Origin of the sequence: Pseudomonas sp. HS-18 (assembly GCF_020401845.1) — a bacterium.
Taxonomy (GTDB): domain Bacteria; phylum Pseudomonadota; class Gammaproteobacteria; order Pseudomonadales; family Pseudomonadaceae; genus Pseudomonas; species Pseudomonas nitroreducens.
The window spans coordinates 5,142,105-5,199,775 of record NZ_CP084413.1 but is presented as its reverse complement, the minus strand read 5'-3'; the positions used below and the strand labels follow the sequence as shown (position 1 = coordinate 5,199,775).

The window sequence follows — 57,671 nt, the reverse complement described above, 5'->3', positions numbered from 1 at the left end:
TGCTTCAGCTCCCCGTCCCCTGACGGTTGAAAACCTTGGTCACTTCACCCCCCAGGCGGAAGCTGTTGAACGGCTCCATCTTCTTCTTCCAGTCCTGGGTCTTCGGTGCGCAGCTGTAGAGCGCGCAGTAGGGCTCCAGCCAGGCGAACTTGCTGTTCTCCTTCAGGTCGCCCATGTCCTGGTCGTTGCCGGTCTTCTCGTCGAATGCGTTCTGGTCATCCACGCCTTGCATCACGCGGTTGGCCAGGCGCTGCAGGGCGCCGTTGTTTTCCTGGCGCAGGTCGACGCCGTTCACCTGGGCGAAGGCGGCGATCATGGTCAGCGGCGGCAGCGAGTAGTTGTGGTACGACAGCGCGCGCTGGCGGCGCTTGAGTTCGTTGGGCAGGTAGCCGTCGTTGTCCACCTGGTTGGCGGCGACCTTGAACTCCTGCACCGACCAGTCGAACAGGTCGCGGCGGTTGGTCACCACGGCGGTGGACATCACCGACCAGGCGGCCCAGTAGGAGTGGTTGTTGATCTTCTTCAGCGGCAGGTCGCTCCAGTCGCGCACCACCTGACTGCCCAGGGTGCTGAACCAGTTCTCGATCTCCTTCGACTGCTCGCCATAGGCGGCCAGCGGCCGGCTGCTGGAGAACTTCAGGCGCATGTAGGACGACGACAGGCTGCCCAGTGCCCATTTGCGCATGGACTTGCCGGTGTGGTTGTAGTCGCTGCTTTCCAGCGCACCGGCCTTGGCCCAGCTATCGAGCCAGCTCATCGCGCAGTCCAGGTCGCCCTTGTTGCCGCTGCGCATGTACTGGGTGATGAGCTTGGTGGCGCCGCGCTCCATGTCGGTGATGTCCTTGATCTGGCTGCGGAACTCTTTCTCCGCATCCACGTTCAGCGTCGAGCGTGCCGAGTCCGAGCCCTTGTACTTGCTGGTGAACTGCAGGCTGCCGGTGTAGGGCGTCGGGGCGGTAGGGCAACTGTCCGCGTCCTTCTTGCTGCCCTTTTCGCCGACGGCGGAGAAGTAGCCCGGCGGCGGCATCAGGTCGGCGGCGTAGGTGGTGCTCTCGCCGAACAGCGCGCCGAGGACCGCGATGGTGAGGCCGATGCGGGCGACAACGGGTGTCTTGATCTTGTGGAGGCTGGGCATGGTTCTCGTCCCTCGCTTCAGTTGGCGGCCACGTCGGCCGACCTGGCTTTGGGCGTCTGACAGAGCTTGGCCTCGACTTCCAGGCCCGCCGGCATGTCATCCGGCGCCTCGATCTCCAGGGAGAGGAACTGCTGGTTCGACCAGTCTTCGTCGTTGCGCAGTTCGAAGACGTAGCGTCCGCCGGTATCCACGGCCTTGGACTGCTCGATCTTCAGCTGCTCGCGACGACCGTTCATGTACCAGATGGTGTTCTTGAGTTCGTGTACGCCGGGGTCGGAATAGGTGACGTCGGCGGTGTAGCTGCCCGAGCGGATCGGCAGGGCGCCGCTGTTGAGCAGCACCTCGTTGCTGCCCGCGTGCAGCTTGACCTTGCGGCTGATGGCCGGCTTGCCGTCGGCGCAGCCGTTGTCCACCAGCGGCATGGCCTGGCGGTAGAAGCTCTTCTGCGCCATGTCGTAGTGGGTGGCGAATTCCCAGATGAGGATCTTCGGCGGCTTGTCGTGGAATTCCTTGCTGGTCATGTAGGCCAGCAGGGAGCTGTCGAAGCCGCCGCCGGACACGGCGTTGTTGAGGATGTCGACCTTGCCGTACTGCTCCAGGAAGCCGGCGAAGTTGTAGGCCGGGCCGCTGTTGGACGTACCCACCAGCGCAACCTGGGCATCGCCGCCCTCACCGAACAGGTCGCCGCCGCCCGAATCGCCCACCGGCTCGGTCTCGAAGCGGTCGACGTACTGCGGTGCGTAGCTGCTGCCGCACAGCTGCGCGGCGGCCTTGTGGAAGGTACCCAGCTTGGACAGCAGGCCCACGCGCTTGCTCTCGAATTCCTTCTTCGGGATGTCGTTGTAGGCGGGGATTTCCTTCAGGGTTTCGGCGACGATCTTCGCGCTGCGCATCGCGCCATATGGCGTCCAGTGGTGGTCGCCCTTGAAGTAGTAGGGGTGCTCCTGCTTCTCGTCGAACAGCGGCGAGAAGTCCGGGGTGTAGATACCGGCCTTGCGGAACTGGGCGATGGCCGCCTGGTAGTTCTTTTTCGCCAGGTCGTAGTTGAAGCTGGCCTTCTCCTGCGGGTTGAGCTTCTCGCGGTTCACCAGGCCACGGGTGGGCTGGTAGACGACGACCAGGTCGATGCCCTTGCGCTTGAGTTCGTCGCGCAACTGCTTGAGCTCGCGCCAGCCTTCGGCGCTGGTGCCGAAGTCGGTGCGCAGGTCGTAAGTGGTACGGAACAGCCAGTCTTCCTGGGCCGGCACCAGGTGCGTGAAGAAGCCCAGGTACTTGGTGTTGTACGCCGCGTCGTTGGACGCGGTGGGGCACAGGCCGGCGGCCGGTTGAGCGGTGTAGCTCGGCGCGTCGGCGGCCAGGGTGTGGTGGGCGAGCAGCAGGCCGGCGGTGAGGCCCGACAGGCGCAGGAAATTGACGGTCATACGTTTCATGGTCGGTCCTCAGTTCTGCAGTTCGGCCTGGCTTTCGACGGGGTCGATCAGCACCGCGCGTTGCTGGCGCACCAGCAGGTCCAGGATCTGGTCCTGCTTCTCGCCGAGCACGCCGTTGAAGCTGATGCCGGAAGATTTGGTCGGGCCGAGCATGGCCACCTTGTAGAGCTCCAGCGACAGCGGCGAATCCACCGACAGCGGGCCCGAGCCATTGCCGGCCAGCTTGCCGCCGACCACGATCAGCGAGACCTTGGTGTCGAAGGGGTCGAGGTCGATGTTGCGGTCGGTGTCGGTCAGGTCCTTGATGTGGCCGTAGACGCCGATCAGCTTGTTGCCGGCCGCGAGGTTCTCGTACAGGCGGATGTTCACGCTGTTACGGATGCGGATGCCGTGGCGCAGGTTGGCCAGCACCTGATTGCCGTAGATGAGGTTGTCGCCGGACTCGTAGAGCGTGATGCCGTCGGAGTGGTTGCGGTACACCTCGTTGTAGGCCACCAGGTTGCGCTCGGAATTACGGTCGAGGACGATCCCGGAAAGGTGGTTGTCGTAGGTCTTGTTGTGGATGATCCAGCTGTCGTTGACCTCACGGGAAACGATGATGCCGTGCTTCTTCTTCGTCCCGTAGACGGTGTTCTCGGCGATGATCAGACGGTGCGAGCGGTCATGCGGGTCGATGCCGTAGACGATGTTGTTCTTGTAGGTGTTGCCGCGCACCACCAGATCGTCGGCCTCGTAGCAGTAGAAGCCGTACCAGGCGTCCTCGAAGGTCGAGTCGAGCACCCAGCCCTGCGGGCGCGGACGCTTCATGGTCTTGTCCATGCCCGGGCTGTACTGCGAGATGGAGATGCCGTAGGCCTTCGAGGCGTTGTAGCCGAAGCTGGTGAAATGGCTGTTCACCAGGTAGGCCTCGGCGCCGCCCCAGGAGATCAGGAAGGGGCGGAACTCGTTGGGCGTCTTGAACCAGGCCGGTTCGTTTTTCGCCTCGTTCCAGGCGGTGACCTTGGTGTCGCGCACGAACAGCTTGCCGTCGTTGACCAGGAACGATCCGCGGTCCTGGGACAGCCGCAGTTCCTTGACCTTGCCGTCGACTTCCAGGGTCGCGCCCTGGCTGACGACGATGGGCAGGCGGGCGATGTAGACGCCCGGCTCGGTCTGTTCCAGCGCGGTCTTCGGCAGTTTGCCGACGAGGTCTGCCAGGTTGACGTAGCCGCCGTCGATGAAGATTGCCTGGGGCATCTGGCGCTGGCGTTTCACCCATTCGGCGAGACGGTTCTTGCCGCCGGTGAATTCCTTCAGCGGCTGCTGCTGGACCATTCGCTCGATGTGGGCCCGGCCGGGCTTCTTGCGCTCGATCTTCTTCTCCACCGCTTCGGCGGTGTAGCCGCTGAGGTCGGGCAGCTTGGGCGGTTCCAGGTGCAGCGGTTCGCTGGGCGCGGCGGTCACGGTGTAGTTGCCGGACTCCTTCAGCGTCTGGGTCTTGCCGGGCTCGGCGCCGGGATGTTCCTCGGCGGTTTTCTCTTCGCTGCCTTTCGCGGCGGCCTTGGCACTGCTCTCGGCCTTGGCCGCGGGCTGCGCCGCCCAGACCGGTGCGCCGGCGCTGAGCAGGCCGCCGAGCAGCAGCGCGGTCAGCGGCAGGGCGTGTAACGGGTGGCGGTTCATGGCCATGTCTCCTTGCGCGCGGTCATCCGCCAGGCACCCGGCTACGCGCCGGGAGCGGCGGAGTGCGAGTGCGGGTAGCTGACGGATGTTCATCGCTACAGTCCTCAGAAGCGCCAGATCACATCGACGAAGGCGTGGTGCATGGTCGAGTCGACATGGCTGCCGTAGGCATCGCCGGGCTTGAACACGCCGCCGCGGAAGCGGATCAGCGCCGACGGCTCGTCGATCGCCTGGCTCATCGAGGCCGGCAGCAGGCCCTGCTTGAAGTACTTGGTGACGACCAGGTCGACTTCCTGGCCGATGTCCTTGGAGTCATTGACCAGCGGCGCGGTGATGCCGCTGTTGCCGATGTCCGAATCGCTGTCCACGCGGCGGAACTTGTTGTAGATGACGCTGGCGTCATAGTCGTCGCGCAGCTGCCAGGAGCCGAACAGCGTGGCGGCCTCAAGGTTCGACAGTTCGCCGCGGAAGGCTTCGCCGAAGCGGTTCGCGCGGGCCCGGGTGCCGGTGAAGTTGGAGCGGTTGCTCTCCAGGCCCGTCTGTTCGAACTGGTCTTCGCCGTTCTTGCCGCCGCCGCTGCCACGGGCGTAGGCGCCACCGACGCGCCACTGCTCGTCGATGTTCCAGCGCAGGCCCAGGTCCGCGCCGTAGGCATCCACATCGCCACTCTGCTTGCCGGCGGCGACACGCTCGCCGTTTACCGGGACGGTGGTCAGGCGGTCGCGGTTACCGGTGAGCCAGGTGGCGCTGGCCCAATAGTTGATGGGCATCTGCGAGCGCCAGTTGTAGCCGTCGCCGTTGGCCTCGATGCCAACCCAGGTGAGGTCGCCGGTGGAGCGCTTGTCCAGCGAGTCGACGGTTTCACCCGGGTCCGGCAGGCTGCCGCTGTCGTCGGCGTGGTGCACGCGCAGGCCGACCCAGTGCTGGGGCATCCACTGCGTGGAGATGTCGCCGAACACGTGAGTGCGGTCCTTGTCGTCCGGCGCCAGGTCAGTGATGTCGGTACGGTAGTCGGAGAAGCGCTGGGCGGCGCCAAGGTGGGCGCGCAGCAGGGTGGTGTCGAAGGTCCAGTTCAGGGCCTCGATGTTGGTGTCCTGCCACATGCCGCTGTCTTCGCGCAGGCGCTGGCGACCGAAGCGCAGGTGCTCGCCGGGGTACTGGGTGAGGCCGGCGTAGTCCACCCAGAATTCGCGCAGGGCGAGATAGGCGTCGTCCGGCTCACGCTTGTTGTCGCTGCGACCGCTGCTGTCGTTGTTGACGTCGTCGTTCTGCAGGGTGTCGGTCTGAATGGTGTCGGTGGCGGCAACTGCCTGGCCCATCACATAGGCGCTCCAGTTGCCCCACTGGCCGAAGGCCCAGGGGCGCAGGTCCAGGCCGATGCCGTTGAGGTCGCCGCCGTGGGCGGTGCCCAGGTCGCGATCATCCTCGGATTCGGCGGTGACCTTGATGTCGATGCCGACGTTCTTCGGCGGCTCTTCTGCCGCATGGGCGAGGCTGCCGAACAGGGTGCCGGCGAGGCTCAGGCCGACGCCGAACATGGCGGGGAACAGGCGGGCGCGGCGAACAGCGGTAGCCAGAGCTCGCGGCTTAATCCCTTCGATAAGAGCAAACGGCGGGGTGGTCATCGGGTCGATGCGCTTCATAGGTTTTCTTGTTCCTGGTTGTTCTGCAGAAGGCTGACGGTGGCTTGCCAGTTGGCGCCGCGAGCCTGTTCTTCACGCTTGAGCAGTTGCTGCGCGGCGCTGCGGTCGGCCGGCTGGATCTGCGGTTCGAGCTGCGCCATCAGGTCGCTGGCGGTGGGCACCTGCTGGCGCTGGGCGAGTTCGCCGAAGACGTAGGCGTTGACCAGGTTCGGGCGCACGCCACGGCCCTGCGAATACAGCTGGGCGAGGGCCATGTCGGCGCTGGCCTGACCGGCGCGGGCGGCGATCAGCAGGTGATCCACGGCCTTCTGCGGGTAGACCTGGCCGAGGAAGCCGCGGCGGTAGATCTGGCCCAGGTAGTAGTGCGCCTGGGGTTCGCTGGCGGCGGCCTTGAGCAGGTGCTGCTCGGCTTTCTGCGGCTCCTGCGGGGCCCACTTGCCGTCGTAGTAGAGGCGCCCGAGCAGCAGCTCGGCGCGGGGCTGGGCGGCGTCCTGGGCTTTCTTCAGGTAGTCGAGCATCTGGTCGAGGTCGCCCAGGTCGGGGTTGTCGTACTGCAGCTTGGCGAGGCTGACCCAGGCGGCCGGGTAGGTCGGCGCGATCTCGGTGAGCAGCGCCTGCGCGGCCTGCGGGTCGGCGGTACCGATGTTCGGATCGGCCAGCACGCCGGCCACCGACTCGACGCGCTCGGACGGCACGCGGCCGGCCTTCCAGCCTGCCTTGAGTGCTTCGATGTGGGCCTTCTGCTTATCCGCGTTGCCCTGCTTCTGGTACACGGTGGCCAGTTCCATCCAGCACACGTCCATGCGGTTCAGCCAGCGCTGGCAGACCTGCTCGACTTCGGTGAGGTGCTGGTCGTAGGTGCCCTGGGTGCGGTACAGGATGATCTGCGCCAGGTCCGCCTGCGGCAGTCCCTGGGCGCGCCACTGGTCGATGCGCTGCTGCGGGTTCACGTTCGGCCAGGCCTGCGGGTACTGCAGGTAGAGGACCACCAGCGGCACCAAGGCGCTGTCCTCGCCTTCGTCGAAGGCACGGGTCAGCAGTTGCTCGGCTTCGCGGTGCTCGGCGTCGGTGCCGCCGGGCTTGGCTGCCAGCCACTTGCCCAGACGGGCGCGGGCGCGCGGCGAGCTCTCGGCGGCTTCGCGGTAGAGCTTTTCGGCGCGGGCCTGCTCGTCGGGGTCGCCGGTGGCGGCCTGCATGTCGGCCAGTCCGACCTGTGCGTCGGCGTAACCCATGGTCGCCAGGGCCTGGAAGTTGGCCTGGGCGGTGGCGATGTCGCCGCGCTCCAGGGCTTCCTGGGCCAGTCGCTGGTCGGGCAGGCCGGCGCAACCGGCGGCTGCGGCGATGGCCAGCGCCAATCCAAGGTGTCGGGCCAGGTCCGGGGCGTGTCGCAAGACAGGTCGATTCATGCGGGCGGTCCTCTTAGCGAGCGGTGGCCAGGGCCATCGCCTTGTTCAGCAGGGTGCGGCCCGGCAGGCCGCCGATGCTGACTTCAGTTGGGCGGCCAGCCATCTGGCTGTCGAGCGGCTGGTCGGGGGTGATCTGCACGCGGATTTCCGAGGACAGGTCACCGTCCACCGGTGCGGTGCGCAGGATGCGGCCGCCGCGTACTTCGCTGTCGCCGGCGACCTGGAAGTTCACGTGGGTGCCAGGGGACAGCTCGGCGGCGTTGCGGTAGGGGAAGCGCGCCTCGACGGTGGCGGTGCTGTCGCGCGGGGTCAGGGTGAAGATCACGTCGCCCTTGTTGGCGAACTGGCCGTTGGCGACGCGCTGCTCGACCACGCGGCAATCGCACGGGCTGGTCAGGGTGCCTTTCATCTGGTGGCCGAAGAGCTTCTCGATGTTGCTCGGGTTGAGCTGTTCTTCGGTCAGGTTGCCCTTGAGCAGGTCCAGCAGGTTGGCGGAGAAGGAGGCGATCGGCGCGCCCTTGGCGACTTCAGCACCGGGTTCGACCAGGCTTTCCACGGTGCCTTCGCGGGGCATGGTGATCTGCTGGTTGGCCACGCTGACCACGCCCGAGTCGGCGTGGGTGACGAAGTACAGGTTGTAGATCTGGTTGAGGATCACCGCGAAGGCGCCGACGCCGACCACGAAGATCGCGGTGCTCACGGTGACCGCGCGGAAGCGCCCGAAGAAGCCCATGCCGGCCGAACCTGCGCCGTGCTTGCGGGCCTTGGTGAAGTTCTCGCGCTGCAGGGTGTTGAGCATGTCGCCCACGCTGATCACTTCGCCTGCCAGGTAGGAGGTGATCAGGTAGCGCAGGGCGGCGATCTCGCGCGGCTTCAGGTGCTGGAATTCACACCCCACGCGGCCGCTGTCGCGGTCGTAGGAGCGCACCTGGAATTCCACCTCCAGGGAGAAGCTGATGCTGTCGATCTGGAACAGCAGCTTGCCCTTGTGCAGGTCGCCGACCTGGACCGGGGTGTTGTTCGCCGAGCTGAAGGCGAAACCGCCGGCGGACAGGTCCAGCAGGCGCGCATCGACGCCTTCGCGGTTGCCACCGATGTAGCGGATGCGCGCGGGCAGCTTGACCCGTGCGTGCTGGCGCTGGGCTTCGGATTCATGCACGACATTGACGTTGACGGCGGTATTCATGGGGTCGAGTCCTGTTCGTAGCTAAAAGGGGCGTGGCTAAAGGGAGCCTTCAGACGATGGTCAGCAGTACGGCGACGAAAACGCTGGCCGCGGAAAAGGTCATGGCGCGCGAGGACCAGGTGTTGAACCAGCGCTGGAAGCTGGCCAGGCCGCGATCGAGCTTGGTGTTCTGGCGGGTCCAGGACTGCTGGTCGAGGCGGAAGAACACGTAGATCTTCACCAGGGCGCCGACGATCTGGTTGTAATAGAGAATCGCCGGGTAGGCCGGCCCGATGTGGTGGCCCGACAGCGACAGCAGCAGGGTCAGCACGAAGCGGGTGATGCCGATCCACAGCAGGTAGATGAGCAGGAAGGCGATGCTGTACTTGATGCTGGCGATGATCGCGGCGACCAGGCCCAGCAGGCAGGTCCACATCGACAGGCGCTGGTCGAACAGCACCACGCTGGTGAACCAGCCCAGGCGTTGCGGGCCCAGGGCCAGGGCGCGGGAGTTCTGCCGCAGGTTGTTGCCGTACCAGCGGAACATCAGCTTGCGGCTGGCCTTGATGAAGCTCTTCTCCGGCGGGTGCTCGACCGTGTTGATCGCCGCGTCCGGCACGTAGAAGGTGTCGTAGCCCAGGCGCATCAGGCTGTACCAGCTGGACTTGTCGTCGCCGGTGAGGAACTGGAAGCGGCCCAGGCGCCAGTGGTCGAGGTGGTCGCTTTCGACATCGGTGATGAAGTCCGGGTCGGTGACCACGGCAGCACGGAATACCGACATGCGTCCGGTCATGGTCAGCACGCGCTTGGACAGGGCCATGGAGCACATGTTGATGTGGCGCTGGGCGAAGCGCAGCTTGTGCCACTCGCTCATCACGTAGCTGCCGCGCACTTCGCAGAATTCGTTGGTGGTCAGGCCGCCGACGTTGGGGAAGAGCTTGAACCAGGGCACGGTCTTCTTCACCACGCCGGGTTCGAGCACGGTGTCGCCATCGATCACCGCGACTACCGCGTGTTCATCCGGCAGGTGGCGGGAGATGGCACGGAAGCCATGGGCCAGGCCGTCGCGCTTGCCGGTGCCAGGGATACGCACGAAGTCGAGCTTGACGTGGTCCGGCGGGTTGAGCTTCTGCCACTGCTGCTTGATCAGCACCTCGTCGGACATCTCGACGATGGAGCACACCACGGTGGTGGGGTAGCCGCAGGCAATGGCTTCTTCGATGACCGAGCGATAGACCATGGAGGTGGTCAGCGCGTCGATGCGAAAACTGGTGACCATCAGGTAAACGTGCGACGGGTCGGCTGCGTCGCCGAGCTTGCGGACCTTGCGCCGGTAGTGCGGGTAGACCAGGTAGAGGAACAGCATGCCGCGCAGGAAGTGCAGGCCACCCATGGAATAGCGCCAGATACCGACCGCGCCGATCAGCAGCAGGAAGTCCTTGGACTCGGCGTCGAATACGGTCGGTGGCACCAGCAGCGCCAGCAGCATCAGCAGGCTGAGAAAGACCAGCCAGCCCGTGGCTTCACCGATCACTCGTTTGTAGGTTTCCATCGTCGTCTATCCGTCTGGTGGGGCTTGGTTACCGGTCCGCCTGGGCGGGCCGGTAACCGGCGCTTTGGGGTTCTGAAGGCATGGACTCGATTGAGCGAGCTAGAGTCCGGTTAGGCGGAGAGGGGCGAGGAAGCGGAGTTCACTGAAGTGAATGAGCATTTCCGAGTTCCTCTCCAACGACACCGGGCCGACGCGCAGCCAATCGAAACCCAATTACCAGCAGATGCCTTCGGCGCGGTCGTCTGTGACGCTCGGCATGAAGCCGATCAGGTCGACGACCTTCTTGCCCTCGGGCGCCTGCTTGACGACGTCGACGAACAGCTCGTCGCCGTTGCCCAGCACCAGCACGTCGGAGGACTTCACGACCGCGTCCAGGTCCGAGACCAGCAGCGAGGAAACGTGCGGGATCTTCGATTCGATGTACTCCTTGTTCGCGCCATGGACGCGGGCGTACTCGACGTTGCGGTCGAAGATCTGCAGCTCGTAGCCCTTGCCGATGAGCATCTCGGCCAGCTCCACCAGCGGGCTTTCGCGCAGGTCGTCGGTGCCGGACTTGAACGACAGGCCGAGCAGACCGACCTTGCGGCTGCCGTGGGCGGCGATGATGTCGAAGGCCTTCTGCACCTGGTGCTGGTTGCTGCGCATGATCGAGCCGAGCATCGGGTGTTCGATGTCCAGCTGGCTGGCGCGGTAGGTGAGGGCGCGGACGTCCTTGGGCAGGCAGGAGCCGCCGAAGGCGAAGCCGGGCTTCATGTAGTAGCGCGAGAGGTTCAGCTTGCGGTCCTGGCAGATCACGTCCATCACCTCGCGGCCGTCGACGCCGACTGCCTTGGCGATGTTGCCGATCTCGTTGGCGAAGGTGACCTTGGCGGCGTGCCAGACGTTGCAGGTGTACTTGATCATCTCCGCGACCTCGATGGTCTTGCGGATGATCGGCGCGTCCAGTTCGCGGTAGATTTCTTCCAGCAGGTCGCCGGTCTGGGCGTCCAGCTCACCGATGACGGTCATGGGCGGGAAGTCGTAGTCCTTGATCGCGGTGGATTCGCGCAGGAACTCCGGGTTGGTGCCTACGCCGAAGTCGGCGCCGGCTTTCTTGCCCGAGCAGTCCTCGATGATCGGGATCACCACGTTGTTCACGGTGCCCGGCAGCACGGTGCTGCGCACGACCACGGTGTGGCGCGCTTTCTTCTCGCGGATGGCGTAGCCGATCTCGCGGCACACGGACTCGATGTAGCCAAGGTCGAGGTCGCCGTTCTTCTTGCTCGGGGTGCCGACGCAGATGAACGACACGTCGGTGTCCAGTACGGCCTTCTTGAAGTCGGTGGTGCCCGACAGGCGACCGGTGCGGATGCCTTGCTCCAGCAGAGGCTCCAGGCCCGGTTCGACGATGGGCGACTTCCCGTTGTTGATCAGATCGATCTTGGTGGTGGAGACATCCACTCCAACGACTTCATGGCCTCGTGCGGACAGGCAGCCGGCACATACTGCGCCAACATACCCAAGACCAAAGATGCTGATACGCATCGCATTCACCTCTTCAATGGTCGAACTGTTTAAGTTGCCCCGTGGGCGTTTTTAAAAGGGTGCAAGAACCCTCGGAAGATGCTCTTTCGAGTTCTTCCGTACTTCCTTCCAGGCAGGCATGGGAATCGAGTGCTAAACTTTCGAGCACAGTCTTGGGGCGAACTTTTAATAGTTGCCCTGTTATGTTTCAGGCGGATTGCAAAGTTGGTGCGCTCTCCGTCCTGGCGTGCTCAAGTCTGGTTAGATGATTGCCTCGTCATCTGAAAAGTTCAGTTTTTTCATTGGGTTAGGTGCTTAGTTCAATCGCTGATTGCCAATCGAAATAACCTTGGAACCTAATCTCCAATTTCTCACCGAGGCACTTTCTGGTCGCCATCGATGATCGTTGCGCAAATAGGATTTATCTCAAATGCGGTTAGTTCCTTCCGCTCATCCCGCCTCGGAAATGATTTGAAATATCCAATTGATATCACTTGATGCTGGATTAATGGCCATTCGCGACTTGGCCTTTCCAGTGCAAAGTGCATGGTCAGGAAAAGTTCCATTGAATTTTTCGTTAAAAACGACCGTGTATCGTCGGTAAGACATTCGTTCAGCTGCCGTTCAGCTTTCTCTCTTGCAAAGTGCAATCGTGAAATGCATGTCATGGCCAAGGGCTGTTAATGGCCAATGGATTACAAGGGCAGGAGCGAATCGGGACGATTTCCATCCATCCGGTCGGTTCGGATGGCGGAAAAAATTTCTCACGATTAATCCCGAAGCAGACGAACGGTCATTTTGACCATTTTCACTGTGTGGGCATTAGGGGGTGTTTTGAGCAGTAAACGTACAGTTCAGGCCCCCGTGACCGCGCAGTTCCATGGTCAATGGCTTACAGGCCACTTGGTATCAGGCAGGTTTTTGCGGGGCGTGCGGGCTCAGTAACCGGCGTCACCGCACCATCGAGGCGCCCCACCGACGCTCGCGCGCCCGACAGGAAGGGGGGATCGAAACGAAAACGGGAGCCTCAGGGCTCCCGTTCGGTGCAGCAGGTGGGGCAACTTAGTCGTCGGCGTGGTCGCGCAGGAACACCAGCTGGTCCGCCTTGGAGTGCTCGGCACTGTAGGCGTAACCCGCGTAGTTGAAGTCCTTCAGGCCTTCGGGGTTGCTCAGGCGCTCCTTGATCACGTAGCGCGCCATCATCCCGCGGGCCTTCTTGGCGTAGAAGCTGATGATCTTGTACTGGCCGTTCTTCAGGTCCTTGAACTCGGTGTCGATCACCCGCGCGTTCAGCGCCTTGCGCTTCACCGCGCCGAAATACTCGTTGGAGGCCAGGTTGAGCAGCACATCGTCGCCCTGTTCGGCCAGGGACTCGTTCAGCCAGCCGCTGATGCGCTCACCCCAGAAGGCGTAGAGGTCCTTGCCGCGGGCGTTGGCCAGCTTGGTGCCCATCTCCAGGCGGTAGGGCTGCATCAGGTCCAGCGGCCGCAGCACGCCGTAAAGGCCGGAAAGCATGCGCAAGTGCTGCTGGGCGAAATCGAAGTCGTCTTCGCTGAAGTCCTCGGCCTGCATGCCGGTGTAGACGTCGCCCTTGAAGGCCAGCAGCGCCTGCTTGGCATTGGCCTGGGTGAACTCCGGGTGCCAGCTGCCGAAGCGCGCGGCATTGAGGCCGGCCAGCTTGTCCGACAGGTGCATCAGTTCGGCGATCTGTGCCGGGGCCAGTTCCCGCAGGATGCCGATCAGCTCCTGCGCGTCGTCCAGGTGCTCGGGCAGGGTGAAGCGCTGCGTCACCGGCGCGGTGTCGTAGTCCAGGGTCTTGGCGGGGGAAATCACCATCAGCATCGTGCGGTCTCCTACAAGCGAGCGGCGATTGTAAGGAGTCGCGGGCGTTGGCTCCACCTATGGGGACGATTAGCCTCTCTATAGAGGAGGGCGCGGACGCAGAGCCAGGGCCTGGCGCGGCGCAAGTTGCCGTGGCGAAGGGCTAAGGGACTGATCCGTCGAGGGAAAGGCAGGGAAACGCGGGAGGTGGGACCCCTAAAACTAGCGCTGTCCGAGGCCCTCGCCAAGGTATTTCGTCGTACGACGAAAAAAACTTCCTTAGGAAGGAAAAAGACTTTTTATCGTCATGTTTTTTCCTGTATTTGTTGAGACGTAGACCGCCGAACCCTGCAGACAGGTGGCGGCCCCGGCCCGGCCCGTCCTCTTCTTGCAGTTCTCTCGATTCCTGCCCTGATCCCAGGCTTCGAGAGCAGGTGGTTCGCAGCACGGCGGAGCGCTGTAGCGGCATTCCGTCGAACGCCCCCACAAGAGGTGACCCGCGTATGGATGACCACGGACGCTCCCGCCCCACCCAGCCCACCCTGTACGTCCTCGACACCAACGTCCTGATCCACGATCCCAACGCCTTGCTGAATTTCCAGGAGCACCACGTCGCCATCCCGATGACGGTGCTGGAGGAACTGGACAAGCTCAAGACCGGCAAACACACCGTGGCCGCGGAATGTCGCCAGGCGATCCGTCTGATCGACTCGGTACTGGGCGAAGCCTCGCCCGAGCAGGTAGAGGATGGCGTGCCCATCCAGCGCGGCAAGAGCGGCCCCTGCGGCAGCCTGTCGATCCTCATGAGCAAGCGCGCCGAGCCGATCACCTGGCTGCCCGAGCACCTCAACGACAACAAGATCATCAACCAGCTGGTGGAGCTGAAGAGTCGCCATAGCAGCAAGCGCGTGGTGCTGGTCACCAAGGACATCAACATGCGCCTGAAGGCGCGTGCCTGTGGGGTATTTGCCGAGGACTACCACACCGACCAGCTGGTCGATGACATCAACCTGCTGTCGCGTGGCTACCACTCGCTGAGCGGATCGTTCTGGGACCGCGTCAGCAAGGTGGAGACCCGCCAGGACCGCGGGCGCACCTGGCACCGCGTGCAACTCACCGACAACCTGCCGGCGGTCCACATCAACGAGTTCATCGTCGATGAGCAGGGGTTCGTCGGCTGGATCAAGGGGATCGACCAGGACGAGCTGACCATCCTCGACCTGCACCAGGAGCCGCTGCTGCACCAGGAAGCCTGGGGCCTGCGTCCGCGCGACGTGTACCAGTCGCTGGCGCTGTATGCGCTGCTGGACCCGGACATCCACCTGGTCAACCTGTCCGGCGCTGCGGGCTCGGGCAAGACCATCCTCGCGCTGGCCGCCGCCATCGAGCAGACCATGGTCACCAAACGCTACAAGCGCATCATCGCGACTCGCAGCGTGCAGGGCCTGGACGAGGACATCGGCTTCCTGCCCGGCACCGAGGCGGAGAAGATGGAGCCCTGGCTCGGCGCGATCACCGACAACCTCGAAGCCCTGCATTCGGACGACGAGTGCACCCACGGCAGCGTCGACTACATCCTCAGCAAGGTGCCGCTGCAGTTCAAATCGCTGAACTACATCCGCGGCCGCAGCTTCCAGCAGAGCCTGATCCTGATCGACGAGTGCCAGAACCTCACCCCGCACCAGATGAAGACCATCATCACCCGGGCGGGCAACGGTTCGAAGGTGATCTGCCTGGGCAACCTGGCGCAGATCGACACCCCCTACCTGTCGGCCACCAGCTCCGGCCTGACCTACCTGACCGAACGCTTCAAGGACTTCCCCCACGGCGTGCACGTGACCCTGCAAGGGGTGCCGCGCTCGGTGCTGGCGGAGTTCGCCGAAGCGCACATGTAGGCCACTTCCACCCACTCAGCAGGGCCCGCCATCTGGCGGGCCTCTTTATTCCTGCTTCCAGGTTGTTCGCGAGCACGCTCGCTCCCCAAGGTCCGGCGCGACATGCTCTTGTAGGAGCGAGCTTGCTCGCGAACCCTGGCGACGCCGGCGGTAGCCCGCGCATACCTCTTCTTGTATACAATCCTCCCCCCCAACGCGCCGCTCGCCGGTCTGCCGGCCCCGCGCGCCGGGGTTAAACTGTTCCCCTGATTCTCCGGAGAGTGCCCACCCGTGCTGACCCATCTCGATTCCCAGGGCCGCGCCAATATGGTCGATGTCACCGAAAAAGCCGTGACGTCCCGTGAAGCCGTGGCCGAAGCCCGGGTGCGCATGCTCCCGGCGACCCTGCAACTGATCCAGGACGGCGGCCACCCCAAGGGCGACGTGTTCGCCGTGGCGCGCATCGCCGGCATCCAGGCAGCCAAGAAGACCCATGAACTGATTCCGCTGTGCCACCCGCTGCTGCTCACCAGCGTCAAGGTCGAACTGGCCGCCGAGGGTGAAGACACCGTGCACATAGTCGCCCGCTGCAAGCTGGCCGGGCAGACCGGCGTGGAGATGGAAGCGCTGACCGCCGCCAGCGTCGCTGCGCTGACCATCTACGACATGTGCAAGGCCGTCGACCGCGGCATGACCATCGACAGCGTGCGGGTGCTGGAGAAGCTCGGCGGCAAGAGCGGCCATTACGTGGCGACAGACAGTTCCGCAGGAGACACCCCATGATCCGCGTGCAGTACTTCGCCCGTTACCGCGAAGCCCTCGGTCTCGATGGCGAGCAACTGAACTGGAGCGCTTCCCTGGCCAGCCTCGACGACCTGCGGCGCGTGCTGCTGGAGCGCGGCGGCGCCTGGGACGTGCTCGGCGAGCAGAACCTGATGTGCGCACGCAACCAGGAGCTGTGCTCCCTGGATGAGCCCCTCGCCGATGGCGACGAGGTGGCGTTCTTCCCCACCGTTACCGGAGGCTGAGCCCATGGCGATCCGCGTCCAGCCCGCGGCGTTCGATCCGGGCGCCGAACTCAATGCGATGCACGCCGCCAATGTCGGCGTGGGCGCGGTGGTCGGTTTCGTCGGCTACGTGCGCGACTTCAACGATGGGCGCGAAGTGGGCGGCATGTTCCTCGAGCACTACGCCGGCATGACCGAGAAGGCGCTGGAAAAGATCGAAGTGGAAGCCAACCAGCGCTGGCCGCTGTTGCGCCTGGAAATCCTCCACCGCATCGGCCGCCTGGAACCGGGCGAGCCCATCGTCTTCGTCGGCGCCGCCAGTGCCCACCGCCAGGCAGCGTTCGATGCCTGCAACTTCGTCATGGACTACCTCAAGACCCGCGCGCCGTTCTGGAAGAAGGAGGACACCAGCGACGGCCCGCGCTGGGTCGAGGGCCGTTGCAGTGATCAGGCCGCCGCCGAGCGCTGGAAGAGCTGAACCAGTCTCTACCGGTGACGGCTGGCGCATAACGCCGGAGGCGTTATGCGCCCTACGGTTTGTCCGAAAGCTACGACGGCGCTCCACGTAGGGCGGATAAAGCGGAACGCTTTATCCGCCGTCTCTGCTGAGCGGCGATGCCCCGCACGCGCCGGGGCAGTACCTCCGAGGAGGAATGGGCGGCAGGGGAGAAGGGGCGCAGGCTGGCGCCAGCCCTTTTTGCTCCGAATCGGAGAGCCCCTCATGAGCCATCTCAGCACCCCGGAATTCCTGCCGCTGGAGATCGCTGTCCTCACCGTCAGCGATACCCGCAGCCTGCACAACGATACCTCCGGCCAGGCCCTGGTCACCTCCCTGCAGCGTGCCGGCCATGCCCTCGCCGAGCGTCGGCTGGTGATCGACGATATCTACCAGATTCGCGCTGTGGTCTCGGCCTGGATCGCCGATCCCAAGGTCCAGGTCGGCCTGATCACCGGCGGCACCGGCTTCACCCTGCGTGACAACACCCCACAGGCCGTGGCTCCCCTGCTGGAGCGCACCGTGGACGGCTTCGGTGAACTGTTCCGGCAGATTTCCCGCGAGGAAATCGGCACTTCCACCATCCAGTCCCGCGCCATCGCCGGCATCACCAACGGCACGCTGATCTGCTGCCTGCCCGGCTCCACCGGTGCCTGCCTGACGGCCTGGGAAAAGATCCTCGTCCAGCAGTTGGACAGCCGCACCAAGCCCTGCAATTTCGTTCCCCATCTCAAGCGCCTGCCCGAGCGCCCGGTGCTGGCCTGCGGTACCCGCTCGTGAGCGGCTGCGGCTGTTCCGGCGTCGGCCTGCGCCCGGTGGATGAGGCCATCGCCGCGCTGATGGATTTCGCTCCCGTGGCGCCGCCGACCGTACACGTCGACCTGGAAAGCGCCCTGGGTCGCGTCCTCGCGCAGGACATCCGCTCGCCCATCGACCTGCCCCTGTGGGACAACAGCGCGATGGACGGCTACGCCCTGCGCAGCGACGACACGGGAGAAGCCGGCGCGCGGCTGAAGATCGCCGGCTACATCGCCGCGGGCGATGCCGCCGACGTTGCGCTGCAACCGGGCCAGGCCATGCGCATCTTCACCGGCGCGCCGCTTCCAGCGGGTGCCGACAGCGTGATCGCCCAGGAGGACTGCGAGGTCGAGGGCGAACGTTTGCTGGTTCCCCAGGTAGCCCTCGGCAGCCATGTGCGCCGGCGTGGTGAAGAGCTCCGCAGCGGTGAGGCCCTGCTCAGTGCCGGACAGAAACTGCGCGCTCAGGACATCGGCCTGCTGGCCAGCGTCGGGCTGGATCGCGTCGCGGTTTACCGGCCGTTGCGGGTCTGCCTGCTGAGCAGCGGCGACGAGCTGCGCGAGCCCGGCGAGACGCTGGCGCCTGGGCAGATCTACAACGCCAACCGCTTCAGCATCGGCGCACTGCTGCGCGGCTGGGGCATCGAAGTGCATGACTACGGCGTGCTCGCCGACACCCTGGCGGCCAGCCGCGCTGCGCTGAGCCTCGCTGCGTCCGAATGGGACGTGCTGATCACCAGCGGCGGTGTCTCCGTGGGGGACCGCGATTACCTCAAGCAGGCGATCCGCGAACTGGGCGAGCTGCACCTGTGGAAGTTGAAAATGCAGCCGGGCAAGCCACTGGCTTTTGGCAGTGTTTCGGGCAAACCGTGGATCGGTCTGCCGGGCAACCCTGCCGCGGCCCTGGTCACCGCCCTGGTCGTCGCGCGGCCGTTCCTCTGGCGCGCCCAGGGACGCAGTGACGTGCAGACGCTGCCGGTGACGTTGCCGGCAGGCTTCGACTGGCCCGCCGCCAACTCGCGCCGCCAGTACCTGCGCGCGCGCTTGGAACTCGATGCCAGCGGCGTGGCGCGCATCTGCCTGCACCCGCAGCAAGGCTCGGCCATGCTGCGCGCGGCGAGCTGGGCCGATGGCCTGGCGGTGGTGGAGGCCGGGCGCACCCTGCACGCCGGCGAGCCGCTGCCGTTCCTGTCTTTCAGCGAACTCGGCGCCTGACGCCGTTCCCGGCTGCCGGCGGGGGCCGGCGGCCTCCGTAGTGCCAGGGGGAAACATGCAACTGGTCTGCCCGGCGGGAAGTCTGCCCGCCTTGAAATCGGCCCTGCGCGAAGGCGCCGACGCCATCTACGTCGGCTTTCGCGATGACACCAACGCCCGGCACTTCGCCGGCCTCAACCTCGATGATCGCCAACTGCGCCAGGGCGTGGACCTGATCCACGACGCCGGCAAGCAGATGTACGTGGCGGTCAACACCTATCCCGGCGCGGCGGGCTGGGCCCGCTGGCAACGCGCCGTGGACCACGCCGCCGACCTGGGCGTGGATGCGCTGATCGCCGCCGACTGCGCGGTGCTCGGCTATGCCGCCAGGCGCCATCCGAACCTGGCGCTGCACCTTTCGGTGCAGGGCTCGGCCACCAATGTGGCGGCGCTGGCGTTCTACCACGAGCGCTACGGCATCCGCCGCGCCGTGCTGCCGCGCGTACTGTCGCTGGCGCAGGTGCGCCAGGTGGCGGCGAACAGCCCGGTGCCCATCGAAGTCTTCGCTTTCGGCAGCCTGTGCATCATGGCCGAGGGACGATGCCACCTGTCGTCCTATGTCACCGGCGAGTCGCCCAATCTCTGCGGCGTCTGTTCGCCGGCCAAGGCGGTGCGCTGGAGCGAGGAGCCCGAAGGCCTGACCTCGCGCCTCAACGACGTGCTGATCGACCGCTACGCGCCGGATGAGCCGGCCGGCTACCCGACGTTGTGCAAGGGCCGCTTCGTGGTCAACGGCGAGCGCTTCCACGCGCTGGAAGAACCCACCAGCCTGAACACCATCGACCTGATCCCGCAGTTGGCGGAGATCGGTGTGGCGGCGGTGAAGATCGAGGGCCGGCAGCGCAGCCCGGCCTATGTCGAGCAGGTCACCCGCGTCTGGCGCCAGGCGCTGGATGCGTGGCAACGCGCACCGGAGAACTACCGTGCGCTGACGCAGTGGCAGGATGCCCTGGACAAGCTTTCCGAAGGCCACCAGACGACCCTGGGCGCCTACCATCGCTCCTGGCAGTGAGGACATCGAGATGAAACTCAGCCTGGGCCCCGTGCTGTTCTACTGGGACCGCCGGACACTCCTGGATTTCTATGCGCAGATGGCGGAGCAGCCGCTGGACGCCATCACTATCGGCGAGACCGTCTGCTCCAAACGCCGGGCGCTGTCGCTGGACGACTGGCTCGGACTTGGGCGCGAGCTGCAGCAGCAGAGCGGGGCGCAGATTCTCATCGCGGGGCTGGCGCTGATCGAGGCGGCCTCGGAGCTGTCCGCGCTGCGCCGTCTGTGCGCCAACGGCGAGCTGCGGGTCGAGGCCAACGACATGGGCGCGGTGCAGATTCTCTCCGGCCTGGGTGTCGAGTTCGTCGGCGGGCCGGCGTTGAATGTCTACAACGGCCATACGCTGGCGGAGCTGCATGCCGCTGGCCTGCGCCGCTGGGTGCCGCCGGTGGAGTGCTCCGGCGAGCAGATCCACGCGGTGATCGAGCAGGCGCGCGAGCTGGGCATCAATGATGTGGAGACCGAGGTGTTCGCCTACGGCCATCTGCCGCTGGCGTACTCGGCGCGCTGCTTCACCGCGCGAGCGGAGAACCGGCCCAAGGACGATTGCCAGTTCTGTTGCCTGAACTACCCGGAAGGGATGTCGATGCTCAGCCAGGAGGGTTTCCCTTTGTTCACCCTCAACGGCATCCAGACCCTGTCCGGCGAGTCCAGCAACCTGCTGGCGGACTACGCCTCGCTGCGTGATTGCGGCGCCGACCTGCTGCGCCTGAGCCCGCGCGCGGAAGGCATGGTGGACGTCGTGCAGGCCTTCGACCGCGTGCGCAAGGGCGCCACGCCGCCGCTGGCGGTGGAGGGTTGCAACGGATACTGGCATGGCCGACCGGGCATGCTGCGCAGTGATGAGGTGAACCTGTGCTGACTCTGGAAACCGGTGCCCTGCGCGCCGCCGACCGACTCCTGCCGCTGGCCGCGCGCGTCCCGTCGGCATTGCAGCGCGCGGCGCTGCAGCGTGCCGCCAATCGCCTGTTCGCCGAGGCGCTGGCCGACGGTGCCTTCGATATCCTCGACGGCCACTGGCTGCGGCTGGAAGTGAGCGATCTCGGCCTGGCCTGGAGTTTCACCCACGACCGCAAGGGCCTGCGTTTCGCCGATGCCTGCGTGCCCAGCGTGACCATTCGCGGCAGCTGGCGTGACTTCCTGCTGCTGGCGGGCCGCCAGGAGGATCCGGACACGCTGTTCTTCCGCCGTCGCCTGGTGATCGAGGGCGATACCGAGCTGGGGCTGGCGGTGAAGAACCTGATCGACAGCCTCGATCCGGACAGCCTGCCGGCCTGGCTGTGGAGCGCCATGCGCCGCGCCAGCCGGGTGGTGCAGGAAAACGCCTGAGCTTCAGGCCCGGGTGCGCACGAGGAACTGCAGTTCCTCGTAGAGCATCTCGAAGTCCTGCACCGGCGCGTCCTGGCCGTAGCGTTTCTTCAGGCCGTACTCGGTCAGGGTGACCTCGTGCGCGGCCTTCACGCCATGGCGCGCCAGGCAGTTCCGCACGCAGTGCAGGTGACAGCCGTCCACGGCGATGATCGGCCGGCCGGAGCAGGCTGTCTTCACCAGTACCGGCACGTCGCCGCCTACGCCCGCGATACAGGACATCTCCGCCAGACCGTCACGGTCCAGGCGCAGGGCGAGGTCGTTGGCCAATTGCGCGAGATTGGAGCAGCCGGAGCAGGAGTACACGAGGGGCAGGTTCGGCGAGGGCGGCATGGGGACCTCCTGGGTAAGTCCCGCAGTGTCCTGCCGCCGTGGGCTGGCGCGACATGATCTGAATCAAGTCGGCGATTGGACTACTACCAGGGAGGTAGGGCGGATAAAGCGGAAGGCTCTATCCGCCGTCAGACCCGGAGGTGGATAACGCCGTTGGCGTTATGCGCCCGACAAATTGCGTTTGGCGTCGAGGTCAGACCAGATGGTTCTCCACCGCCCACACCGCTGCTTCCACCCGTGAGCGCATGCCCAGCTTGTGCAGCACGCGCTTGACGTGGACCTTCACGGTGCCTTCGGTGATGTCGAGTTTGCGCGCTATCATCTTGTTGCTGTAGCCGTGGGCGAGTTGGCGCAGGATCTGCCGCTCGCGATCGGTCAGCTCCTCGATGCCCTTGGGCCGGTCATCGCCGCGCAGGGCCTGGGCCAGTACCTGGGTCAACTGCGGGCTGATGGTGAGCTGGCCGGTGGCAGCCTGGCGGATGTGTTCGAGCAGGCGCTCGGGTTCCATGTCCTTGAGCAGGTAGCCGTCGGCGCCGGCGCGCAGCACGTTGATCACGTCGTTGCGGTCATCGGAGACGGTGAACACCACGATGCGCGCGTCCTCGCCGTTCTCGCGCAGGGCGCGCAGGGTATCCAGGCCGGTCATGCCCTTCATGTTGAGGTCGAGCAGGATCATGTCCGGTTCCAGCTCCGCCGCCATGCGCAACGCTTCCTCGCCGCTGCCGGCTTCGCCCACCACTTGCAGGTCGTCCTCGAACTCCAGCAACTGGATCACGCCCTTGCGCATCATCGGGTGGTCGTCGACAAGCAGGATGCGCGCGCGGTCATCGGTGGGGGTGGCCGTCATGGGTGGGTCTCCGGGTACTGCGACAGGGGTTTGTGGGTGAAGCGCACGCTGACGCGGGTGCCCTGCGGCTCGCGCGGGGCGATGCTGAAGCTGGCTTCCAGGGTCTGGCTGCGCTCACGCATGATGCTAAGCCCGTAGTGCCCGTTGCGGCTCTGCGCTGGGTCAAAGCCGACGCCGTCATCGTCCACGGTGATGCATACCTGCTCATCCGCATCTTCGCCCAGGGTCACCTTCGCGTGGCTGGCGCCGGCGTGGCGAACCACGTTTGACAGCGCCTCGCGGACGATCTGCAGGATGTGGATTTCCTCGTTGGGGTTGAGCGGGATGTGCGCCAGGCGGTTGTCCAGTTCGATGCCCAGGTTGCCGCGCTCGGCGAACTCTTCCACGGTCTTCACCAGCGCCGCTTCCAGGCTCGACTGCTCCAGGCTCAGGCGGAAGGTGGTGAGCAGTTCGCGCAGCTGGCGGTAGGCGCTGTTGAGGCCTTCGCGCAGTTCGTCGAGGGTTTCCTCGATCTTCTGTGGCGGCACGTCGCGCTTGAGCAGCGTGGCCAGGCGGCTGACCTGGATCTTCAGGTAGGACAGCGACTGCGCCAGCGAGTCGTGCAGCTCGCGGGCGATGGTGCCGCGCTCGGCGAACAGCGCCAGGCGGTTCTCCTGTTCCTGCTGCAGGGTCAGGGCGAAGGTGCGCGCGATGTTGTCGCAGAAGCCTTCGACGAACTGCCGCTGCCAGTCTTCCAACTGGCCGTTGGCGGTTTCGATGAACAACTCGCCGAAGCGATGTTCGCCGATGGATAGCGGCTGCATCAGCAGCGGATTGATGCCCTGGCTTGGCTCGCCGCAATGGTCGGCCTGGGCGCGGCAGTCGCCGCAGTTGCCCTGCAGGCAGAAGCTGCCGGTGATGCCGTCGGTGGTCAGCGAGGAATAGGCGCGCTCGACGCCGTCCTTGTTCAGGCACAGGGTCACCTTGCCGGCCTGCAGCACGCGCTCCAGTTGGTTCAGCAGCGGTTGCAGGGAGCGCTCGTCATACGGGTCCTGGCCCAGGCGGCGGGCACTGTCGTAGAGCAGCTCCAGGCGCTGGTGGCTGTTGGTGAGGGCGCGGGTCTTCTCTTCCACCCGCGCTTCCAGCTCGCGGTAGCTGGCCTGGAGTTCCTCGGCCATCTGGTTGAAGCGCTCGCCCAACTGGCTCAGCTCGTCCTCGCCGCTGCTGCTGACCCGTGCATCGAGGTCGCCTTCGCCCAGGCGGCGGGCGGTCGTGGTGAGTTCGCGCAGTGGGCCGACCACGTGGTAGCTCAGGTCATAGAGGCTGATGAACACCACCAGCAGGCTGAGGAACAGGCACAGCCCCTGCACCGTGCTGAGCATCTGCGAGCGGTATTCGGCATTGCTCTGCAGGGTGCCGACGAAGCCGTCGATGTGGCTGACGAAGGTGTCGAGGGTCGCCAGCGCCGGCGCTTCGGAAAGGTCGAGGTTCTGCAGCTCCTTGCGCAGTTGCGCGTGCTGCTGGCGGATCGGCGCGTCGGCATCCGAGCGGCGCAGCAGGCGGGTGATCTCGTCGTTGTCCAGGCGTGCGGCGAGGGTTGCCTGCAGGGCCTGGCGATTGATCGGCGAGGGGTCCAGCGCCAGGCGGTAGGTGAGCATGCGCAGCGAACCGGCCTGGTTGATCACCGCCGCATCCTGGTGGGAATAGTCGGCGAACAGCAGTGCGCTGAACATACCGGCCAGGGCCAGGGATACCAGCAGGGTGAGGTAGCAGCCGAAGCGCACGACGATGGATTTGCGCAGGGAAGGGCGTCCGGCGGGGGGACTACCCACAAAGAATCGGTCGCTGGCGGAGGGCTCGGGGCGGGACGCCGTGTTCATGCTAAATGCCTTTAAAAACAACAACTTATATATTCGCTTCAGAGATACCCACTAAGGAGTAGCGGCGCGCATCTGCTCACGAATCGCCCTTTCGCTCATTGATGACGATCAAGAGAAGGACGCGAGTCCTTACCTAACGTGCGGGCAAAGGCTGTCAGGAAGTGAGCTTAGCCATGTTGTCCCACCGTCAGAAACAGTACTCCGTGCTCGGCATGAGCACACTGGCGTTCGCCGTGAACTTCGCGGTCTGGACGATGTTTTCGATCATCGGTATCCGCATCAAGGAAGAGCTGGGGCTGTCCGAAGCCCAGTTCGGCCTGATGGTCGCGTTGCCGATCCTTACCGGTTCGCTGGTGCGCTTGCCCCTGGGCTTGATCACCGACCGCTTCGGCGGGCGCCGGGTGTTCTTCATCCACATGCTGCTGGTGGCCATCCCGATCTACGGGCTGGCCTTCGCCACCCTCTACTGGCACTACCTGGTGCTGGGCCTGTTCGTCGGCCTGGCCGGCGGCTCCTTCGCTGTGGGCATCGCCTACACCTCGTCGTGGTTCGAGAAGGAACGCCAGGGTACCGCCATGGGCATCTTCGGCGCCGGTAACGCGGGGGCGGCGATCACCAACCTGGTGGCGCCGATGATCGTCGTCGCCTTCGGCTGGCGCATGGTGCCGCAGATCTACTCGGTGGCCATGCTGGTCACCGCGCTGCTGTTCTGGTTCTGCACCTGGACCGACCCGGCCCACACCAAGGGCGGCGACGCCGACCCGAGCCGCCCGCGGCCGACCCTGGCCAAGCAGCTGGCGCCGCTGGGCGAGCTGCGCGTCTGGCGCTTCGGCCTGTACTACTTCTTCGTCTTCGGCGGCTTCGTCGCCCTGGCCCTGTGGCTGCCCAAGTACTACATCGCCGAGTACGGCCTGGACCTGCGCACCGCCTCCTTCATCACCATGCTGTTCACCCTGCCGTCGGGCCTGATCCGCGCCCTGGGCGGCTGGTTCAGCGACCACTACGGCGCCCGTGCGGTGAACTGGGGCGTGTTCTGGATCTGCCTGGTCTGCCTGTTCTTCCTCTCCTACCCGCCAACCACCATGACCATCCACGGCATCAAGGGTGACGTCAGCCTCGGCATCGGCCTGAACGTCTGGCTGTTCACCTTCCTGGTGTTCGTCGTCGGCATCGCCCAGGGCTTCGGCAAGGCCAGCGTGTACCGGATCATCCACGACTACTACCCGCAAAACATGGGCACCGTCGGCGGCATGGTCGGGGTCATCGGCGGCCTCGGCGGCTTCTGTCTGCCGATCCTGTTCGGCTTCGCCGCCGACCGCATCGGCGTGCGCTCCTCCTGCTTCATGTTGCTGTTCGGCCTGACCGTGGTGTGCATGGTCTGGATGCACTACGCGATCAAGCAGCAACAGCGCCTCGACGGCCAGCCCCGCGCGGCCGATGTCGACGCCTCTCCCATTCCTTCCAGCCACTCCTGAGGTAATGCCGTCATGGGCATGATCGCCAACCCCCAACTCAAAGCCGCCAGAGGCCCGCTGCTGGTCGACTGGCGCCCGGAGGACCCGGAGTTCTGGGCCCGTACCGGCAAGCGCATCGCCGCGCGCAACCTGTGGATCTCGATTCCCGCACTGCTGCTCGCCTTCGCCGTGTGGATGATCTGGAGCACCGTCACCGTGCGCCTGAACGCCGCCGGCTTCAGCTTCAGCAACGACCAGCTGTTCCTGCTCGCCGCGCTGCCGTCGATCTCCGGCGCCACGCTGCGCATTTTCTACTCCTTCATGGTGCCGATCTTCGGCGGCCGCCGCTGGACCGCGCTGTCCACCGCCTCGCTGCTGATCCCCTGCCTCTGGCTGGGCTTCGCCGTGCAGGACCCGACCACGCCGTACTGGGTGTTCGCGACCATCGCGCTGCTGTGCGGCTTCGGCGGCGGCAACTTCGCCTCCAGCATGTCCAACATCAGCTTCTTCTATCCGAAGAACCAGCAGGGCACCGCCCTGGGCCTGAACGCCGGCCTGGGCAATCTCGGTGTGTCGGTGATGCAGTTCGCCGTGCCGCTGGCCGTGGCCGGCGGGCTGTTCGGCGCCTTCGGTGGTGAGCCGGAGACACTTTCCGACGGCACCCGTCTGTGGCTGCAGAACGCTGGCTGGATCTGGGTGCCGTTCATTGCCGTGGTCTCCGTGGCTGCCTGGTTCGGCATGAACGACATCGCCGATGCCAAGGCCTCGTTCCGCGACCAGTCGGTGATCTTCAAGCGCAAGCACAACTGGCTGATGTGCTGGCTGTACGTGGCCACCTTCGGCTCGTTCATCGGCTTCTCCGCCGGCTTCGCCATGCTCAGCAAGACCCAGTTCCCGGACATCAACCCGCTGCAGTACGCCTTCCTCGGCCCGCTGGTGGGCGCCCTGAGCCGCCCGCTCGGTGGCTGGCTGGCGGACAAGTTCGGCGGCGCACGGATCACCCTGTGGAACTACGCGGCGATGATCGCCGGGGTGTTCGCGGTGATCAGCTTCCTGCCGGGTGCCAACGGTGCCGGCAGCTTCTTCGGCTTCCTCGGCTCCTTCATCGCGCTGTTCTTCTTCGCCGGCATCGGCAACGGCAGCACCTTCCGCATGATCCCGGTGATCTTCCGCAACGAGTGGGCCGCGCGCCTGAAGCAGGACGGTTACACCGAAGCCCAGGCGGCCAAGGGCGCGAGCATGGAATCGGCCGCGGTGATCGGCTTCTCCGCCGCCATCGGCGCCTTCGGCGGCTTCTTCATTCCCAAGGCCTTCGGCACCTCGCTGGCCATGACCGGCAGCGCCGAGGGCGCCCTCTACGTCTTCGTCGCCTACTACCTGACCTGCATCGTCGCCACCTGGTGGTGGTACGCGCGCAAGGGAGCCGAGAGCCCCTGCTGATTTCCCCGCGCGGTCAGCCCCGCTGGCCGCGCCACGAACCGTTTCGCGAGCTTGATTAGCGTTTGAACGCCCGGCGCAGACCGGGTGAGGAGATACCGATGAGTTACCTGCTCGACCGCCTGCAGTTCTTCAAGAAGAAGCAGGGTGAATTCGCCGATGGTCACGGCGAAGTCTCCAACGAAAGCCGTGCCTGGGAAAACAGCTACCGGCAGCGCTGGCAGCACGACAAGATCGTTCGCTCTACCCACGGGGTGAACTGCACCGGCTCGTGCTCCTGGAAGATCTACGTGAAGAACGGCCTGATCACCTGGGAAACCCAGCAGACCGACTACCCGCGCACCCGCCCGGACCTGCCCAACCACGAGCCGCGCGGCTGCCCCCGTGGCGCCAGCTACTCCTGGTACATGTACAGCGCCAACCGCCTGAAATACCCCAAGGTGCGCAAGCCGCTGCTCAAGCTCTGGCGTGAAGCCCGCGCCGCCCACAACGACCCGGTGGACGCCTGGGCCAGCATCGTCGAAGACTCCGCCAAGGCCAAGAGCTACAAGAGCGAGCGCGGCCTGGGCGGTTTCATCCGCTCCAGCTGGAGCGAAGTCACCGAGATCATTGCCGCCGCCAACGTCTACACCGCCAAGACCTATGGCCCGGACCGCGTCATCGGCTTCTCGCCGATCCCGGCCATGTCGATGGTCAGCTACGCCGCCGGCGCCCGTTATCTGTCGCTGATCGGCGGCGTGTGCCTGAGCTTCTACGACTGGTACTGCGACCTTCCTCCCGCCTCGCCGCAGATCTGGGGCGAGCAGACCGACGTGCCGGAGTCGGCCGACTGGTACAACTCCAGCTACATCATCGCCTGGGGTTCCAACGTCCCGCAGACCCGTACCCCCGATGCGCACTTCTTCACCGAAGTCCGCTACAAGGGCACCAAGACCGTGGCCGTCACCCCGGACTACTCCGAAGTGGCCAAGCTCACCGACCTCTGGCTCAACCCCAAGCAGGGCACCGACGCCGCATTGGGCATGGCCTTCGGTCACGTCATCCTCAAGGAATTCCACCTCGAGAAACCCAGCGCCTACTTCGTCGACTACTGCCGCCAGTACACCGACATGCCGATGCTGGTGCTGCTCGAACCGCACACCGAAGGCGTGCTCAAGCCGACCCGCTACCTGCGCGCGGCGGACCTCGCCGGCAACCTCGGCCAGGACAACAACCCCGAGTGGAAGACCATCGGCCTCGACGAAATCAGTGGCGAGCTGGTCTCGCCCACCGGCGCCATCGGCTACCGCTGGGGTGAGTCGGGCAAGTGGAACATCGAGGAGAAAGAGGGCGGCACGCAACGCGAAACCCGCCTGGCGCTGAGCCTGATCGATGGCCCGGAAAACGCCTGCGACGTCGGCTTCCCGTACTTTGCCGGGCAGGAACACCCGCACTTCAAGGGCGTGGACAACGACGAGGTGCTGGTGCGCCGCGTACCGTTCCGCGAGTTCACTGGCGCCGAGGGTCAGACCCTGCGCGTCGCCACCGTGTACGACCTGCAGATGGCCAACTACAGCGTCGACCGTGGCCTGGGTGGCCGCAACGTCGCCGCCTCCTATACCGACGCCGACGTGCCCTACACCCCGGCCTGGCAGGCCCGCATCACCGGCGTTCCGGCTGCCCGCGCCATCCAGGTGGCCCGCGAGTTCGCCGACAGCGCCGACAAGACCCACGGCAAGGCCATGGTCATCATCGGCGCCGCGATGAACCACTGGTACCACATGGACATGAACTACCGCGCGGTCATCAACATGCTGATGATGTGCGGCTGCATCGGCCAGAGCGGTGGTGGCTGGGCGCACTACGTGGGCCAGGAAAAACTCCGCCCGCAGACCGGCTGGGTCCCGCTGGCGTTCGGCACCGACTGGAGCCGTCCGCCGCGGCAGATGAACGGCACCAGCTTCTTCTACCTGCACAGCTCGCAATGGCGCCACGAGAAGATCTCGATGCACGAGGTGCTCTCGCCGCTGGCCGATACCAAACAGTTCCCCGAACACGCGCTGGACTACAACATCCGCGCCGAGCGCATGGGCTGGCTGCCGTCCGCCCCGCAGCTCAACCGCAACCCGTTGCACATTGCTGCCGACGCCGAGCGCGCTGGCATCCCGGTGCAGGACTACGTGGTGCGCGAGCTCAAGGCCGGCAACCTGCGCGTGGCTAGCGAACAGCCGGACGACCCGCAGAACTTCCCGCGCAACCTGTTCATCTGGCGCTCCAACCTGCTCGGCTCCTCGGGCAAGGGCCACGAGTACATGCTCAAGTACCTGCTGGGCGCGAAGAACGGCGTGATGAACGACGACCTCGGCAAGGCCGGCGGCCCCTGCCCGGGCGAAGTCGACTGGGTCGATGAAGGCGCTGAGGGCAAGCTGGACCTGGTCACCACCCTGGACTTCCGCATGTCCTCCACCTGCATGTACTCGGACATCGTCCTGCCGACCGCTACCTGGTACGAGAAGGACGACCTCAACACCTCCGACATGCACCCCTTCATCCACCCGCTGTCCGCCGCGACCGATCCTGCGTGGGAAGCGAAAAGCGACTGGGAAATCTACAAGGCCATCGCCAAGAAGTTCTCCGAGGTTTCCGTCGGCCACCTGGGCGTGGAGAAGGACCTGGTCACCGTGCCGCTGCTGCACGACACCGCCAACGAACTCGCGCAGCCCTTCGGCGGCAGCGACTGGAAGAAGGGCGAGTGCGAACCGGTCCCCGGCCGCAGCATGCCGACCCTGCATGTGGTCGAGCGTGATTACCCGAACACCTACAAGAAGTTCACCTCCCTCGGCCCGCTGCTGGACAAACTGGGCAACGGCGGCAAGGGCATCGGCTGGAACACCGAGAAGGAAATCAAGCTGCTCGGCGAGCTGAACCACAAGGTCACCGAGACCGGTATCAGCCAAGGCCGTCCGCGCATCGAAAGCGCCATCGACGCCGCCGAGGTGATCCTCGCCCTGGCGCCGGAAACCAACGGCCAGGTGGCTGTGAAGGCCTGGGAAGCGCTGTCGAAGTTCACCGGCCGCGACCACACCCACCTGGCGCTGCCCAAGGAAGACGAGAAGATCCGCTTCCGCGACGTCCAGGCGCAGCCGCGCAAGATCATCTCCAGCCCGACCTGGTCAGGCCTGGAAGATGAACATGTGAGCTACAACGCCTGCTACACCAACGTCCACGAGATGATCCCGTGGCGCACCCTCACCGGTCGCCAGCAGTTCTACCAGGATCACCCCTGGATGCAGGCCTTCGGCGAGGGCTTCGTCAGCTACCGGCCGCCGGTCAACACCCGCAGCACCGACAAGCTGTTCAACAAGAAGCCCAACGGCAACACCGAGATCACCCTGAACTGGATCACCCCGCACCAGAAGTGGGGCATCCACTCCACCTACAGCGACAACCTGCTGATGCTCACCCTGTCGCGCGGTGGCCCGATCATCTGGATGAGCGAGAACGACGCGAAACGCGCCGGCATCGAGGACAACGACTGGGTCGAAGTCTTCAACGCCAACGGCGCCGCGACCTGCCGCGCGGTGGTCAGCCAGCGCGTGAAGGACGGCATGGTGATGATGTACCACGCCCAGGAACGCATCGTGAACCTGCCGGGCAGCGAGACCACCAAGACTCGCGGCGGCCACCACAACTCGGTGACCCGCGTGGTCCTCAAGCCCACCCACATGATCGGCGGCTACGCCCAGCAGGCGTGGGGCTTCAACTACTACGGCACGGTCGGCTGCAACCGCGACGAGTTCGTCGTGGTGCGCAAGATGAACAAGGTCGACTGGCTCGACGGGCCGGAGCAGGGCGGACTGGGCGGTGACGCTCTGCCGCAACCGCTGCCCCAGGATATTTGAGGATTACTGCCATGAAAATTCGTTCGCAAGTCGGCATGGTGCTGAACCTCGACAAATGCATCGGTTGCCACACCTGCTCGATCACCTGCAAGAACGTCTGGACCAGCCGCGAAGGCGTCGAGTACGCCTGGTTCAACAACGTCGAAACCAAGCCCGGCATCGGTTACCCGAAAGAGTGGGAGAACCAGGAGAAGTGGAAGGGCGGCTGGAAGCGTAACGCCGACGGCTCCATCGTCCCGCGCATCGGCGGCAAGTTCCGCGTGCTGGCGAACATCTTCGCCAACCCGGACCTGCCGGAAATCGATGACTACTACGAGCCCTTCGACTTCGACTACCAGCACCTGCACACCGCGCCCAAGGCCCAGCACCAGCCGGTCGCCCGGCCGCGCTCGCTGGTCTCCGGCCAGCGCATGCAGAAGATCGAATGGGGCCCCAACTGGGAGGAAATCCTCGGTACCGAATTCGCCAAGCGCCGCAAGGACAAGAACTTCGACCAGATCCAGGCGGACATCTACGGCGAGTACGAAAACACCTTCATGATGTACCTGCCGCGCCTGTGCGAGCACTGCCTGAACCCGGCGTGCGTGGCATCGTGCCCGAGCGGCGCGATCTACAAGCGCGAGGAAGACGGCATCGTCCTGATCGACCAGGACAAGTGCCGCGGCTGGCGCATGTGCATCAGCGGTTGCCCGTACAAGAAGATCTACTTCAACTGGAAGAGCGGCAAATCCGAGAAGTGCATCTTCTGCTACCCGCGCATCGAGGCCGGCCAGCCGACCGTCTGCTCGGAAACCTGCGTGGGCCGCATCCGTTACCTCGGCGTGCTGCTGTATGACGCCGACCGCATCCATGAAGTGGCCACCTGCGAGAACGAGCGCGAGCTGTACCAGAAGCAGCTGGAAATCTTCCTCGATCCGTTCGACCCGAAAGTGATCGAGCAGGCCCGCAAGGACGGCGTACCGGACAGTGTCATCGAGTCCGCGCAGAAGTCGCCGGTGTACAAGCTGGCCATGGACTGGAAGCTGGCCCTGCCGCTGCACCCGGAATACCGCACGCTGCCGATGGTGTGGTACGTGCCGCCGCTGTCGCCGATCCAGAACGCCGCCTCCGAAGGCCATATCGGCAGCGACGGGGTGATCCCGGACGTCGAGTCCCTGCGCATTCCCGTGCAATACCTGGCCAACCTGCTGACCGCCGGCGATACCGCGCCGGTGCTGCTGGCCCTCAAGCGCCTGCTGGCCATGCGCGCCTACAAGCGTGCCGAGCATGTCGAAGGCAAGCAGGACCTGGCGGTGCTGGAGAAGGTCGGCCTGTCGGTCAACCAGGTGGAAGAGATGTACCGCTACCTGGCGATCGCCAACTACGAAGACCGTTTCGTCATCCCGACTGCCCACCGCGAGGAAGCGCTGTCGGATGCCTTCGCCGAGCGTTCGGGTTGCGGCTTCAGCTTCGGCAACGGTTGCTCCAGCAGCTCTGGCAGCAATTCTGGCGTCAACCTGTTCGGCGGCAAGGCCGTGGACCAGCGCAACGTCATCCAGACCGTGCAGATACAGGAGTGACGACCATGGCCATCTCAATGGAAAGTCACAGCCAACTGCTCAAGCTCAGCGCCCTGATGCTGGACTACCCACGCGTTGAACTGCGTGAGGAAAGCCTGGCCCTGCATGCGCTGATCCGCACCTGCAACCTGCCCGAACAGCAGCGCGACGGCCTCGCCGCGCTGCTCAACGAGCTCTGCAAGGGCGACATCCTCGATGTACAGGCGAGCTACGACGGCCTGTTCGAGCGCGGTCGCTCGGTCTCGCTGCTGCTCTTCGAACACGTGCACGGCGAAAGCCGTGACCGTGGCCAGGCGATGGTCGACCTGATGGACCGCTACACCCAGGCGGGCCTGGTCATCGACGTCAACGAGCTGCCGGACTACCTGCCGCTGTACCTGGAGTTCCTCGCCCTGCAGGACGCCGAGTCGGCCCGCGCCGGCCTGGCCGAAGTCGCCCACATCCTCGCGCTGATCGCCCAGCGCCTGGAAGAACGCGGCAGCGCCTATGCGGCGATCTTCAACAGCCTGCTGGAGCTGTCCGGCGAGCAGCCGGACCTCGGTGCGCTCAAGCGCGACCGCGAGCAGGAAGTGCGCGACGACAGCCTGGAGGCCATCGACAAGGCTTGGGAGGAAACCCCGGTGAGCTTCACCGAGCCCGCCGTTGGTTGCCCGTCCACCAGCGCCCGCCGCGTGTCCACGTCCGCCGAACAACCCATGCAGTGGGTCGCCCAGCCGGTGCCGCAGATGCAGTACCGGGCGGCCAGAGAAGGAGTCTGAACATGTCCCTCGATCTTCTAGCGTTCGGGATCTACCCCTATGTCGCGCTCGCCATCTGCCTGATCGGCAGCTGGGCGCGCTTCGACCTTTCGCAATACACCTGGAAAGCCGGCTCCAGCCAGATGCTGAGCAAGAAGGGCATGCGGGTCTACAGCAACCTGTTCCATGTCGGTGTACTGTTCATCCTCGCCGGCCACTTCGTCGGCCTGCTGACCCCGCACGCGGTCTACGAGCACCTGATCAGCACCGAGCAGAAGCAACTGCTGGCGATGGTCTCCGGCGGCTTCTTCGGCATCCTCTGCTTCATCGGCCTGACCGGCCTGATCCTGCGCCGCCTGACTAACGAGCGCGTACGCGCCACGGGGAATGCGTCGGACCTGATGATCCTGCTGGTGCTCTATGTCCAGCTGATCCTCGGCCTGTCGACCATCGTCGCCTCCACCCATCACCTGGATGGCTCGGTGATGGTCATGCTCGCCAACTGGGCGCAGTCCATCGTCACCTTCCAGCCGCTGGCCGCGGCCGAGGCCATCGCTCCGGTCTCGCTGGTCTACAAGCTGCACGTGACCCTCGGCCTGACGCTGTTCGTACTGTTCCCCTTTACCCGCCTGGTGCACATCGTCAGCGCCCCGGTGTGGTACTTCGGCCGCCGCTACCAGGTCGTCCGTACCAAGCGTCGCGCCGTGTGATGAAGCGGCGGATAACGCTGGCGCGTTATTCGCCCTACCTGATGCTCTCCCCCTCTCCCTTCATGGGGGGGACGCCCAGTTAGAGGGTCGGGGAGAGGGTTACTGGAGGTAATCGAAATGAGTTGCTCCCACTACGAAGCCAAGGTCGAACACGTCGACCTGCCTGCCATCTCTGTCAACGGCGTCGCCATCGCCGAGGACGAACTGGCTCGCGAACTGCAATACCATCCCGCCTCCAGCCACGCTGAAGCGCTGTACTCCGCCTGCCGTGCCCTGGTGGTGCGCCAACTGCTGGTGCAACGCGCCGCAGAGCTAGGCGTGACGGGGCAGGTCGAGGAGGGCGAGGCCGCCGAAGAGGCGAACATCCGCGCCCTGATCGACCGTGAAGTCGGCGTACCCGAGGCCGACGAAGCCAGCTGCCGGCAATGGTACGAAGCCAACCCGACTCGCCTGACCTCGCCCTGGCGCATGCGTCTGCGCCATGTGCTGCTCGGTTGCGCGCCGGATGACCTGGAAGGCCGCGCCAAGGCCCGTGAACAGGCCGAAGAACTGCTCGCCGAACTGCGCGAGCACCCCGAACGCTTCGCCGAAAAGGCCATGCGCTTCTCCGACTGCCCGTCGAAAGACGAGGGCGGTGAACTGGGCTGGATCGAACCGGGACAGACCGTTCCCGAGTTCGAGAAGCGCCTGCTGCAACAGCAACCCGGCCTGCTTGGTCATCCGCTGGAAAGCCGCTACGGCCTGCACGTGGTCGAGTTGCTAGAGCGTGAAGGCGGAGAGCCGCTGGACTTCCAGCAGGCGCGCCCGCGTATCGCCGGCTACCTTCGCGCCCAGGTGCTGCAGCGCGCCGTCAGCCAGTACATCAGCGTGCTGGCCGGCGAGGCGCGGATTGATGGTTTCGTCTTCGACGGGGCGGAGTCGCCGCTGGTGCAATGATCTGTTACGCAGCCCTATGAGAGGTCGTATCGGTGTGCGCATCGGCACTTCCTTTGTTGCAACGTCAGGCGAGAGTCGTACTCGCCGCTGCTTCGATCTGCCCCCTCCCCCTCTGGGAGAGGGCTGGGGTGAGGGGTAGTGGTGTCCCAGGAGCTAAAACCATGTCCGAATGGATCGACGGCCAAGGCCGCAAGATCGACTACCTGCGCCTGTCCGTGACCGACCGCTGCGACTTCCGCTGCGTCTACTGCATGTCGGAAAACATGCGCTTCCTGCCGCGCCAGCAAGTACTGACCCTGGAAGAGATCGAACGGGTAGCTCGGCTCTTCGTCGAGCGCGGCGTGAAGAAGCTGCGCCTTACCGGCGGCGAACCGCTGGTGCGCCCCGGCATCGTCCACCTCTGCGAACGCCTTGCTGCGCTGCACGGCCTGCGCGAACTGTGCTTGACCAGCAACGGCTCGCAGCTCACCCGCTTGGCCGGCGATCTGAAGGCGGCCGGCCTTTCCCGCCTCAACATCAGCCTCGACACACTCGATGCGCAACGCTTCGCCGCCATCACTCGCACCGGTCGCCTGGAACAGGTGCTGCGCGGTATCGACGCCGCCCAGCAGGCCGGCTTCGAGCGCATCAAGCTCAACTGCGTAGTGATGAAAGGCCGCAACGCCGACGAGGTACCGGCGCTGGTGGACTACGCCATCGCCCATGGGCTGGACATCAGCTTCATCGAGGAAATGCCGCTGGGCCAGGTGGGCCGCGAGCGTGAGGAAAGCTTCTACTCCAGCGATGAAGTCCGCGCGCTGATCGCCGAACACCACGAACTGCTGGACAGCGCCGAACACAGCGGCGGCCCCGCGCGCTACGTGCGCCTGGCCCAGCATCCGGGCACGCGTATCGGCTTCATCTCGCCGCATTCGCATAACTTCTGCTCGACCTGCAATCGCCTGCGACTGACCGCCGAAGGTCGCCTGCTCCTGTGCCTGGGCCACGAAAACTCCCTGGACCTGCGCGGCCTGCTGCGCCGCCATCCGCTGCATGACGAGCCCGTTCTCGAGGCCCTGCGCGGCGCCCTGCAGCGCAAGCCGGCCCGCCACGAATTCAGCGTTGGCGACGTGCAGGTGCTGCGCTTCATGAACCTCAGCGGCGGCTGAAACAGACCTCCCTTGGCGGGCCTTGCGCCCGCCCTTTGCCTTGCTTGCATCCATCGCCAGCTAACGCTGAACTCTGCCTCCACGCCGATCAGCCCCCTCTCCCCTTGGGAGAGGGTTGGGGTGAGGGCGGCCCTTGCTCCAGGTTTTCAAGCGCAGCGCTTTACTCCAAACAAAAGAAAAGCCCCTGCGACATGAGCGTATCGCGGGGGCTCTGGGCATCTGCCAAAGGTATAACCGTGGAAGCTACGGTAAATCATGCGAAAGAATCGTTTCGAATCCTCCTCGGATCGCCTTGGAACGCCTCCCAGACTAAGGCTGTAGCCCAGCGCGCGACATTCCTCCGAAGGAGTAGGGCTGCGGTCGCAAAAGGGAGTGTGCCGTGCGGTCGCAGGGCGATTGACGTTGTGTACTTTTTAGTCCAGATTGGATTTTAAGTTTACGCGCCAGTGCGCGTGGACGAACGATAACAAGCTGGTCGCCTGGGTCAGGGCAAGGCAATGCCGCTGCAACGCGCCACGTTGCGCCCCTGGACGAATCACAAGACACCGATACTTCTCTGCCAAGACGCAGCGGCCGGCCGCCCGGCCCTGTCACCGAACATGCCACGGAGTTCATCGATGAATCGCAAAGCCCTGCTGGGCGGCCTGATGCTGGCCGCTTTCGCCACCTTCTCCCATGCCGACGACAAGCCGCTGCGCATCGGCATCGAGGCGGCGTACCCGCCCTTCGCCTACAAGACCCCTGAAGGCGGCATCGCCGGCTTCGACTACGACATCGGCAATGCGCTGTGCGAAGAGATGAAGCGCAAATGCCAGTGGGTCGAGCAGGAATACGACGGCCTGATCCCCTCGCTGAAGGTGCGCAAGATCGACGCCGCGCTGTCCTCCATCACCATCACCGAAGAGCGCAAGCACTCGGTGGACTTCACCCACAAGTACTACTTCACCCCGGGCCGCCTGGTGATGAAGGAAGGCTCGCAGCTGGACGAGCAGTTCAGCCAGCTCAAGGGCAAGAACATCGGCGTGCAGCGCGGCTCCACCGCCGACCGCTTCGCCACCGAAGTGCTGGGCAAGGCCGGCGCCAACGTGGTGCGCTACACCAGCCAGGACGAGATCTACCTGGACCTGCTAGCGGGTCGCCTGGACGGCACCTTCGCCGACTCCATCCCGCTCGAAATCGGCTTCCTGGAAACCCCGCGCGGCAAGGGCTTCGCCTTCATCGGTCCGGAGTTCAAGGACCCGAAATACTTCGGCGAAGGCGCCGGCATTGCGGTGCGCAAGGGCAATACCGAACTGGTCGGCCAACTGAACGCCGCCATCGACGCACTGCGCGCCAGCGGCAAGTACAAGGAAATCGAAGGCAAGTACTTCAAGAGTGATATCTACGGGGACTGATTTGCCCGTTGAGTTGCAGCTAAGGCCGCCTTCGGGCGGCCTTTTTCGTTGCGCCGAAATGCTCTTCGTAGGATGGGTGGAGCGAAGCGATACCCATGCTGTCCCGTGCGCGGTCTTTTCGTTGGGATGGGTGTATTTGCGCCGCTTCGGTGTGCGCGGGAACTTCTTGTTTCGCCCCCTCGGGCGAGTCCCTTTTGTCAAACGCCACAAAAGGAACCAAAAAGTCTTGCCCCGGACATCCGGTTTTTCGCTTAGGCGAAAAATGCCCTCGTTGAACCGAAGTTTCAGGGGCACGCCACGACGGGCCATCCCTGGCCCATCGTGGCTCTCGCGACATCCATGTCGCTCAACCCCCGAAACTCCGCTTCAACGAGGCCTCCTGAACGGGGCATCCGGCGTGTGCGGACGTTTCTCTGGAAGATTTTTAAAAGCCAAAGCCAAAGCCAAAGCCAAAGCCGTGCGTTCTCTTGTAGGAGCGAGCTTGCTCGCGAACCGGAGCGAAAAACGCGGGTAAGGAGTCGGCTCACACCTCCTCCTTCAACTCCTTCAGGTGCTTGTACACCGTCGCCCGCCCCATGTTCAGCACATTGGCCACGTAGTTCGCCGCGCTCTTGCCCTTGAACGCGCCCTCCGCGTGAAGGGCCAGGACCAGCTCGCGCTTGTGATCACGGCTGAGGGTGGAGAGGCTCAGCTGGCGCTGCCGTAACCAGGCATGGAGGAAGGTGTTGATGCGCTCCTGCCAGTCATCGCGGAATAGAGCGTCCGGCTGCGGGACGATCTTGTTCGAGGAGAGGAACAGGTCGAGCGCCGCCTTGGCGGTCTCGAACAGGGTGATGTTGAGGTTGATGCACAGCACTGCCAGCGGTTCGCCCTTGGCGTCGCGCAGGACGGTGCTGATGGAGCGGATCTTCTGGCCGTCCCAGTTGAGCTTCTCGTAGGGGCCGATGTTGCGTTCGTCGTGGCCGCCTTCGAGCATGTCTTCCAGCGCCGAATCGTCGCCGATCTCGCGCTTGGAGATGTTGTTCGCCAGGTACGCCACGCGCTGGTTGCGCAGGTCGTGGATGACCACTTCGGCGTGGGGGAAGAACAGCGCGGCGATGGCGTCGGCGATGGCCTTGTAGTTGTCCAGCGGATCAGCGGCGGTCATGGGCAAGGCTCTCGAAGGCGATGAAGCGGGCGCTGGCGAGTGTGCCGCAAGCGCCCGCGGGCTGTCACGGGCGACGGCTCACTTGGCCAGCAGGCGCGCCGGGGAAAGCATCTGGGCGTTCAGGCCGTGGCGGGCCAGGTGCTCCGGCAGGGCTTCATGGCGGATCAGCGCGGCGCTGGCTTCGCCCATGGCGGCCGAAGTCTGGATGCCATAGCCACCCTGGCCGGCGACCCAGTACAGGCCGGGCGTGGCCGGGTCGTAGCCGGACACCAGGTCGCCGTCGGCGAAGAACGAGCGCAGACCGGCCCAGGTGTGGCTCGGGCGGCGGATGCTTAGCGTGGTGTGTTCTTCGATCTGGTAGATGCCCATGGCGATGTCCAGCTCTTCGGGCTGCACGTCGTGGGGTTCCACCGGGTCGGCGTTGGCCGGCGAGCCGAGCAGCATGCCGGCGTCGGGCTTGAAGTAGAAGGATTCGTCCAGGCTGACCAGCACCGGCCAGGCGTGGCTGTCCACACCCTCCGGCGGGCTGAACAGGAAGGCGGCGCGGCGCTTGGGCGTCAGGCCCAGAGGGGCGGCGCCGGCCAACTCGGCGATCCTGTCGCACCAGCCGCCGGCGGCGTTGACCAGCACCGGCGCGCGGTAGGTCTGCTGCGCGCAGCGTACTTCCCAGGCGTTGCCAATACGGTTGATTTCCAGGGCTTCGCTGTCCAGTTGCACGCTGCCGCCGTTGCGCCGGATGCCGCGCAGGTAGCCCTGCAGCAGGCCATCGGTGTCGATGTCGGCGGCGCTGGGGTCAAGCATCGCGCCGTGGACTTTTTCCCGGCGCAGCACGGGGACGATGGCGCAGGCTTCATCGGCACTGAGCAGGCGCATCTGCGGCACGCCCGCCTTTGCACTCTCATATTGGCGCTGGAGTTCCTCCGGGTTGCCTTCGAAGTCCACGGTCATCTCGCCCCGCGGGGTGAGGATCGGGTGTTCGACGAAGCCTTCCGGCGGATTGTCGAAGAAGGCACGGCTGGCGGCGGTCAGCGCACGTACCTGCGGCGTGCCGTAGGCGACGGTATAGAGCGCTGCCGAGCGGCCGGTGGAGTGGTAGCCGGCGTGGGACTCGCGCTCCAGCACGGCGACCTTGCCGTGGCGGGAGAGGAAGTAGCCGGTGGAGGCGCCGGCAATGCCGCCGCCGATGATGAGGAAGTCGACTTCGATCATGTTCGTCTCCGGCTCAGGCGTTCTTGCGTTGCAGATGGTAGAGCGCATTGGCCAGGGCGACGTCTTCCAGACCCAGGCCGATGGAGCGGAAGAAGGCGTGGCGCTGGTAGTCCGGCTTGGCGGCGCGAGCGCTGACCAGCTCCGGCAGGTCGCCGAGGATGTTGCCATCCCAGCCGTGCTCCTCGCGGGCCAGACGCATTTCGCCGGCGGAGGCCGGGGTGGTGGCGCGGTAGTCGCAGTACACGTCCATCTGCGACAGCGACTGCGGCGGGACTTCGTGAGCGCGAGCGACGTTGGTGCTGATGGAGGTGATCAGCGCCGGCTTGGACAGGATCGACGGATCGAGCACCGGGGTGCCGGACGAGGTGCACAGCAGCACCACATCGGCGTCGGCCACGGCGGCTTCGACACTGGTGGCGGGTTCTGCGCGGGAATCGATGGCGCCGAACTGGGCCAGCACGCCGGCGTTCAGGTTCGGCGAGTAGACGCGGATGCTCTGCCAGTCCCGCAGGCCGGCGACGTAGCGCAGGTGTGCGCGGGCTACCGGGCCGCTGCCGACGATGGCCAGGCGCTTGGCGTCCGGACGGGCCAGTTCCTGCACCGCCAGGGCGGTGGTGGCGGCGGTGCGCGCGGTGGTCAGGCTGCCGGCGTCGCACAGCAGCAGCGGCTGGCCGCTCTCCATGGACATCAGCAGGCTCCACGCGGTCACCAGCGACTTGGGCTGGCGCACGATGTACGGCGAGGTCTTCACGCCGTAGACCTTCTGCGAGGCCAGCACGCCCAGGTAGTTGATGAAGTCGCCGCCGCCGTGGGGGAATTCCACCAGTTGCTGCGCGGGTTGCACGGCGCTGCCGGCGGCCAGTTCGACGAACATGTCGCGCATGGCCTGGAGCACGTCGACCTGTTCCAGCAGGCGTTCGGCGTCGGCCTGGTTGAGGGTGAAAGGCGTGGCGGCGGACATGGCGGGACTCCAGAAGTGGATTTATTTTTCCATTCTGGACTCTATTGTCTTTATCGACAAGCGCGCCTGGTCGGATGGGCACCTTTTAGGAGCGAGCTTGCTCGCTCCTAAAAGGTGAGACGCTCGGGTTTACAGCTTGAACTGCGCCACCAGCTCTTCCTGGCTGCCTGCCACGCGGCGCAGGTGTTCGCCACAGTCGCGGGTATGCGCGGCGGTCTTGCGGTTTTCCACGGTCATGTCGCTCAGCCGGTGCATGTGCTGGTTCACTTCCTGGGTCGTCGCGGCCTGCTGTTCGGCGGCGGCGGCGATCTGGAAGGCCATGGCGTGCACGCCCTGCAGGGACTCGTCCAGTGCGCCGAGGGCTTCGATCACCGCCTGGGTGTCCTGCTCCAGGGTATGGGCCTGCTCGCTGGCGCCGCTCATGCTCGACTGGGCCTGGACGGAGGAGTCGCCGAGGCTGCCGACGATGGCGACGATCTCGTCGGTGGCGCTGCGGGTGCGCTGGGCGAGGCTGCGCACCTCGTCGGCGACCACGGCGAAACCACGGCCCGCCTCGCCGGCGCGGGCGGCTTCGATGGCGGCGTTGAGGGCGAGCAGGTTGGTCTGCTCGGCGATGGAGCGGATCACATCGAGCACCGAGCCGATCTGCTGGCTTTCGCCGGCCAGGGTCTGCACGACGCCGTCGGCCTGGCGCAGGCCGACCAGCAACTGGTCCTGGCGGCCGATCATGTGCTGCAGGGTACCCTGCATGGCGACGAAGGCCTGGCGCGCGGCGGCGCTGCCGTCGGCACTGCGGCTGGCGCTGCCGGCGATTTCCTGCACGGTGGCGGCCATCTGGTCGACGGCGCTGACCACCATTTCCAGCGCTTCCTGCTGCTGGTCGAGGTGGTTGCTGGTGCGTCCGGCGGCGTCGAGGATGTCGCCGCTGGCATCGCCCACGGCCTCGCTGGCCTGGCGCAGGCGCTCGACCACCTGGCGCCAGGCCGTGGTCATTTCGCGCAGGGCCTGCATCAGGCCGCTGCTGGCGCTGGCATCGTCGCTCAGGCGCAACTCGCCGTTGGCCAGGCGCTGGGCCAGCGCCGCCATGCTCGCTGGTTCGCCGCCCAGCGGGCGCATCACGCTGCGGCTGACCAGCCAGGTGCCGGCTGCGACGCCGAGCAGGGTCAGGACGCCGAGCACGAGGATTTGCCACATCAGCTTGCGCACCGGGGCGAAGGCCTGGGCCTGGTCCATTTCCGCCACCAGTGCCCAGTGCACACCGTCGAGGTTCAGCGGGACGAAGGACTTCAGTGCCGGTTCGTTGCTCAGGCCAACCTCGGCGAGCCGGCCCTGTTCGCCGGCCAGGGCTTTGGCGATGGCCTCGCCGGGCAGGCTGGTGGGTGTCTCCTTGTCGCGGCGTACGTGGTGGTCGGCAAAGCGCACCGAGTCCGAGCGCAGGCTGCCGTCGCCGCCTACCAGATAGGTTTCCCCGGCTTCACCCAGGCCCTGGCGGTTCTGCATCACCTCGTTGATCGCCGCCAGCGGCAGCTCGAGCACCAGCAGCAGTTGCAGCTTGCCGTTGTCCTTGATCGGCGCGGCCAGCCATTGCACCGGCTGCTGGTCGTTGGGCGCCTGCTCCAGGTCGCTGATGCTGGCCTTGCCGCTGTCCAGCGCGGTGCGGATGAACGTGCCGAAAGCGGTGTCGCGCCATTGCGGATCACCGATGTTCTGCTGGTAGTCGACGCCGCGGCCGAGGCTGAACACCACCTTGCCGTCACCGGCCACCAGGCGCAGTTCGCGGTAACCGAAGGTCTTGATGAAGTTCTCGAACACCGGGCGGTCGTAGTTGGCTGTGGTGACCAGGGACTCGCTGTCCAGCCCGGCGTAGTTGCTGCCCAGGTTGGTGGCGAGGCTGCTGAGCTGGTCGTTGCGGGCCTTCCAGGCGTCCATCAGCTGTCGCTGCTTGATGCTGGCGACCGCCTCCAGGGCGTTGAGGCTTTGTTCTTCGAGGGCCCGGCTGGCCTGGAGATAGACCACGATGGCCATCACCAGGACGGGGATCAGGCCGACCGAGAGGAAACTCAGAGCAAGTTTGGCGCGCAAGGGCATGGGAGGATTCCGACGAGTTCTTGGAATTGTTCTCGCGTGCTTTGCAAGAAGCGTGCGAATTTTTTTACGTCTGTAAATAAAACTGAGCGGAAATGGCCGGGGCGGGGCTGATTTCGTGACAGGGATGGCGCGGTGCCATTGTTTGCGGGGAATCCCGCACGGTCGTCCCAGCGGGTCCGGCGGGAAAAACGCGAGGCTCTGGCGCGGGGACCGGCGTGTGTTTCAGCGGAGGAGAGGGGTGACGTCACCGGACGTAACGTCGATGGAAACAAAAAAGGCGAAGCCAGGTGGCTTCGCCTTGTTTTGGAGCAGAAAGCTGGTGCAGCGGCGGATCAGTGCTTGCGCGGAACCGGCTTGAGCAGCTCGGTGGGGGGCATCTCGCAGTTGATCTTGCGGCCCAGCAGTTCCTCGATCGGCGGCAGGGCGAAGGCATCGTCCTCGCCGGCGAAGCTGATGGACGTACCGGTGCTGCCGGCGCGGCCGGTACGGCCGATGCGGTGCACGTAGTCGTCCGGATCCTCGGGCAGGGTGAAGTTGATCACGTGGCTGATGCCGTCGACATGGATGCCGCGGCCGGCGACGTCGGTGGCGACCAGCACGCGGATCTTGCCCTCGCGGAAGCCTTCCAGGACCTTGATGCGCTTGTGCTGCGGCACGTCGCCGGACATCTGGGCGGCGCTGATGCCGTCCTTGGTCAGGCGTTCCTCGATGCGCCGCACTTCGTCCTTGCGGTTGGCGAAGACCATTACGCGGGTCCAGTCGTTCTGCGCGATCAGGTTGTACAGCAGCTTGTACTTGTCGCTGCCGGCAACGGCGTAGACGTGCTGCTCGACGGTATCGCTGGCGACGTTCTCCGGCTCGATCTCGACGATGGCCGGGTCGACGGTCCACTGCTTGGCCAGGTTCATCACGTCGTCGGTGAAGGTGGCGGAGAACAGCAGGGTCTGGCGTTCGCCCTTGTAAGGGGTCTGGCGGATGATCTGGCGGACCTGCGGGATGAAGCCCATGTCGAGCATGCGGTCGGCTTCGTCCAGTACCATCACCTCGACCATGTCCAGGTGCACCTCGCCGCGCTGGTTGAAGTCCAGCAGGCGGCCTGGGGTTGCCACGAGGATGTCGCAGAAGCGCGATTCCAGGGTCTTGAGCTGTTTGTCGAAGTCCATGCCGCCGACGAAACTCATGACGTTCAGGCCGGTGTACTTGGCCAGACCGACGGCATCCTTGGCGATCTGCACCACCAGTTCGCGGGTCGGCGCGATGATCAGCGCACGCGGCTCGCCCATGTAGCGCTCTTTGGGCGGCGGGGTCTGCAACAGCTGGGTGATGATCGAGATGAGGAACGCGGCGGTCTTGCCGGTGCCGGTCTGGGCACGGCCGATGGCGTCCTGGCCGCGCAGGGTGAAGCCCAGTACCTGCGCCTGGATCGGCGTGCAGTAGGGGAAGCCCAGGTCATGGATGGCATGCATCAGACGCGGGTCGAGGTTGAAGTCGTGGAAACGGGTCTTGCCTTCGGCCGGCTCGACGACGAAGTCTTCCAGCTTCCAGTTATCGACCACCGGCGGGCGCGGCTTGCGTTCGCGGCGCGGCTTGTCGGCCCTGGGCTCGCGGGGCTTGTCGGCGCCTTCGGTCTTTGCGGGCTCGGCCTTGGCTGCCTGGTCGCGTTTTTCGCCACGTTCACCTTTGTCGGAACGCTCGGCGCGGGGTTTGTCGCTCTTCGGGCCGCGGGCCGGTTTCTCCGCGGATTCGCCTTCCGGGCGCGGGTTGCGCGGTTTGCGCGGACGTCTTTCACCGCTCTGGGCGGGCTTTTCTGCGGCGGGAGCGGGGGCCGCTGGCGTGGCCACGGGTTGCTCGCCGTCGCCCTTGCTGAAGATTTTCTTGAGTGCTTTAAGCACGGCTGTCTCGTGTTGGTTAAGGAATGAACGGCCGCCAGTGTAATGCAAGATGCCCGCAGGGCGAAGTGCCACGGGCATCCTGCCTATTGACTTGGCCTACGGAAGGCTCTCCAGCAGCAGCCGGCGCACGTTGCCGCCCATGATCGCGGCGATGTCCTGGTTGCTGAAACCGGCCTTCGCCAGACCCTGGGTCAGCTGTGCCAGGCCGGTGGTGTCGAAGGGCGCGTTCACCGCACCGTCGAAATCGGAGCCCAGCGCGATGTGCTCGACGCCCACTTTATCGGCCGCGTAGCGCATCGCCTTGACGATGGCGTCCACGGATGTCTCGCAGACCGCGCCGTCCCAGTAGCCGATGCCGATCACCCCGCCGGTGTTGGCGATGCCGCGCAGGTGCGCGTCGGTCAGGTTGCGCGGGCCGGGGCAGGTGCCCGCGACACCTGTGTGGGAGACGATCACCGGACGCTTGGCGATGGCCAGCACGTCGTCGATCAGCGGACGCGAGGCGTGGGCCAGGTCAATCAGCATTTTCTTTTCTTCCAGGCGCGGGACGACCTGGCGGCCGAACTCGGTCAGCCCGCCTTTCTTCAGGCCATGGGCGGAGCCGCCGACCTCGTTATCGAAGAAGTGAGTCAGGCCCATGATGCGGAAACCCGCGTCGTACATGCGGTCGATGTTCTCCAGCTTGCCTTCCAGCGGGTGCAGTCCTTCGGTGGCGAGCACGCCGGCGAGGCGCTTCGGGTCCTTCTGCCAGGCAGCGAGGTAGCGGGTCAGGTCGTCGCGGCTGCGGATCAGGGTGAGCTTGCCCTGGCTGTCGGCGGCGGCCTTGTCGAGGAGTTCGCCCTGATACAGGGCGCGTTCGAGCAGGCTGTTCCAGGTGCGCGCCGGCCAGCGCTGGGCGATGACCAGCGGGGTGATGTTGTCGCTGTCGGCGCTGTTGCTCTCGTAGTTCAGGCCGCGCGGGGTCTTGGTGACGGTGGAGAACACCTGCAGGCCGACATGGCCTTCGAGCAGGCGCGGTACGTCGGTGTGGCCGTGGTCGTGGCGGTCGAGCAGGTTGCGGTCCCAGAGCAGGGCATCGTCGTGCAGGTCGGCGACGAACAGCGTCTGGTGCAGCGCCTGGGCCTCGGACGAGGCGGGGTAGGGCGGCGGGCTGGCCACGGTGTTCATCTTCCGGTCCATATAGCCCGGCAGGTTGAAGAAGATCCCCAGGCCAACGGCCAGCAGGATGAGCAGGACGATCAGCAGTTTGCGCATGTCAGCTTCCCAGCTTTGTTGTTATTGGTGTTTTCGCTGGGGGAATCTAACAGACGGGCCAGTGCGGTGGGAGATCAGCCGCAGAGGCAGTTGCGGCCCTTCTGCTTGGCCTGGTAGAGGGCGCCGTCGGCGCGCAGGATCAGGCTCGGCAGGTTTTCCTGGATGTCCATCTCGGCCAGACCCAGGGACACGGTGACGCCGGGCAGCACGCCCACCGGCGAATAGAAGGAAGTGACCTGTTCGAGGCTTTGGCGCAGGCGGTTGCCAATGCGCCGGGCTTCGTCGATGGCGATTTCCGGCAGCAGGATGACGAACTCCTCGCCGCCATAGCGGGCCATGCTGTCCTTGGGCCGCAACTGGCTGCGCAGGGTGTGGGCGACCAGGCAGAGGGCATAGTCGCCGGCCAGGTGGCCGTGCTCGTCGTTGTAGTTCTTGAAGTGGTCGACATCGAGCATGAGCATGCACATGGGCTGTTCGTTGAACGCGCAGCGAGTGCTCTCGCGGTCGTAGATGTGCTCCAGCCAGCGGCGGTTGAACAGCCCGGTGAGGGTGTCGATGTTGGCGTTCTGCTCGGTGTCGAGAATGATCCGGTTGCCCTCGCGGACCCGTTCGCAGAGTACCGAGAGCAGGTTCTGCATCACCTGCGGGGAGTGCTCGAACAGGCCGATCAGCGCCTCGCGGTGCAGGCGCAGCACGGTGGTCGGTTCGCTGGCGACGACGTAGGCGGAGGGATGGTCGCTGTCGATGAAGCTGATCTCGCCGGCGCAGTCGCCCGGATGCAGGGTGCTGACCGGCTGGTTGTCGAGCGAACCCAGATACACCGTCAGGTGCCCGGTGAGGACCATATAAAGGAAGTGGTTGCGATTGAAAGGCGACAGCAGAATTTCCCCGCGCTCCAGTTCACAGGCGCGGAAATCCTTGAGCAACTGCTCCAGATTGGCCGCCGCCACGTTCTGGAACAGGCGCAGGTGCTGGAGTTGGCGAATGTCCTCTTTCCACTGCGCGGCTTTCATGACGCAGCGGAAGTCGGATGGCGACTGATGATGTGCACGACTGACTCTCCCTGTAGTCCTCTTCGCACATTGAGCCATCAGTATTAGTCAGATTCGACTACTGGCAATTCGCAGGCAGCCCCGGCCGACCGGCGGTCGGCCGGGTGTTTCATCAGCTTTCCAGCCACTCCACATGCACTGCGTATCCTCCCAGTCGCTCGGCCAGTGCCGCGCGCGAGTCTAGGTCGAGGGCGCCGACGAACAAGCGAGCCTTATGACCCAGGCGGTCATCGGCGACCACCTCGATGCGTGGTGCCGGTGCGAGGTGGCGGGTTTCGTCCTCGAACACGCGACGAATGGCGTCCAGGCGCAGGGCGGGCTTGAAGGTCTTGCCGACCGCAGTGACGGGAATGACGTCCAGCAGCCAGACGTCCTTGGGCACCGCTGCGCGCTCGGGCACGTGCTGGGCGGCGTGTTCCAGCAGTTCCGCCTCGCTCACCTGCGCACCGGGCTTGAGCTGGATGTACACCACCGGCAGCTCGCCTGCCTTCAGGCAGGGTTTGCCGACGGCGGCGGCCATGGCCACGGCGGGATGGCGGTGCAGGGCTTCCTCGATCATCTGCGGGTCGATGTTGTGCCCGCCGCGGATGATCAGGTCCTTGCTGCGGCCGGTGAGCCAGATGTAGCCGTCGGCGTCGATGCGGCCCAGGTCGCCGGTGTTGAACCAGTCGCCGTCGACCCAGATGTCCTTGTTCTTGCTGGCCTGCAGGTAGCCCTTGAAGACGGTCGGCCCACGCAGGCAGATGTTGCCGATCTCGTCCACTTCGGCATCGCGCAGATAGTGGCCGTCGCCGTCGAGGATCACCGACTTCAGTTCGCAGTAGGGCAGGCGCAGGCCGATGGAACCGGGGCGTCGCTCGCCGCCGCGCGGGTTGCAGCTGGTGCCGCAGGTGGCCTCGGTCATGCCGTAGCCTTCGATGATCGCCAGGCCCGTCTTCGCCTCGAACTGACGGATCAGCTCCACCGGCATGGGCGCCGCGCCACAGAGGGCGAAGCGCAGGCTGGAGAGGTCGTGCCCTTCGCTTGGCACTTGCAGCAGGGCCGCGTAGATGGTCGGTACGCCGCTGAAGCTGGTGACCTTGTAGCGTTCCACCAGCTTCCAGAAGTCCTGAATCAGCGTCGGGTTGCGATAGCCCTGCGGGCCGGCCAGCAGGACGTGGCCGCCGCGCATGAAGGGCGCGAGACCGCTGACCATCACGCCATTGACGTGGAACAGCGGCAGGCCGCAGAGCAGTACGTCGTTGCCGTCGTAATCGGAGTTCAGGCCCATGATCTCGGCCATCGCCACTTCGTTGAAGTGGCTGTGCGGCGCGAGCTTGGGGGTACCAGTGGTGCCACCGGTGTGGAAGTAGGAGGCGACCTCGTCGGGGCCGATCACCCGGCCGCTTTCCAGGTGGTCGTCGGGGCACTGAGCGAGCAGCTCGTCGAAGTCCAGCACGCCGTCGGGCAGCTTACCGCGCTGGGCCTTGATCGCCGAGCGCTGCGGCTCCGCCAGCAGGTTGGCGAGGTCGACGGTGACGATGGCGCTGAGTTCGGGCAGGTGGTCGCGCAGCGCTGCCACCTTGTCCCAGAGCTCGGTGCCGGGGAAGGGGGCCAGGGTGACCAGTACACGGGAATCGGCGGCACGCACGAGCTCGGCGATGTGCCCCGGATCGAGCAGCGGGTTGATCGCGTTGACGATACCAGCCGCTTCGCCGCCCCAGATCACGTAATGGGTCTGCGGCAGGTTGGGCAGCAGGAACGACACCGAGGTGCCCGGCCGCACGCCCAGGCGATGGAAGGCGTTGGCCGCCTGGGTGACGCGGGAGAACAGTTCGGCGTAGCTGACCTGGATCGGCTCCTCGGCCGCCGAACCCTGCAGCAGGAAGCTCAGGGCGGTGGATGGGCCGAACTGCTGCGCCGAGCGGCGCAGCAGTTCGTAGGTGTTCGGCGGCAGGTCGCGGTCCTGCAGCGGGACCTGTTCCAGGGCTTGGACATCACGCAGGCTGCTGATCGGGGCGTTCATGCTTCTTCTTGTTCTCCGCAGGGTCAGGGGATCACAGGCGCTCCCGCAGCCAGGCGCCGATATCGCCGAGTTCCTCGTTGCTCACTTCGTGGCTCATCGGGTAGGTGCGCCACTGGGCGGGCACCTCGTTGGCCTGCAGGAAGTCGTAGGCGGCGCGGCCCATGGCCGGCAGCACCACGTCATCGAAAGTGCCATGCAGGCAGAGCGCCGACAGTTGTCTTTTTGTAGCCGGCAGGCTTATGCCTTCGCTGAATGTCGGGCCATAGGTGGAGAGCGCCATGACCCCGCCCAGTTCGCCGTTCCAGCGCAGGTAGCCGGTGTGCAGCACCACGGCCCCGCCCTGGGAAAAGCCGGCGAGGATGATGCGCTTGGCCGCGATGCCCTGCTCGATCTGCCCCTGGATCAGCGCGATCACGCTGTCGGCCGAGGCCTCCAGCTGCGCTTCGTCGATGGCGCGCGCCGGGGCCATGGCGAGGATGTCGTACCAGCTCGGCGCGGGCATGCCGTTGAACACGGTGACCGGGCGGGTCGGCGCCTGGGGCAGGATGACGCGCGTCGAGGTGAAGCTGCGCTGCAGCATCCGTGCTACCGGTTCGAAGTCGTAACGATCGGCGCCCAGGCCGTGCAACCAAATGACGCAGGAGTCGGCGCTTTGGGCGGGTTCGAGGATCAGTGGCTGGGTCATGGAGGCTCCAGGATGGGGCAGGCGCTCTAGGATGGGGCGCCGCGTTCGGAATAGGGTGGAGAGGCGATGCAAGAAGATGTCGCATGGCCACAACTTGTGGGACTTGACTGCACGAAATCGAAGGAAGGTTCCTGGGCTGGTACGCCACTTGCTATCTCTGCTTCCAGGCTGTGCGGCCCCACTTCCGGTAACACTCTACCGACCCCATCCGGAAAGCTGTACCGGAAGTGGCGCCGCGAATGCCTTGGGCTGCTTCAGGGCCCGTCGCACCGGCCGCGGTCAACGGCCGGTGCGACGGGCCTTCGCCTTCACACGCAATGATCCCTTGATAACCCGTTCCAGTGCGCACCACCTGCGCGCTCGAAGGTGTGTTCGCGGCTTCCGATAGGTTTTTAGGAGCCGTCTAGACTCACTTTCAGGTCTCCATCCCGTTAGATGTCTTGCTGGTGCCTCACGAGGGTACGGCGGTGGAACCGGGACTCCAAAACACTAAAAAAGCAACGGAGAAGATCGATGAAGATGGTGAAATCCACCCTGGCAGTGCTGACCACCGCCGCCGTATTCGGTGTCAGCGGGCTCGCCCACGCCGGCGCCACCCTGGATGCTGTGAAGAAGAAAGGCTACGTGCAGTGCGGTATCAGTGACGGTCTTCCGGGCTTCTCGTACGCCGACGCCAAGGGCCAGTACAAGGGTATCGACGTCGACGTCTGCCGCGCCGTGGCGGCTGCCGTGTTCGGCGATGCGACCAAGGTCAAGTACAGCCCGCTGACCGCCAAGGAGCGCTTCACTGCGCTGCAGTCCGGCGAGATCGACATCCTCTCGCGCAACACCACCTGGACCAGCTCGCGCGACAGCGCCATGGGCCTGAACTTCGTCGGTGTGACCTACTACGACGGCCAGGGCTTCCTGGTGAACAAGAAGCTGGGCGTGTCCAGCGCCAAGGAGCTCGACGGCGCCACCGTGTGCATTCAGGCAGGTACCACCACCGAGCTGAACCTGTCCGACTACTTCCGCTCCAACAACCTCAAGTACACCCCCATCACCTACGACACTTCCGACGAGAGCGCCAAGTCGCTGGAGTCCGGCCGTTGCGACGTGCTGACCTCCGACCAGTCGCAGCTCTATGCCCAGCGCATCAAGCTGGCCGCGCCGGATGACTATGTGGTGCTGCCCGAAGTGATCTCCAAGGAGCCCCTCGGCCCGGCCGTGCGCCAGGGTGACGAGGAGTGGTTCGACATCGCCCGCTGGACGCTCTTCGCGATGCTCAACGCCGAGGAGCTGGGCATCAACTCGAAGAACGTCGAGGAGCAGGCCAAGAGCACCAAGAACCCGGACGTCGCGCGCCTGCTCGGCGGCGAGGGTGACTATGGCAAGGACCTCAAGCTGCCCAAGGACTGGGCGGTGCAGATCGTCAAGCAAGTGGGTAACTACGGCGAGATCTTCGACCGCAACGTCGGCGACGGCAGCGAGCTGAAGATCAAGCGTGGCCTCAACGCCCAGTGGAACAAGGGTGGTCTGCAGTACGCACCGCCGGTGCGCTGACCTGACCCGTTCCGGCGCCCGGAGTGTGGGCGCCGGACTGTTTCGAACGACGTGAAGCCTTCCGGGCGGCCACGGGCGTAGCCCCGTGGTCGCCCGGCGGCCTTCCGAGAGGGCTTACATGCAGAATTCCGTCAAGGCCCAGCGCCCGCGGGGGGTATCGATCAACGATCCCGTCGTGCGCGGCTGGGCATTCCAGATCATCGCCGTCATCTTCGTCGTGGCGGTCGGCTGGTTTCTCTTCGACAACACCCAGACCAACCTGGCCCATCGCGGCATTCAGTCCGGCTTCGGCTTCCTCGACCACAGCGCCGGCTTCGGCATCTCCCAGCACCTGATCGACTACAGCGAAAGTGACACCTACGGACGGGTGTTCATGGTCGGCCTGCTGAACACCCTGCTGGTCACGGTGGTGGGCATCTTCTTTGCCACCGTCCTGGGCTTCATCCTCGGTGTGGCGCGGCTGTCGCCGAACTGGCTGATCCGCAAGCTGGCGACCCTGTACATCGAGACGTTCCGCAATATCCCGCCGTTGCTGCAGATCTTCTTCTGGTACTTCGCCGTGCTCGGCCCGCTGCCTGGCCCGCGGCAGAGCATCAGCTTCGGCGACCTGTTCTTCGTCAACAACCGCGGCCTGCAGATGCCCGCGCCGATCGCTGCCGACGGCCTCGGCCCGTTCATCGTCGCGGTGATCCTGGCGCTGGTTGGCTGGGTGGTGATCTGGAAGTGGGCCAAGGCCCGTCGCCATGCCACCGGCAAGGCCTTCCCGGTATTCCTCAGCGGCCTGGCGCTGCTGGTGGTGCTGCCGGGCCTGGTGTCGCTGGTCGCCGGAGCGCCGTTCCACTGGGACGTGCCAGTGCTGCAGGGCTTCAACTTCCGCGGCGGCTGGGTGGTGATCCCGGAGCTGGTGTCCATTGTCCTCGCGCTGTCGGTCTACACCGCCGCCTTCATCGGCGAGACGGTGCGCGCCGGCATCCAGGCGGTCAGCCATGGGCAGACCGAAGCTGCCGGCTCCCTGGGCCTGCGTCCGGGGCAGACCCTGCGCCTGGTGATCATCCCGCAGGCGCTGCGGGTGATCATCCCGCCGCTGACCAGCCAGTACCTGAACCTGGCGAAGAACTCCTCGCTGGCCGCCGCCATCGGCTATCCGGACATGGTTTCGCTGTTCGCCGGCACGGTGCTCAACCAGACCGGCCAGGCTATCGAAACCATGGCCATCACCATGAGCGTGTACCTGGCCATCAGCATCAGCATTTCGCTGCTGATGAACTGGTACAACAAGCGCATCGCGCTGGTCGAGCGGTAGAGGGAGCAGACCATGACAACTCATACCTTCAAGCCCGACCTGCCGCCACCGGCGATGAGCGTGGGCGTGCTCGCCTGGCTGCGCGCCAACCTGTTCTCCAGCTGGTTCAACACCCTGCTGACGCTGGTCGGCATTTACTTGGTCTACCTGATCCTGCCGCCGCTGCTGGAGTGGGCGATCATCAAGGCCGACTGGACCGGCAGCACTCGCGCCGACTGCTCCCGCGAGGGCGCCTGCTGGGTGTTCATCGGTTCGCGCTTCGGCCAGTTCATGTACGGCTTCTACCCCGAGGAACTGCGCTGGCGCGTGGACCTCACCGTGCTGTTCGTGGTGTTCGGCGCGGCGCCGCTGTTCCTCAAGCGCTTCGCGTACAAGGTGAAGTACGGCCTGTGTTTCCTGGTGGCGCTGCCGATCGTGGCCTACTGGCTACTGCACGGCGGCTTCCTGGGGCTGGAAACCGTGCCGACCAGCGCCTGGGGCGGGCTGATGCTCACTGTGGTGATCGCCGCGGTCGGTATCTGCGGGGCGATGCCGCTGGGCATCCTGCTGGCGCTGGGGCGGCGTTCGAAGATGCCGGCGATCAAGGTCATCTGCGTCACCACCATCGAGTTCTGGCGTGGTGTGCCGCTGATCACCGTGCTGTTCATGTCCTCGGTGATGCTGCCGCTGTTCCTGCCCGAAGGCATGAACCTCGACAAGTTGCTGCGCGCCATGGTGATGGTGGTGCTGTTCGAGGCTGCCTACATCGCCGAGGTGGTGCGCGGCGGCATGCAGGCCATCCCCAAGGGGCAGTACGAAGCCGCGGCCGCCATGGGCCTGGGCTACTGGCGGACCATGGGCCTGGTGATCCTGCCGCAGGCGCTGAAGCTGGTGATCCCCGGCATCGTCAACACCTTCATCGCGCTGTTCAAGGACACCAGCCTGGTGATCATCATCGGCCTGTTCGACTTCCTCAATAGCATCAAGCGCGCCACCGCGGACCCGGCCTGGCTGGGCATGGCCACCGAAGGCTATGTCTTCGCGGCAGTCGTCTACTGGATTTTCTGTTTCGGCATGTCCCGCTACTCCATGCACCTGGAGCACAAGCTGGACACCGGCCACAAGCGTTAGGAGTTCATCATGTCTGAAGCCACCAACAAGACCGCACAGCCGGCCATCGGCGATCACGTGATGATCACCATGAAGGGCGTGAACAAGTGGTACGGCCAGTTCCACGTGCTCAAGGACATCAACCTGGAGGTCAAGCAGGGCGAGCGCATCGTGCTCTGCGGGCCGTCCGGTTCGGGCAAGTCCACCACCATCCGCTGCATCAACCGCCTGGAGGAACACCAGCAGGGCAGCATCGTGGTCGACGGCACCGAGCTGACCAACGACCTCAAGCAGATCGAGGCGATCCGCAGCGAAGTGGGCATGGTGTTCCAGCACTTCAACCTGTTCCCGCACCTGACCGTGCTGCAGAACTGCATCCTGGCACCCATGTGGGTGCGCAAGATGCCCAAGCGCCAGGCCGAGGAAGTCGCCATGCATTACCTGGAGCGCGTGCGCATCCCGGAGCAGGCGAACAAGTTCCCCGGCCAGCTCTCCGGCGGCCAGCAGCAGAGAGTGGCGATCGCCCGCGCGCTGTGCATGAAGCCGAAGATCATGCTGTTCGACGAACCGACCTCGGCGCTTGACCCGGAAATGGTCAAGGAAGTGCTCGACACCATGATCGGCCTGGCGCAGAGCGGCATGACCATGCTCTGCGTGACCCACGAGATGGGCTTCGCCCGCACCGTGGCGAACCGGGTGATCTTCATGGACAAGGGCGAGATCGTCGAGCAGGCGCCGCCGGACCAGTTCTTCGACAACCCGCAGTCGGATCGGACCAAGCTGTTCCTCAGTCAGATCCTGCACTGATACGGCGTTTTCTGTAGGAGCGAGCTTGCTCGCGAACGAGTTTCCCGGCCGCGACAGTGCTGGGCGGTTCGCGAGCAAGCTCGCTCCTGCAACGAATTCGCGCCTTTCCTCGCGTTATCAGGTTAGCCCCGTCACGCTCGTCTCCCACGATGGCAAGCGCACGCCGCAACGGCGTATGCTGCCCACTCCACCGCGCAAACCGGCGGCATCGCGAAAAGCCGGCTGAACTCGGCTCCCCATCGGTGTTCCCATGTGCAGTGGTTTGTCAGGGATGGGCTACCGTTTGAGGTAGCTCCCCTGCATCCGCCGTCCAAAGGAAGAGAGCCGACGTGAACCTGATCCTATCGCCAATGAACCTCAGCAAAGCCAAGGCCTGGAGCGCCCACGCGGTGACCTCCAGCGGTGTCATCCTAGCGCTGCTCGCGCTTCTGGCGCTGGTCGACAACAGGCCGCAAGCCTGCCTGCTGTGGCTGGGCGTGGCGCTGCTGGTGGATGGCCTGGACGGCACCCTGGCGCGCAAGTTCGACGTCAAGGCGGTGCTGCCACACTTCGATGGCTCGACCCTGGACCTGGTGATCGACTACCTCACCTACGTCTTCATCCCCGCGATCTTCATCTACCGCTACGTGCCGCTGCCGGTGCATACCGAGCTGCTGGCGGTGGGGGTGATCCTGGTGTCCTCGCTGTTCTGCTTCTGCAACGTCAACATGAAGAGCAAGGACAACTACTTCGTCGGCTTCCCGGCCGCGTGGAACGTGGTGGCGGTGTACTTCTTCGTGCTCGACCTGCACCCCTGGGTAAGCTTCGTCACCGTGCTGGTGCTGGCTGCGCTGACCCTGACCCGCATGAAGTTCCTGCACCCCTTCCGCGTGCGCCAGTTCATGCCGTTGAACATCGCCGTGACCTTCGTCTGGATGCTCAGCAGCGCACTGCTGATCCTCCAGCAGCCGGTCGACCAACCCTGGTTGCTGGGCCTTTGGTTCGCGGCTTCGGCTTACTTCGTTGGTGTCTGCGTCTGGCGTACGGCGGTGGAGTGGTTCCACTGATCGCGGAATCACAATTGCCTTCCACGGCAAACGCCGCTTATGCCTGCCTCCCCAGCAGCCTCTGCCGGAAAGCTCCCGGCGTTTCCCCGCACACCTGCTTGAACAGACGCGCGAAGCTCGCTCGGTCGGCGTAGCCGACATCACTGGCGATGCGTTCCAGCGAGCGCCCCGGATCGCCCAGCGCTTCCTGTGCCGAAGCGATACGCAGGCGCTGCACGTAGTCGTTCGGCGACATCCCTACCTGCTCGCGAAAGCGCCGCAACAGCGTGCGCGTGGAGCAGTGCACGCGCTGCGCCAGGCCGGAGAGGTCGAAGGGTTGCGCGTAGTTGTCCTCCAGCCAGGCCAGCAGCGGCTCCAGCGGTGAGCCGGCCGGCAAGGGATCGGGCAGCAGCGGCGTGAAGCGTCGTTGGCGGCCTCGCCCGTGCTCGAACACCAGGGTCGCCGCCGCGCGCCGCGCCAGGGCGGCGCCGGCATGGCACTCGATCAGGTACAGGCACAGGTCCAGCCCGGCCTGGGCGCCGCCGGAACAGAACCGACCGTTGTCCTCGGTACACAGGGCGTCGATGTCCAGACGCACCTGTGGATAACGCTCCCGGAAAGCCGTCTCCAGCGCCCAATGCGTGGTAGCGCGACGACCATCCAGCACGCCGGATTCGGCCAGCAGGAAAGCGCTGCTGCACAGGCTGCCAAGTTGCACGCTGGCAGGGGCGTGACGCAGCCAGGCAAGCAGTGGCTGATTGGCGGCGAAGGTGGCGTCGATATCCGCGCCGGTGGCGGGAATCAGCAGCAGGTCGCAGCCGGCGGCGAGATCGAGCCCGCCCTCCACCGCCACGCGGCCGAAGGACAGGTCCACCGGCTCACCCTCGGCACTGACCCGCAGTACCTCGAAGTGGCGTTCGCCCGCCAGGCGGTTGGCGAGGTGGAAGCTGTCCATGGCCAGGCCAAGGCTGGAACACAGGGTTTGCGGGCAGACGAACAGGGCTATCCTGAACATGGCGTCTCACTGTGCTCGTGTAAGAAACTTGGCGCTATTGATCATAATGTTGTCCATAACGCCAATCGTGTCCAGTCGAGCCCTTGGGGATACTGCGCCCATCGCCCACCGACACGAGCACACCATGGCCCATCCCAATGCCAAGCTGATCGAACGTTTCTACCAGGCCTTCCAGCGCCGCGACGGCGAGGCCATGGCCGCCTGCTACAGCGCCGATGTGCAATTCAGCGACCCGGTCTTCACCGATTTGCACGGCGCCGAGGCCGGGGACATGTGGCGCATGCTCACCGCTCGCGCCCAGGACTTCTCGCTGACCTATGAAGGCGTAGAGGCGGATGGGCAGCGGGGGTCGGCTCGCTGGGTGGCGTCCTACACCTTCACCCAGACCGGTCGGAAAGTGACTAATCACATCCGGGCACATTTCCACTTTCGCGACGGATTGATCTGTCAGCATGTGGACAGCTTCGATCTGTGGAAGTGGTCGCGCCAGGCCCTCGGCGCCAAGGGAGTCTTGCTGGGCTGGGCGCCGCCGGTACAGGCGGCGATCCGCGCGCAAGCCGCCAAAGGCCTCTCGGCCTACCGCGCACAACGAGCAGCGAAGGCCGGATAGAGGGCTTTCGGGCTCGCCCCTGGCGGCGGGATAGGCTTAAATGACAGGCGACTGAGAACCGGACACCGCCATGATCACTCTTTTCCAGTTCCCGCCCGCCTTCAACGTACCCAACGTCAGCCCCTTCTGTCTGAAGCTGGAGACCTTCCTGCGCCTTGCCGGGCTGGAGTATCAGGTCAAGCCCGTGATGGACCCGCGCAAGGGGCCCAAGGGCAAGCTGCCGTTCATAACGCTGGACGGCAAGGCCATCGCCGATACGGCGATCATCATGCGTACGCTGCAGCAGTACTACGAATTCGACCTGGACGCGGGGCTCGACGCCCGTGGCCGCGGTTGGGCGGTATCGATCACCCGTCTGTGCGACGAGCACCTGGTACCGCTGCTGGTGTACTTCCGCTGGCTCGACGAACAGGGCTTCCGTCAGGTGAAGGATGTGATGCTGCGCGGCATTCCCGCGCCGCTGCGGCCGGTAGTGGGCACAATGCTGCAGCGCAAGATCCGCGGCGACCTGAAGGGGCGCGGCCTGCTGCG

General features: G+C 65.2%; 47 protein-coding genes (1 of these 47 only partly in view). 25 read left to right on the top strand and 22 right to left on the bottom strand.

Going from position 1 to position 57,671, the window contains the following annotated elements:
- Positions 1–4 precede the first annotated feature (4 nt).
- The 9 genes from LDJ84_RS24215 to yaaA form a co-directional block, all read right to left on the bottom strand.
- Entirely contained in the window at positions 5–1,117 is a 1,113-nt protein-coding gene (locus LDJ84_RS24215) for a mannuronate-specific alginate lyase (protein ID WP_024765846.1), read from the bottom strand.
- A gap of 35 nt (positions 1,118–1,152) precedes the next feature.
- A complete protein-coding gene (locus LDJ84_RS24210) occupies positions 1,153–2,565 on the bottom strand; it encodes an alginate O-acetyltransferase (protein WP_024765845.1) in 1,413 nt (470 codons plus the stop codon).
- A 9-nt stretch (positions 2,566–2,574) separates the two neighbouring features.
- Entirely contained in the window at positions 2,575–4,224 is a 1,650-nt protein-coding gene (gene algG / locus LDJ84_RS24205) for a mannuronan 5-epimerase AlgG (protein ID WP_413247435.1), read from the bottom strand.
- Positions 4,225–4,328: 104 nt separating this feature from the next.
- Positions 4,329–5,762 carry an alginate export family protein gene (locus LDJ84_RS24200; protein ID WP_226046616.1) on the bottom strand — a complete coding sequence of 478 codons (1,434 nt, stop codon included), beginning with the start codon at positions 5,760–5,762 and terminating at the stop codon, positions 4,329–4,331.
- 101 nt (positions 5,763–5,863) lie between these two features.
- Positions 5,864–7,273, bottom strand: coding sequence for an alginate biosynthesis TPR repeat lipoprotein AlgK (algK, locus tag LDJ84_RS24195; RefSeq protein WP_038803576.1), 1,410 nt, complete (start codon positions 7,271–7,273; stop codon positions 5,864–5,866).
- A gap of 13 nt (positions 7,274–7,286) precedes the next feature.
- A complete protein-coding gene (locus LDJ84_RS24190) occupies positions 7,287–8,459 on the bottom strand; it encodes an alginate biosynthesis protein Alg44 (RefSeq protein WP_226045531.1) in 1,173 nt (390 codons plus the stop codon).
- A gap of 49 nt (positions 8,460–8,508) precedes the next feature.
- On the bottom strand, positions 8,509–9,990 hold the full coding sequence (gene alg8, locus LDJ84_RS24185) for a mannuronan synthase (RefSeq protein ID WP_037015978.1): 1,482 nt from the start codon (positions 9,988–9,990) through the stop codon (positions 8,509–8,511).
- 213 nt (positions 9,991–10,203) lie between these two features.
- Complete coding sequence (gene algD / locus LDJ84_RS24180) at positions 10,204–11,514, bottom strand: GDP-mannose 6-dehydrogenase (protein ID WP_024765840.1); 1,311 nt, start codon at positions 11,512–11,514, stop codon at positions 10,204–10,206.
- A 1,041-nt stretch (positions 11,515–12,555) separates the two neighbouring features.
- Positions 12,556–13,335: a peroxide stress protein YaaA gene (gene yaaA, locus LDJ84_RS24175; RefSeq protein WP_024765839.1), complete on the bottom strand. Its 780-nt coding sequence runs from the start codon at positions 13,333–13,335 to the stop codon at positions 12,556–12,558.
- A gap of 482 nt (positions 13,336–13,817) precedes the next feature.
- On the opposite strand from yaaA, the gene LDJ84_RS24170 reads away from it, so the two are divergent.
- From LDJ84_RS24170 to ubiT, 9 genes are all read left to right on the top strand, one after another.
- Positions 13,818–15,209 (top strand): PhoH family protein, encoded by a 1,392-nt coding sequence (locus LDJ84_RS24170; protein ID WP_024765838.1) that lies wholly within the window; start codon positions 13,818–13,820, stop codon positions 15,207–15,209.
- A 270-nt stretch (positions 15,210–15,479) separates the two neighbouring features.
- Positions 15,480–15,971: a cyclic pyranopterin monophosphate synthase MoaC gene (moaC, locus tag LDJ84_RS24165; protein ID WP_024765837.1), complete on the top strand. Its 492-nt coding sequence runs from the start codon at positions 15,480–15,482 to the stop codon at positions 15,969–15,971.
- Positions 15,968–16,216 carry a MoaD/ThiS family protein gene (locus LDJ84_RS24160; RefSeq protein WP_065086681.1) on the top strand — a complete coding sequence of 83 codons (249 nt, stop codon included), beginning with the start codon at positions 15,968–15,970 and terminating at the stop codon, positions 16,214–16,216. Before moaC ends, LDJ84_RS24160 begins: the two co-directional genes overlap by 4 nt.
- Positions 16,217–16,220: 4 nt before the next feature.
- Entirely contained in the window at positions 16,221–16,673 is a 453-nt protein-coding gene (gene moaE, locus LDJ84_RS24155; protein WP_037015984.1) for a molybdopterin synthase catalytic subunit MoaE, read from the top strand.
- A gap of 243 nt (positions 16,674–16,916) precedes the next feature.
- Positions 16,917–17,471 carry a molybdenum cofactor biosynthesis protein B gene (gene moaB / locus LDJ84_RS24150; RefSeq protein WP_024765835.1) on the top strand — a complete coding sequence of 185 codons (555 nt, stop codon included), beginning with the start codon at positions 16,917–16,919 and terminating at the stop codon, positions 17,469–17,471.
- A complete protein-coding gene (gene glp, locus LDJ84_RS24145; protein WP_226045530.1) occupies positions 17,468–18,703 on the top strand; it encodes a gephyrin-like molybdotransferase Glp in 1,236 nt (411 codons plus the stop codon). The genes moaB and glp overlap by 4 nt, the downstream gene beginning before the upstream one ends.
- 55 nt (positions 18,704–18,758) lie before the next feature.
- Positions 18,759–19,754, top strand: coding sequence for a ubiquinone anaerobic biosynthesis protein UbiU (gene ubiU / locus LDJ84_RS24140; RefSeq protein WP_170860130.1), 996 nt, complete (start codon positions 18,759–18,761; stop codon positions 19,752–19,754).
- Positions 19,755–19,764: 10 nt separating this feature from the next.
- On the top strand, positions 19,765–20,655 hold the full coding sequence (locus LDJ84_RS24135) for a U32 family peptidase (protein ID WP_024765832.1): 891 nt from the start codon (positions 19,765–19,767) through the stop codon (positions 20,653–20,655).
- Positions 20,649–21,122, top strand: coding sequence for a ubiquinone anaerobic biosynthesis accessory factor UbiT (gene ubiT, locus LDJ84_RS24130; RefSeq protein ID WP_024765831.1), 474 nt, complete (start codon positions 20,649–20,651; stop codon positions 21,120–21,122). Before LDJ84_RS24135 ends, ubiT begins: the two co-directional genes overlap by 7 nt.
- 3 nt (positions 21,123–21,125) lie before the next feature.
- On the opposite strand, the gene LDJ84_RS24125 is transcribed toward ubiT, so the two are convergent.
- The 3 genes from LDJ84_RS24125 to LDJ84_RS24115 all read right to left on the bottom strand — a co-directional run bounded on the left by LDJ84_RS24125 (position 21,126) and on the right by LDJ84_RS24115 (position 24,200).
- Positions 21,126–21,494 carry a putative zinc-binding protein gene (locus LDJ84_RS24125; RefSeq protein WP_024765830.1) on the bottom strand — a complete coding sequence of 123 codons (369 nt, stop codon included), beginning with the start codon at positions 21,492–21,494 and terminating at the stop codon, positions 21,126–21,128.
- A 193-nt stretch (positions 21,495–21,687) separates the two neighbouring features.
- Entirely contained in the window at positions 21,688–22,341 is a 654-nt protein-coding gene (gene narL / locus LDJ84_RS24120; protein ID WP_024765829.1) for a two-component system response regulator NarL, read from the bottom strand.
- Entirely contained in the window at positions 22,338–24,200 is a 1,863-nt protein-coding gene (locus LDJ84_RS24115) for a histidine kinase (protein WP_024765828.1), read from the bottom strand. Before LDJ84_RS24115 ends, narL begins: the two co-directional genes overlap by 4 nt.
- Before the next feature lie 173 nt (positions 24,201–24,373).
- Between LDJ84_RS24115 and LDJ84_RS24110 the strand changes: the two genes are divergently transcribed.
- The 9 genes from LDJ84_RS24110 to LDJ84_RS24070 all read left to right on the top strand — a co-directional run bounded on the left by LDJ84_RS24110 (position 24,374) and on the right by LDJ84_RS24070 (position 37,456).
- Positions 24,374–25,675: a nitrate/nitrite transporter gene (locus LDJ84_RS24110; protein WP_038803578.1), complete on the top strand. Its 1,302-nt coding sequence runs from the start codon at positions 24,374–24,376 to the stop codon at positions 25,673–25,675.
- 12 nt (positions 25,676–25,687) lie between these two features.
- The gene (locus LDJ84_RS24105) at positions 25,688–27,094 is read left to right on the top strand and encodes a NarK family nitrate/nitrite MFS transporter (RefSeq protein ID WP_226045529.1); all 1,407 of its coding nucleotides are present in this window, start codon (positions 25,688–25,690) and stop codon (positions 27,092–27,094) included.
- A gap of 98 nt (positions 27,095–27,192) precedes the next feature.
- Positions 27,193–30,972 carry a nitrate reductase subunit alpha gene (locus LDJ84_RS24100; protein WP_226045528.1) on the top strand — a complete coding sequence of 1,260 codons (3,780 nt, stop codon included), beginning with the start codon at positions 27,193–27,195 and terminating at the stop codon, positions 30,970–30,972.
- An 11-nt stretch (positions 30,973–30,983) separates the two neighbouring features.
- Positions 30,984–32,531 carry a nitrate reductase subunit beta gene (narH, locus tag LDJ84_RS24095; RefSeq protein WP_226045527.1) on the top strand — a complete coding sequence of 516 codons (1,548 nt, stop codon included), beginning with the start codon at positions 30,984–30,986 and terminating at the stop codon, positions 32,529–32,531.
- Positions 32,532–32,548: 17 nt separating this feature from the next.
- The gene (gene narJ, locus LDJ84_RS24090) at positions 32,549–33,289 is read left to right on the top strand and encodes a nitrate reductase molybdenum cofactor assembly chaperone (RefSeq protein WP_226046615.1); all 741 of its coding nucleotides are present in this window, start codon (positions 32,549–32,551) and stop codon (positions 33,287–33,289) included.
- Positions 33,290–33,291: 2 nt separating this feature from the next.
- Positions 33,292–33,978 carry a respiratory nitrate reductase subunit gamma gene (gene narI, locus LDJ84_RS24085; RefSeq protein ID WP_037010005.1) on the top strand — a complete coding sequence of 229 codons (687 nt, stop codon included), beginning with the start codon at positions 33,292–33,294 and terminating at the stop codon, positions 33,976–33,978.
- 117 nt (positions 33,979–34,095) lie between these two features.
- The gene (locus LDJ84_RS24080; RefSeq protein WP_226045526.1) at positions 34,096–34,914 is read left to right on the top strand and encodes a peptidylprolyl isomerase; all 819 of its coding nucleotides are present in this window, start codon (positions 34,096–34,098) and stop codon (positions 34,912–34,914) included.
- Between the two features lie 161 nt (positions 34,915–35,075).
- Positions 35,076–36,062 (top strand): GTP 3',8-cyclase MoaA, encoded by a 987-nt coding sequence (moaA, locus tag LDJ84_RS24075; protein WP_226045525.1) that lies wholly within the window; start codon positions 35,076–35,078, stop codon positions 36,060–36,062.
- A 599-nt stretch (positions 36,063–36,661) separates the two neighbouring features.
- Positions 36,662–37,456 carry an ABC transporter substrate-binding protein gene (locus tag LDJ84_RS24070; protein WP_169891277.1) on the top strand — a complete coding sequence of 265 codons (795 nt, stop codon included), beginning with the start codon at positions 36,662–36,664 and terminating at the stop codon, positions 37,454–37,456.
- Positions 37,457–37,979: 523 nt separating this feature from the next.
- Here the strand turns inward: LDJ84_RS24070 and LDJ84_RS24065 are convergent.
- From LDJ84_RS24065 to LDJ84_RS24025, 9 genes are all read right to left on the bottom strand, one after another.
- Positions 37,980–38,603, bottom strand: coding sequence for a transcriptional regulator (locus tag LDJ84_RS24065; RefSeq protein WP_024765819.1), 624 nt, complete (start codon positions 38,601–38,603; stop codon positions 37,980–37,982).
- A gap of 78 nt (positions 38,604–38,681) precedes the next feature.
- Positions 38,682–39,812 carry an NAD(P)/FAD-dependent oxidoreductase gene (locus tag LDJ84_RS24060; RefSeq protein ID WP_226045524.1) on the bottom strand — a complete coding sequence of 377 codons (1,131 nt, stop codon included), beginning with the start codon at positions 39,810–39,812 and terminating at the stop codon, positions 38,682–38,684.
- Between the two features lie 13 nt (positions 39,813–39,825).
- On the bottom strand, positions 39,826–40,773 hold the full coding sequence (locus tag LDJ84_RS24055; protein ID WP_193452099.1) for an ornithine cyclodeaminase family protein: 948 nt from the start codon (positions 40,771–40,773) through the stop codon (positions 39,826–39,828).
- Between the two features lie 129 nt (positions 40,774–40,902).
- Complete coding sequence (locus LDJ84_RS24050; protein WP_038803579.1) at positions 40,903–42,861, bottom strand: methyl-accepting chemotaxis protein; 1,959 nt, start codon at positions 42,859–42,861, stop codon at positions 40,903–40,905.
- A gap of 332 nt (positions 42,862–43,193) precedes the next feature.
- Positions 43,194–44,753 (bottom strand): ATP-dependent RNA helicase RhlB, encoded by a 1,560-nt coding sequence (gene rhlB / locus LDJ84_RS24045; RefSeq protein WP_037007867.1) that lies wholly within the window; start codon positions 44,751–44,753, stop codon positions 43,194–43,196.
- Positions 44,754–44,849: 96 nt separating this feature from the next.
- Positions 44,850–46,007, bottom strand: coding sequence for a dipeptidase (locus tag LDJ84_RS24040; protein WP_024767149.1), 1,158 nt, complete (start codon positions 46,005–46,007; stop codon positions 44,850–44,852).
- Positions 46,008–46,081: 74 nt separating this feature from the next.
- The gene (locus LDJ84_RS24035) at positions 46,082–47,020 is read right to left on the bottom strand and encodes a GGDEF domain-containing protein (protein WP_024767150.1); all 939 of its coding nucleotides are present in this window, start codon (positions 47,018–47,020) and stop codon (positions 46,082–46,084) included.
- A gap of 151 nt (positions 47,021–47,171) precedes the next feature.
- Positions 47,172–49,064, bottom strand: a complete 1,893-nt coding sequence (locus tag LDJ84_RS24030) for an acyl-CoA synthetase (RefSeq protein ID WP_226045523.1) — start codon at positions 49,062–49,064, stop codon at positions 47,172–47,174.
- Between the two features lie 31 nt (positions 49,065–49,095).
- Positions 49,096–49,749, bottom strand: coding sequence for an alpha/beta hydrolase (locus LDJ84_RS24025; protein ID WP_065084189.1), 654 nt, complete (start codon positions 49,747–49,749; stop codon positions 49,096–49,098).
- A gap of 513 nt (positions 49,750–50,262) precedes the next feature.
- Between LDJ84_RS24025 and LDJ84_RS24020 the strand changes: the two genes are divergently transcribed.
- The 5 genes from LDJ84_RS24020 (at position 50,263) to pcsA (ending at position 55,536) form a co-directional block, all read left to right on the top strand.
- Complete coding sequence (locus tag LDJ84_RS24020) at positions 50,263–51,291, top strand: amino acid ABC transporter substrate-binding protein (protein ID WP_024767153.1); 1,029 nt, start codon at positions 50,263–50,265, stop codon at positions 51,289–51,291.
- Between the two features lie 118 nt (positions 51,292–51,409).
- On the top strand, positions 51,410–52,594 hold the full coding sequence (locus tag LDJ84_RS24015; protein ID WP_024767154.1) for an amino acid ABC transporter permease: 1,185 nt from the start codon (positions 51,410–51,412) through the stop codon (positions 52,592–52,594).
- A gap of 12 nt (positions 52,595–52,606) precedes the next feature.
- A complete protein-coding gene (locus tag LDJ84_RS24010) occupies positions 52,607–53,704 on the top strand; it encodes an amino acid ABC transporter permease (protein ID WP_024767155.1) in 1,098 nt (365 codons plus the stop codon).
- A gap of 9 nt (positions 53,705–53,713) precedes the next feature.
- Positions 53,714–54,490 (top strand): amino acid ABC transporter ATP-binding protein, encoded by a 777-nt coding sequence (locus tag LDJ84_RS24005; RefSeq protein WP_024767156.1) that lies wholly within the window; start codon positions 53,714–53,716, stop codon positions 54,488–54,490.
- A 350-nt stretch (positions 54,491–54,840) separates the two neighbouring features.
- Positions 54,841–55,536, top strand: a complete 696-nt coding sequence (pcsA, locus tag LDJ84_RS24000; protein ID WP_089285729.1) for a phosphatidylcholine synthase — start codon at positions 54,841–54,843, stop codon at positions 55,534–55,536.
- 37 nt (positions 55,537–55,573) lie between these two features.
- On the opposite strand, the gene LDJ84_RS23995 is transcribed toward pcsA, so the two are convergent.
- Positions 55,574–56,530, bottom strand: coding sequence for a GlxA family transcriptional regulator (locus LDJ84_RS23995; RefSeq protein ID WP_065084190.1), 957 nt, complete (start codon positions 56,528–56,530; stop codon positions 55,574–55,576).
- Positions 56,531–56,654: 124 nt separating this feature from the next.
- On the opposite strand from LDJ84_RS23995, the gene LDJ84_RS23990 reads away from it, so the two are divergent.
- Positions 56,655–57,140 (top strand): nuclear transport factor 2 family protein, encoded by a 486-nt coding sequence (locus LDJ84_RS23990; RefSeq protein ID WP_226045522.1) that lies wholly within the window; start codon positions 56,655–56,657, stop codon positions 57,138–57,140.
- A 70-nt stretch (positions 57,141–57,210) separates the two neighbouring features.
- Positions 57,211–57,671, top strand: the 5' portion of a protein-coding gene (locus tag LDJ84_RS23985) for a glutathione S-transferase C-terminal domain-containing protein (RefSeq protein ID WP_024762862.1). 241 nt of this gene lie beyond the right edge of the window; 461 of the gene's 702 nt are visible here — the first part of the coding sequence; it begins with the start codon at positions 57,211–57,213; its stop codon lies beyond the right edge, outside the window.

Bases quoted from the DNA above. Each gene is read 5' to 3' on its own strand.
- LDJ84_RS24065 (WP_024765819.1), bottom strand. From the start codon at position 38,603: ATGACCGCCGCTGATCCGCTGGACAACTACAAGGCCATCGCCGACGCC.
- LDJ84_RS24025 (WP_065084189.1), bottom strand. From the start codon at position 49,749: ATGACCCAGCCACTGATCCTCGAACCCGCCCAAAGCGCCGACTCCTGC.
- LDJ84_RS24070 (WP_169891277.1), top strand. From the start codon at position 36,662: ATGCCACGGAGTTCATCGATGAATCGCAAAGCCCTGCTGGGCGGCCTG.
- narL (WP_024765829.1), bottom strand. From the start codon at position 22,341: ATGACGGCCACCCCCACCGATGACCGCGCGCGCATCCTGCTTGTCGAC.
- LDJ84_RS24060 (WP_226045524.1), bottom strand. From the start codon at position 39,812: ATGATCGAAGTCGACTTCCTCATCATCGGCGGCGGCATTGCCGGCGCC.
- narI (WP_037010005.1), top strand. From the start codon at position 33,292: ATGTCCCTCGATCTTCTAGCGTTCGGGATCTACCCCTATGTCGCGCTC.
- LDJ84_RS24015 (WP_024767154.1), top strand. From the start codon at position 51,410: ATGCAGAATTCCGTCAAGGCCCAGCGCCCGCGGGGGGTATCGATCAAC.
- LDJ84_RS24040 (WP_024767149.1), bottom strand. From the start codon at position 46,007: ATGCGCAAACTGCTGATCGTCCTGCTCATCCTGCTGGCCGTTGGCCTG.
- LDJ84_RS24005 (WP_024767156.1), top strand. From the start codon at position 53,714: ATGTCTGAAGCCACCAACAAGACCGCACAGCCGGCCATCGGCGATCAC.
- LDJ84_RS23990 (WP_226045522.1), top strand. From the start codon at position 56,655: ATGGCCCATCCCAATGCCAAGCTGATCGAACGTTTCTACCAGGCCTTC.
- LDJ84_RS23995 (WP_065084190.1), bottom strand. From the start codon at position 56,530: ATGTTCAGGATAGCCCTGTTCGTCTGCCCGCAAACCCTGTGTTCCAGC.
- LDJ84_RS24125 (WP_024765830.1), bottom strand. From the start codon at position 21,494: ATGCCGCCCTCGCCGAACCTGCCCCTCGTGTACTCCTGCTCCGGCTGC.
- LDJ84_RS24115 (WP_024765828.1), bottom strand. From the start codon at position 24,200: ATGAACACGGCGTCCCGCCCCGAGCCCTCCGCCAGCGACCGATTCTTT.
- narH (WP_226045527.1), top strand. From the start codon at position 30,984: ATGAAAATTCGTTCGCAAGTCGGCATGGTGCTGAACCTCGACAAATGC.
- LDJ84_RS24135 (WP_024765832.1), top strand. From the start codon at position 19,765: ATGAAACTCAGCCTGGGCCCCGTGCTGTTCTACTGGGACCGCCGGACA.
- LDJ84_RS24080 (WP_226045526.1), top strand. From the start codon at position 34,096: ATGAGTTGCTCCCACTACGAAGCCAAGGTCGAACACGTCGACCTGCCT.
- LDJ84_RS24020 (WP_024767153.1), top strand. From the start codon at position 50,263: ATGAAGATGGTGAAATCCACCCTGGCAGTGCTGACCACCGCCGCCGTA.
- ubiU (WP_170860130.1), top strand. From the start codon at position 18,759: ATGCAACTGGTCTGCCCGGCGGGAAGTCTGCCCGCCTTGAAATCGGCC.
- yaaA (WP_024765839.1), bottom strand. From the start codon at position 13,335: ATGCTGATGGTGATTTCCCCCGCCAAGACCCTGGACTACGACACCGCG.
- LDJ84_RS24030 (WP_226045523.1), bottom strand. From the start codon at position 49,064: ATGAACGCCCCGATCAGCAGCCTGCGTGATGTCCAAGCCCTGGAACAG.
- LDJ84_RS24050 (WP_038803579.1), bottom strand. From the start codon at position 42,861: ATGCCCTTGCGCGCCAAACTTGCTCTGAGTTTCCTCTCGGTCGGCCTG.
- moaB (WP_024765835.1), top strand. From the start codon at position 16,917: ATGAGCCATCTCAGCACCCCGGAATTCCTGCCGCTGGAGATCGCTGTC.
- alg8 (WP_037015978.1), bottom strand. From the start codon at position 9,990: ATGGAAACCTACAAACGAGTGATCGGTGAAGCCACGGGCTGGCTGGTC.
- LDJ84_RS24110 (WP_038803578.1), top strand. From the start codon at position 24,374: ATGTTGTCCCACCGTCAGAAACAGTACTCCGTGCTCGGCATGAGCACA.
- LDJ84_RS24200 (WP_226046616.1), bottom strand. From the start codon at position 5,762: ATGTTCGGCGTCGGCCTGAGCCTCGCCGGCACCCTGTTCGGCAGCCTC.
- LDJ84_RS24190 (WP_226045531.1), bottom strand. From the start codon at position 8,459: ATGAATACCGCCGTCAACGTCAATGTCGTGCATGAATCCGAAGCCCAG.
- moaA (WP_226045525.1), top strand. From the start codon at position 35,076: ATGTCCGAATGGATCGACGGCCAAGGCCGCAAGATCGACTACCTGCGC.
- moaE (WP_037015984.1), top strand. From the start codon at position 16,221: ATGGCGATCCGCGTCCAGCCCGCGGCGTTCGATCCGGGCGCCGAACTC.
- LDJ84_RS24100 (WP_226045528.1), top strand. From the start codon at position 27,193: ATGAGTTACCTGCTCGACCGCCTGCAGTTCTTCAAGAAGAAGCAGGGT.
- algK (WP_038803576.1), bottom strand. From the start codon at position 7,273: ATGAATCGACCTGTCTTGCGACACGCCCCGGACCTGGCCCGACACCTT.
- LDJ84_RS24035 (WP_024767150.1), bottom strand. From the start codon at position 47,020: ATGAAAGCCGCGCAGTGGAAAGAGGACATTCGCCAACTCCAGCACCTG.
- LDJ84_RS24055 (WP_193452099.1), bottom strand. From the start codon at position 40,773: ATGTCCGCCGCCACGCCTTTCACCCTCAACCAGGCCGACGCCGAACGC.
- LDJ84_RS24160 (WP_065086681.1), top strand. From the start codon at position 15,968: ATGATCCGCGTGCAGTACTTCGCCCGTTACCGCGAAGCCCTCGGTCTC.
- narJ (WP_226046615.1), top strand. From the start codon at position 32,549: ATGGAAAGTCACAGCCAACTGCTCAAGCTCAGCGCCCTGATGCTGGAC.
- LDJ84_RS24210 (WP_024765845.1), bottom strand. From the start codon at position 2,565: ATGAAACGTATGACCGTCAATTTCCTGCGCCTGTCGGGCCTCACCGCC.
- LDJ84_RS24170 (WP_024765838.1), top strand. From the start codon at position 13,818: ATGGATGACCACGGACGCTCCCGCCCCACCCAGCCCACCCTGTACGTC.
- LDJ84_RS24105 (WP_226045529.1), top strand. From the start codon at position 25,688: ATGGGCATGATCGCCAACCCCCAACTCAAAGCCGCCAGAGGCCCGCTG.
- algG (WP_413247435.1), bottom strand. From the start codon at position 4,224: ATGAACCGCCACCCGTTACACGCCCTGCCGCTGACCGCGCTGCTGCTC.
- pcsA (WP_089285729.1), top strand. From the start codon at position 54,841: ATGAACCTCAGCAAAGCCAAGGCCTGGAGCGCCCACGCGGTGACCTCC.
- algD (WP_024765840.1), bottom strand. From the start codon at position 11,514: ATGCGTATCAGCATCTTTGGTCTTGGGTATGTTGGCGCAGTATGTGCC.
- LDJ84_RS24010 (WP_024767155.1), top strand. From the start codon at position 52,607: ATGACAACTCATACCTTCAAGCCCGACCTGCCGCCACCGGCGATGAGC.